At 57.7% G+C, this 57,671-nt stretch carries 48 protein-coding genes (2 of these 48 cut by a window edge); 29 read left to right on the top strand and 19 right to left on the bottom strand.

Going from position 1 to position 57,671, the window contains the following annotated elements; translation table 11 throughout:
- Both metC and ACDI13_RS10915 read right to left on the bottom strand, forming a co-directional pair.
- On the bottom strand, positions 1–808 hold the 5' portion of the coding sequence (gene metC, locus ACDI13_RS10920) for a cystathionine beta-lyase (protein WP_316989615.1). It extends 389 nt beyond the left edge of the window; 808 of the gene's 1,197 nt are visible here — the first part of the coding sequence; the start codon lies at positions 806–808; its stop codon lies beyond the left edge, outside the window.
- 113 nt (positions 809–921) lie between these two features.
- Complete coding sequence (locus ACDI13_RS10915; protein WP_316989614.1) at positions 922–1,998, bottom strand: MBL fold metallo-hydrolase; 1,077 nt, start codon at positions 1,996–1,998, stop codon at positions 922–924.
- 140 nt (positions 1,999–2,138) lie between these two features.
- Here ACDI13_RS10915 and ACDI13_RS10910 point away from each other — a divergent pair, with 140 nt between their 5' ends.
- The 8 genes from ACDI13_RS10910 (at position 2,139) to ACDI13_RS10875 (ending at position 12,398) form a co-directional block, all read left to right on the top strand.
- Positions 2,139–2,531 (top strand): MerR family DNA-binding transcriptional regulator, encoded by a 393-nt coding sequence (locus tag ACDI13_RS10910; RefSeq protein ID WP_316989613.1) that lies wholly within the window; start codon positions 2,139–2,141, stop codon positions 2,529–2,531.
- 81 nt (positions 2,532–2,612) lie between these two features.
- Positions 2,613–3,791, top strand: coding sequence for an isovaleryl-CoA dehydrogenase (locus tag ACDI13_RS10905; protein WP_316989612.1), 1,179 nt, complete (start codon positions 2,613–2,615; stop codon positions 3,789–3,791).
- A 69-nt stretch (positions 3,792–3,860) separates the two neighbouring features.
- Positions 3,861–5,672 (top strand): bifunctional isocitrate dehydrogenase kinase/phosphatase, encoded by a 1,812-nt coding sequence (gene aceK / locus ACDI13_RS10900; RefSeq protein ID WP_316989621.1) that lies wholly within the window; start codon positions 3,861–3,863, stop codon positions 5,670–5,672.
- Entirely contained in the window at positions 5,665–6,846 is a 1,182-nt protein-coding gene (locus ACDI13_RS10895; RefSeq protein WP_316989611.1) for an acetyl-CoA C-acyltransferase, read from the top strand. Before aceK ends, ACDI13_RS10895 begins: the two co-directional genes overlap by 8 nt.
- 72 nt (positions 6,847–6,918) lie before the next feature.
- Positions 6,919–8,526 (top strand): carboxyl transferase domain-containing protein, encoded by a 1,608-nt coding sequence (locus ACDI13_RS10890; RefSeq protein WP_316989610.1) that lies wholly within the window; start codon positions 6,919–6,921, stop codon positions 8,524–8,526.
- A gap of 14 nt (positions 8,527–8,540) precedes the next feature.
- On the top strand, positions 8,541–10,553 hold the full coding sequence (locus tag ACDI13_RS10885) for an acetyl/propionyl/methylcrotonyl-CoA carboxylase subunit alpha (protein WP_316989609.1): 2,013 nt from the start codon (positions 8,541–8,543) through the stop codon (positions 10,551–10,553).
- 110 nt (positions 10,554–10,663) lie between these two features.
- Positions 10,664–11,557 carry a tRNA glutamyl-Q(34) synthetase GluQRS gene (gluQRS, locus tag ACDI13_RS10880; RefSeq protein ID WP_316989608.1) on the top strand — a complete coding sequence of 298 codons (894 nt, stop codon included), beginning with the start codon at positions 10,664–10,666 and terminating at the stop codon, positions 11,555–11,557.
- A 382-nt stretch (positions 11,558–11,939) separates the two neighbouring features.
- Entirely contained in the window at positions 11,940–12,398 is a 459-nt protein-coding gene (locus tag ACDI13_RS10875) for a DUF494 family protein (RefSeq protein ID WP_372372451.1), read from the top strand.
- Positions 12,399–12,641: 243 nt separating this feature from the next.
- Here the strand turns inward: ACDI13_RS10875 and ACDI13_RS10870 are convergent, their stop codons facing one another.
- Positions 12,642–15,128: a GDYXXLXY domain-containing protein gene (locus ACDI13_RS10870; protein ID WP_316990600.1), complete on the bottom strand. Its 2,487-nt coding sequence runs from the start codon at positions 15,126–15,128 to the stop codon at positions 12,642–12,644.
- Between the two features lie 113 nt (positions 15,129–15,241).
- Here ACDI13_RS10870 and ACDI13_RS10865 point away from each other — a divergent pair, with 113 nt between their 5' ends.
- Positions 15,242–17,833 (top strand): DNA topoisomerase III, encoded by a 2,592-nt coding sequence (locus ACDI13_RS10865; RefSeq protein WP_316989606.1) that lies wholly within the window; start codon positions 15,242–15,244, stop codon positions 17,831–17,833.
- A 927-nt stretch (positions 17,834–18,760) separates the two neighbouring features.
- Here the strand turns inward: ACDI13_RS10865 and ACDI13_RS10860 are convergent.
- The 5 genes from ACDI13_RS10860 to ilvB all read right to left on the bottom strand — a co-directional run bounded on the left by ACDI13_RS10860 (position 18,761) and on the right by ilvB (position 23,927).
- A complete protein-coding gene (locus tag ACDI13_RS10860) occupies positions 18,761–19,195 on the bottom strand; it encodes a hypothetical protein (RefSeq protein WP_316990013.1) in 435 nt (144 codons plus the stop codon).
- A 29-nt stretch (positions 19,196–19,224) separates the two neighbouring features.
- On the bottom strand, positions 19,225–20,478 hold the full coding sequence (locus ACDI13_RS10855) for a TRAP transporter large permease (protein WP_372373118.1): 1,254 nt from the start codon (positions 20,476–20,478) through the stop codon (positions 19,225–19,227).
- A 94-nt stretch (positions 20,479–20,572) separates the two neighbouring features.
- Positions 20,573–21,070, bottom strand: a complete 498-nt coding sequence (locus tag ACDI13_RS10850) for a TRAP transporter small permease (RefSeq protein ID WP_316990015.1) — start codon at positions 21,068–21,070, stop codon at positions 20,573–20,575.
- Positions 21,071–21,082: 12 nt separating this feature from the next.
- The gene (locus tag ACDI13_RS10845) at positions 21,083–22,048 is read right to left on the bottom strand and encodes a TRAP transporter substrate-binding protein (protein WP_316990021.1); all 966 of its coding nucleotides are present in this window, start codon (positions 22,046–22,048) and stop codon (positions 21,083–21,085) included.
- Positions 22,049–22,157: 109 nt separating this feature from the next.
- A complete protein-coding gene (gene ilvB, locus ACDI13_RS10840; RefSeq protein WP_316990016.1) occupies positions 22,158–23,927 on the bottom strand; it encodes a biosynthetic-type acetolactate synthase large subunit in 1,770 nt (589 codons plus the stop codon).
- Positions 23,928–23,983: 56 nt separating this feature from the next.
- On the opposite strand from ilvB, the gene ACDI13_RS10835 reads away from it, so the two are divergent.
- From ACDI13_RS10835 to ACDI13_RS10820, 4 genes are all read left to right on the top strand, one after another.
- A complete protein-coding gene (locus ACDI13_RS10835; protein ID WP_372372450.1) occupies positions 23,984–24,793 on the top strand; it encodes an SET domain-containing protein in 810 nt (269 codons plus the stop codon).
- 328 nt (positions 24,794–25,121) lie between these two features.
- Positions 25,122–25,643: a TRAP transporter small permease gene (locus ACDI13_RS10830; protein ID WP_316990017.1), complete on the top strand. Its 522-nt coding sequence runs from the start codon at positions 25,122–25,124 to the stop codon at positions 25,641–25,643.
- Positions 25,640–26,941 (top strand): TRAP transporter large permease, encoded by a 1,302-nt coding sequence (locus ACDI13_RS10825; RefSeq protein WP_316990018.1) that lies wholly within the window; start codon positions 25,640–25,642, stop codon positions 26,939–26,941. The genes ACDI13_RS10830 and ACDI13_RS10825 overlap by 4 nt, the downstream gene beginning before the upstream one ends.
- Positions 26,942–26,986: 45 nt before the next feature.
- Positions 26,987–28,012, top strand: coding sequence for a DctP family TRAP transporter solute-binding subunit (locus ACDI13_RS10820; protein ID WP_316990019.1), 1,026 nt, complete (start codon positions 26,987–26,989; stop codon positions 28,010–28,012).
- A gap of 230 nt (positions 28,013–28,242) precedes the next feature.
- Here the strand turns inward: ACDI13_RS10820 and ACDI13_RS10815 are convergent, their stop codons facing one another.
- A complete protein-coding gene (locus tag ACDI13_RS10815) occupies positions 28,243–29,745 on the bottom strand; it encodes an AMP nucleosidase (RefSeq protein ID WP_316990020.1) in 1,503 nt (500 codons plus the stop codon).
- Positions 29,746–30,130: 385 nt separating this feature from the next.
- Here ACDI13_RS10815 and ACDI13_RS10810 point away from each other — a divergent pair, with 385 nt between their 5' ends.
- The 5 genes from ACDI13_RS10810 (at position 30,131) to modD (ending at position 35,491) form a co-directional block, all read left to right on the top strand.
- Positions 30,131–30,412, top strand: coding sequence for a hypothetical protein (locus ACDI13_RS10810; protein WP_372372449.1), 282 nt, complete (start codon positions 30,131–30,133; stop codon positions 30,410–30,412).
- A 355-nt stretch (positions 30,413–30,767) separates the two neighbouring features.
- Positions 30,768–32,933, top strand: coding sequence for a malate synthase G (locus ACDI13_RS10805; protein ID WP_316989346.1), 2,166 nt, complete (start codon positions 30,768–30,770; stop codon positions 32,931–32,933).
- Positions 32,934–33,216: 283 nt separating this feature from the next.
- Positions 33,217–33,927, top strand: a complete 711-nt coding sequence (gene modA / locus ACDI13_RS10800; RefSeq protein ID WP_316989345.1) for a molybdate ABC transporter substrate-binding protein — start codon at positions 33,217–33,219, stop codon at positions 33,925–33,927.
- An 11-nt stretch (positions 33,928–33,938) separates the two neighbouring features.
- Positions 33,939–34,592: a molybdate ABC transporter permease subunit gene (modB, locus tag ACDI13_RS10795; RefSeq protein WP_316989344.1), complete on the top strand. Its 654-nt coding sequence runs from the start codon at positions 33,939–33,941 to the stop codon at positions 34,590–34,592.
- A complete protein-coding gene (gene modD / locus ACDI13_RS10790) occupies positions 34,589–35,491 on the top strand; it encodes a ModD protein (protein ID WP_316989343.1) in 903 nt (300 codons plus the stop codon). Before modB ends, modD begins: the two co-directional genes overlap by 4 nt.
- 250 nt (positions 35,492–35,741) lie before the next feature.
- Here the strand turns inward: modD and ACDI13_RS10785 are convergent, their stop codons facing one another.
- On the bottom strand, positions 35,742–36,635 hold the full coding sequence (locus ACDI13_RS10785) for a LysR family transcriptional regulator (protein ID WP_316989342.1): 894 nt from the start codon (positions 36,633–36,635) through the stop codon (positions 35,742–35,744).
- 89 nt (positions 36,636–36,724) lie between these two features.
- Here ACDI13_RS10785 and ACDI13_RS10780 point away from each other — a divergent pair, with 89 nt between their 5' ends.
- The 3 genes from ACDI13_RS10780 to ACDI13_RS10770 all read left to right on the top strand — a co-directional run bounded on the left by ACDI13_RS10780 (position 36,725) and on the right by ACDI13_RS10770 (position 39,362).
- Complete coding sequence (locus ACDI13_RS10780; RefSeq protein ID WP_316989341.1) at positions 36,725–37,471, top strand: sulfite exporter TauE/SafE family protein; 747 nt, start codon at positions 36,725–36,727, stop codon at positions 37,469–37,471.
- A 174-nt stretch (positions 37,472–37,645) separates the two neighbouring features.
- Positions 37,646–38,131 carry a PaaI family thioesterase gene (locus ACDI13_RS10775; RefSeq protein WP_316989340.1) on the top strand — a complete coding sequence of 162 codons (486 nt, stop codon included), beginning with the start codon at positions 37,646–37,648 and terminating at the stop codon, positions 38,129–38,131.
- A 223-nt stretch (positions 38,132–38,354) separates the two neighbouring features.
- On the top strand, positions 38,355–39,362 hold the full coding sequence (locus ACDI13_RS10770) for an AraC family transcriptional regulator (RefSeq protein ID WP_316989339.1): 1,008 nt from the start codon (positions 38,355–38,357) through the stop codon (positions 39,360–39,362).
- Here ACDI13_RS10770 and ACDI13_RS10765 read toward each other — a convergent pair.
- Positions 39,359–39,871, bottom strand: a complete 513-nt coding sequence (locus tag ACDI13_RS10765) for a 2,4'-dihydroxyacetophenone dioxygenase family protein (protein WP_026483888.1) — start codon at positions 39,869–39,871, stop codon at positions 39,359–39,361. The genes ACDI13_RS10770 and ACDI13_RS10765 overlap by 4 nt on opposite strands.
- A 394-nt stretch (positions 39,872–40,265) precedes the next feature.
- Here ACDI13_RS10765 and ACDI13_RS10760 point away from each other — a divergent pair, with 394 nt between their 5' ends.
- Positions 40,266–41,105 (top strand): alpha/beta hydrolase, encoded by an 840-nt coding sequence (locus ACDI13_RS10760; protein WP_316989338.1) that lies wholly within the window; start codon positions 40,266–40,268, stop codon positions 41,103–41,105.
- A 107-nt stretch (positions 41,106–41,212) separates the two neighbouring features.
- Here the strand turns inward: ACDI13_RS10760 and ACDI13_RS10755 are convergent, their stop codons facing one another.
- A complete protein-coding gene (locus tag ACDI13_RS10755; protein WP_316989337.1) occupies positions 41,213–42,403 on the bottom strand; it encodes an acetylornithine transaminase in 1,191 nt (396 codons plus the stop codon).
- Between the two features lie 20 nt (positions 42,404–42,423).
- Between ACDI13_RS10755 and ACDI13_RS10750 the strand changes: the two genes are divergently transcribed.
- The gene (locus ACDI13_RS10750) at positions 42,424–42,555 is read left to right on the top strand and encodes a hypothetical protein (RefSeq protein ID WP_372372448.1); all 132 of its coding nucleotides are present in this window, start codon (positions 42,424–42,426) and stop codon (positions 42,553–42,555) included.
- A 121-nt stretch (positions 42,556–42,676) separates the two neighbouring features.
- Here ACDI13_RS10750 and ACDI13_RS10745 read toward each other — a convergent pair whose 3' ends face one another.
- From ACDI13_RS10745 to dinB, 5 genes are all read right to left on the bottom strand, one after another.
- Positions 42,677–43,738, bottom strand: coding sequence for a serine hydrolase domain-containing protein (locus ACDI13_RS10745; RefSeq protein WP_316989336.1), 1,062 nt, complete (start codon positions 43,736–43,738; stop codon positions 42,677–42,679).
- Entirely contained in the window at positions 43,738–46,272 is a 2,535-nt protein-coding gene (locus tag ACDI13_RS10740) for a TonB-dependent siderophore receptor (RefSeq protein ID WP_316989335.1), read from the bottom strand. The genes ACDI13_RS10745 and ACDI13_RS10740 overlap by 1 nt, the downstream gene beginning before the upstream one ends.
- A gap of 79 nt (positions 46,273–46,351) precedes the next feature.
- A complete protein-coding gene (locus ACDI13_RS10735; RefSeq protein WP_316989334.1) occupies positions 46,352–47,332 on the bottom strand; it encodes a FecR domain-containing protein in 981 nt (326 codons plus the stop codon).
- On the bottom strand, positions 47,329–47,877 hold the full coding sequence (locus ACDI13_RS10730; RefSeq protein WP_316989333.1) for a sigma-70 family RNA polymerase sigma factor: 549 nt from the start codon (positions 47,875–47,877) through the stop codon (positions 47,329–47,331). Before ACDI13_RS10730 ends, ACDI13_RS10735 begins: the two co-directional genes overlap by 4 nt.
- 74 nt (positions 47,878–47,951) lie before the next feature.
- Entirely contained in the window at positions 47,952–49,070 is a 1,119-nt protein-coding gene (gene dinB / locus ACDI13_RS10725) for a DNA polymerase IV (RefSeq protein ID WP_372373117.1), read from the bottom strand.
- A gap of 265 nt (positions 49,071–49,335) precedes the next feature.
- On the opposite strand from dinB, the gene ACDI13_RS10720 reads away from it, so the two are divergent.
- The 5 genes from ACDI13_RS10720 to ACDI13_RS10700 all read left to right on the top strand — a co-directional run bounded on the left by ACDI13_RS10720 (position 49,336) and on the right by ACDI13_RS10700 (position 54,945).
- A complete protein-coding gene (locus ACDI13_RS10720) occupies positions 49,336–50,907 on the top strand; it encodes an ABC transporter substrate-binding protein (RefSeq protein WP_316989331.1) in 1,572 nt (523 codons plus the stop codon).
- Between the two features lie 156 nt (positions 50,908–51,063).
- Positions 51,064–52,050: an ABC transporter permease gene (locus ACDI13_RS10715; RefSeq protein WP_009461210.1), complete on the top strand. Its 987-nt coding sequence runs from the start codon at positions 51,064–51,066 to the stop codon at positions 52,048–52,050.
- Between the two features lies 1 nt (position 52,051).
- Positions 52,052–52,966, top strand: a complete 915-nt coding sequence (locus tag ACDI13_RS10710) for an ABC transporter permease (RefSeq protein WP_316989330.1) — start codon at positions 52,052–52,054, stop codon at positions 52,964–52,966.
- Between the two features lie 3 nt (positions 52,967–52,969).
- Positions 52,970–53,944: an ABC transporter ATP-binding protein gene (locus tag ACDI13_RS10705; protein ID WP_316989329.1), complete on the top strand. Its 975-nt coding sequence runs from the start codon at positions 52,970–52,972 to the stop codon at positions 53,942–53,944.
- The gene (locus tag ACDI13_RS10700) at positions 53,941–54,945 is read left to right on the top strand and encodes a dipeptide ABC transporter ATP-binding protein (RefSeq protein ID WP_316989328.1); all 1,005 of its coding nucleotides are present in this window, start codon (positions 53,941–53,943) and stop codon (positions 54,943–54,945) included. Before ACDI13_RS10705 ends, ACDI13_RS10700 begins: the two co-directional genes overlap by 4 nt.
- A 167-nt stretch (positions 54,946–55,112) precedes the next feature.
- On the opposite strand, the gene panD is transcribed toward ACDI13_RS10700, so the two are convergent.
- Positions 55,113–55,673: an aspartate 1-decarboxylase gene (panD, locus tag ACDI13_RS10695; RefSeq protein ID WP_009461218.1), complete on the bottom strand. Its 561-nt coding sequence runs from the start codon at positions 55,671–55,673 to the stop codon at positions 55,113–55,115.
- A gap of 262 nt (positions 55,674–55,935) precedes the next feature.
- Between panD and ACDI13_RS10690 the strand changes: the two genes are divergently transcribed.
- Positions 55,936–56,715 (top strand): ABC transporter ATP-binding protein, encoded by a 780-nt coding sequence (locus ACDI13_RS10690; protein WP_063690952.1) that lies wholly within the window; start codon positions 55,936–55,938, stop codon positions 56,713–56,715.
- Between the two features lie 340 nt (positions 56,716–57,055).
- Here ACDI13_RS10690 and ACDI13_RS10685 read toward each other — a convergent pair whose 3' ends face one another.
- A protein-coding gene (locus ACDI13_RS10685) for a flavin reductase family protein (RefSeq protein ID WP_316989327.1) crosses the window boundary here: on the bottom strand, positions 57,056–57,671 show its 3' portion. 2 nt of this gene lie beyond the right edge of the window; only the last 616 of its 618 coding nucleotides appear in the window; the start codon is cut by the window's right edge — 1 of its three bases falls inside, at position 57,671; it ends in the stop codon at positions 57,056–57,058.

Here is a 57,671-nt window from a genome sequence, read left to right as displayed (position 1 = left end):
CACGCATACGGATGGGCAAGGTGCGCACACCGCGTAATGCCAACCAGGCGTCATCAGCACTGATAGAAAAGCCCAGGGCATAGTGGTTATCGTGCAGGCGCTTGTTGATGGCAGGGTCAGCCGACATGACTGCCCCCAGCATCAGGTCGGAGTGACCCGCTACATACTTGGTCCCCGCCACAATGGATACATCAAAGCCCAATTCCAGCGGGCGATAAATATAGCCCGAGCCCCAGGTGTTGTCGGTGACCAGCAGCAAATTGTGCTGGCGGCCAAACTGCGCCAAGGCAGGCATGTCCAGCATCTGCATCAGCAAGGAACCGGGTGACTCCACGTACACCATGCGGGTGTTGTCTTGCAGATGACGGGCCATTTCTTCTGGGGTCGGCGCGCAGAACGTGGCCTGTATCCCCATACGACGCAACACGGTCTTTTCCAGATAACGCACCGGGCCATAAGCACTGTCGGCAATCAGCACATGGTCGCCGGAGTCCAGCAAGGCCAGCAAACCCAGAGTAATCGCCGCCATACCCGACGGTGCCAGCAAAGCCTGGGTGGCAGACTCCAACTGACAGAACACCTGTTCCAGCGCGGCATGGGTATCCATACCCGACCGCCCGTAAGTGACCGAGCGTTTTTCAGGATCGGCCTTGTCAGCCTGGGCACGGTCCAAGGCATCCAGATTGCGAAAGCGTACCGTGCTGGTGCGCATGATGGGCACAGCCACCGGCGCCGCATCCGTATGCGGATCGAACGGGGCCAGACCCGTGTGTTGCAGGGCGGTGTCCAGGGCGAGATCAGAGCTCATAGTGTCGGCAGGCGCTAGCAAGAAAAGCTCTACGCTACCACAGGCCAGCAGGCCCGGTCGCCTATGCCGACAGTCGCTATATTGCCCCCTCTTATTAAGAGGCACCCCAGTGCTCAAATGCGCTGAAAACGGTAGACCCCGTCCTCGCCCATTTGACAGCTCAGACGATCATCAAAATACAAGGCGTGCAGGTGGGCAATGGCCTCGCCCATGGCAAAGGTCATCTGGTGCGAATCCAGCTTGCGATGAAAAAGCACGGGCAGAATATCCGCAGCGGTACAAGGCTGGGCACAGGCTTCCAGCACTTCTTCCAGACGCTCAGCATGGTGCTCCTGCTGCTGACGGATGCGCTCGTGCATGCCACGGAACGGCTTGCCGTGCGAAGGCAGCACCAAGGTGTCCGGGGCCAGATCCTGATAGGACAGCAGAGAGTTCAGGTACAAAGGCAAAGGATTGGCAAAGGGCTCGGTATCGAACACGCTGATATTGGTGGAGATACGCGGCAAAAGCATGTCACCGGAGATCAGCACCTTCAACTCTTCACAGTACAGGGACATATGCTCGGGAGCATGGCCGTAACCCACGATCAAACGCCAGGGGCGACCAGCAATCATCACACGCTGACCATCCATCAAGCGTACAAAACGCTCGGGCACCGAAGGCACCATGGACGGGTAATAATCCCCACGACTGCGAATCTGCTCGCGGGCTTTCTCGTCTTGCAGACCGTGGCGAACAAAGTGGGCCTCGGCCGCCGCGCCATTCGGACCACCCGCTTGCGCGCCAGTCTGACGTCCGCCTGCACCCGACCACAGTTTGGCAATCGCGTAGTCCGTCATGCTGATCCACAGCGGCGCATTCCAACGCTGGCACAACCAGTCCGCCAAACCGACATGATCCGGGTGCATGTGCGTGACGATCACGCGCAACACGGGCAAACCTTGCAGCTCATTACTGAAAACTTGTTCCCACAGTTCGCGCACTTCGGGGCGGGCCACGCCACAGTCCACAATCGTCCAGCCCTCGCGCCCATCGATTTGGTCGCGCAATAGCCACAGATTGATGTGATCCAGCGCAAAGGGCAAAGGCATGCGCAGCCAACGCACCCCCGGCGCGACTTCCAGGCTGCCGCCCGCTGGAGGCAGGGTATCTGCCCAGGGATAATTCAATTTTTGTTCGTTAGGATTCATGCTCGCTCCAATAGAATGGCTCTTATAGGGCGTAAGGGCTGTCCATACTAAAAGGCCAGGGCCTTTTACAGTTAGCAGGCCCTAGTTCACACCCCGGCTCTATGGCATGATAGTTTACGTTTACGTAAATCACACTAAAAATGACAACGACAACCTGGACAATATCGGATCTGGCGCACGAGTTTGGCATTACACCTCGTACCCTGCGCTTCTATGAAGATCAAGGAATCTTGAGCCCGCTGCGTCAAGGCACTCAGCGCATTTATCAGCCCCGTGATCGCGCCCGCCTGAAGCTGGCCCTGCGCGGCAAAAGGCTGGGACTGCAGCTATCGGAGATTCTGCGACTGATCAATATGTATGAATCCCCGATGGACACCGCCTCCCAGCTTAAGCACTATCAGGAGGTCCTGACCGAGCACCGCCTGCGTCTGGAGCGACAACGACAGGACCTGGATCAGACCTTGCAGGAAATCCAGGCCCAGCTCGATATCTGTCACACCATGAGCGAACAATTGAAGTTGGAGTCCCGATAAGGGAAAACCCATATATATGACGTTTACGTAAACGTAATATAAATACGATTCCACAACCCATTTATTTCCACGGAGTGTCTCATGAGCCTGCCCGGCCTGAATTTCGATCTTGGCTCCGACCTGGACATGCTGCGCGACGCTGTCGCCGACTTCTCCCAGGCCGAAATTGCCCCCTTAGCAGCTCAACTGGATCACGACGACCAGTTCCCCATGCACTTGTGGAAGAAGTTCGGTGAGATGGGTTTACTGGGCATGACCGTCAGCGAAGAATACGGTGGCTCCAACCTGGGCTATCTGGCTCACATGATCGCAATGGAGGAAATCTCCCGTGCCAGCGCCTCGGTGGCTCTGTCCTACGGTGCGCACTCCAACCTCTGTGTGAACCAGATCAACCGTAACGGCACGGAAGCCCAGAAGCAAAAATACTTGCCCAAGCTGATCAGCGGTGAGCACATTGGTGCCCTGGCCATGAGTGAGCCCGGTGCCGGTTCGGACGTGGTCAGCATGAAGCTGCGCGCCGAAAAGAAGGGCGACCGTTACGTGCTGAACGGCTCCAAAATGTGGATTACCAACGGCCCGGACGCTGACACTCTGGTGGTATACGCCAAGACGGACCCGCAAGCCGGCGCACGCGGCATTACCGCCTTCCTGATCGAAAAGGATTTTGCCGGTTTCTCCGTTGCCCAAAAGCTGGACAAGCTGGGCATGCGCGGCAGCCACACGGGCGAGCTGGTGTTCCAGGACTGTGAAGTGCCGGAAGAAAACGTGCTGGGCCAGATCAATGGTGGCGTCAAAGTGCTGATGTCCGGCCTGGACTACGAACGTGCCGTACTGGCCGGTGGTCCACTGGGGATCATGCAAGCCGTGATGGACGTCGTGATTCCTTACATCCACGACCGCAAACAGTTCGGCCAGGCCATTGGCGAATTTCAACTGATTCAAGGCAAGGTGGCCGATATGTACACCACCCTGCAAGCCAGCCGTGCCCTGTGCTATGCCGTGGGCAAGAACCTGGATCGTCTGGGTGCGGGCCACGTGCGTTCCGTGCGTAAGGACTGCGCTGCCGCGATCCTGTACAGCGCGGAAAAAGCCACCTGGATGGCCGGTGAAGGCATCCAGATTCTGGGCGGCAACGGCTACATCAACGAATTCCCCACAGGCCGCCTGTGGCGCGATGCCAAGCTGTACGAGATCGGTGCGGGCACCAGCGAAATCCGCCGCATGCTGATCGGCCGCGAACTGTTCGCCGAAACCGCCTAAAAAGGCACAGGCATGTCCAACCCTGATTTTGGCGAAACCACCGTCATCACCCCGGTTCAGAAACCGGGGATGACCGCTATCCAGGTGGCTCAGGCCATGCTGGATGGTTTCAATCGCCACTATGCGCTGTTTCGCTACAGCGCCCAGCGCGCCAAGTCTTTGTACGAATCGGGCGACTGGCATGGTATTCAGCAGCTCTCGCGCGAACGCATCGAGTACTACGCCACACGGGTACGCGAATGCGCGGCTATGCTTAGCCAGAACCTGCGTCTGCATCAGCCCACACCGTCCGATCCGGCGCATCTGGACGAGGCCCAGCAACAGTTATGGTTGCAGGCCAAGGCTGAATTTGTGCGTTTGCTGTCGGGCCACCGTCAGCCCGAATGTGCGGAGACCTTCTTTAACTCCGTCTCCTGCCGCGTGCTGCACCGGCACTACTTTCGCAACGAATTCATTTTCGTGCGCCCAGCCGTTGCCACGGATTACCTGGACGGCGCACTGCCTTCGTATCGCGTCTATTACCCCACCGAAGAAGGCCTGGAAGCCAGCCTGACCAGTATGCTGGCCGACTTCGGTCTGGCGGCCCCCTTTGCCGATCTGCCGCGCGATGTACGCACCTTGGCCCGCATGGCCGTGCGTCAACTATGCCGTCGTCTGCCGCGCGGCTATGGCTCGCGCATTGGCTCGGACTGCCAGATTCAGGTGCTGAACTCCCTGTTCTTTCGCAACAAGGGTGCCTATGTGGTGGGCCGCCTGATCAATCAGGGTGAAGTACTGCCGTTCTCCCTGGCCATTTTGCATCGCCCCTCGGGACACTTGTATATAGACGCCTTGCTGCACACCACGGACGACCTGTCCACGCTGTTCAGCTTTACCCGCGCCTATTTCCTGGTCGATATGGAAGCGCCATCGGCCTATGTGGACTTCCTGTCCAGCCTGCTGCCACGCAAGCCCAAGGCCGAGCTGTACACCGCCATCGGTCTGCAAAAGCAGGGCAAGACCCTGTTCTACCGCGACTTTCTGCACCACCTGTCGCACTCGCACGATCACTTTGATCTGGCACCCGGTATTGCCGGTATGGTGATGACGGTATTCACCCTGCCGTCCTACCCCTATGTGTTCAAGCTGATCCGCGACCGGATTCAAAAGCAGGGCATGGACCACGCCACGGTGCGCAGCAAATACCAGCTGGTCAAAAAACATGATCGTGTCGGGCGCATGGCCGACACCTGGGACTACGCTCAGGTTGCCTTGCCCAAGGCACGCTTTTCCGAAGCCTTGCTGGAAGAACTTCGCCGCGAAGTACCCAGCCTGCTGGAAGAGTCCGAGGACACCATCTTGCTGCGCCACGTCTACATTGAACGGCGCATGACCCCGCTGAACCTGTATCTGAACAAGGCCAGCGACCCCGCCCTGAATGCCGCCGTGGAGCAGTACGGCAAGGCCATCCGGGAACTGGCCGCCGCCGACATCTTCCCGGGCGACATGCTGTTCAAGAACTTTGGTGTGACCCGTCTGGGCCGCGTCGTCTTCTATGACTACGACGAAATCCAGCACATGCGCGAGATGAACTTCCGCGCCATTCCGCCTGCACCGAACGAAGAAGCCGAAATGGCCAGCGAACCCTGGTATCCCATCGGCCCGAACGATGTATTTCCCGAAGAATTCGGCTACTTTCTATTGACCGACCCGCGCATTCGCAAAGCCTTCATGGCCCACCATGCAGAACTGCTGGAGCCTGAATGGTGGACACAGTGCCGCTTGCGAGTAACACAAGGTCGGATCGAAAATATTTTTCCGTATAACAAAGATCGGCAGCTGCACGAGTTTGCCAAGCGCGCGCCGGTCTCCTCTTTGCAACCAGGAGTCTTTCATGACTAATTCCGTTGTCATCGTCTCGATCGCCCGCACCCCTATGGGCGGCATGATGGGTAGCCTGTCCGATCTGGCCGCTCACGAGCTGGGCGCGGTCGCCATCAAGGCGGCCATGGAGCGTTCGGGTATCCAGGCCGACAAGGTCGACGAAGTGATCATGGGTAACGTGCTGCAAGCCGGTCAGGGCCAGGCCCCTGCGCGCCAGGCCGCCTTGGGCGCCGGTCTGCCCCAGGGCGTGGCTTGCACCACCATTCACAAGGTTTGCGGCTCCGGTCTCAAAGCAGCCATGTTTGCCCACGACCTGCTCAAGGCAGGCAGCGTGGACGTGGTGGTGGCCGGCGGTCAGGAAAGTATGAGCAATGCCCCTTACCTGCTGCTCAAGGGCCGCGAAGGCTACCGCTACGGTCACTCCACCGTGTATGACCACATGGCCATGGACGGGCTGGAAGACGCGTACAGCCGTGGCACCGCCATGGGTGTGTTTGCCGAAGACTGCGCCAGCAAATACGAATTCAGCCGCGAAGAGCAAGACGCTTACGCGCTGGAATCGCTGCGCCGCGCTCGCCAAGCCAGCGATGACGGCAGCTTTGAATGGGAAATTGCGCCAGTCACCATCGCTGGTCGCAAGGGTGATGTCGTCGTTGCCAAGGACGAAGCCCCTGCCAAAGCCATGCCCGAGAAGATCCCCACGCTGCGTCCCGCTTTCAAGAAAGACGGTACGGTTACCGCTGCCAACGCTTCGTCCATTTCGGACGGTGCCGCCGCCATGGTGATCACTACTGAGGACAAGGCCAAGGAACTGGGCGCCACCCCGTTGGCCCGCATTGTGGCCCACACCCAGCACGCGCAGGAACCCGCCTGGTTCACGACCGCGCCCGTCGCTGCTATCCAGAAATTGCTGGATAAAACCGGCTGGAGCGTGGCCGATGTAGACCTGTTCGAGATCAATGAAGCCTTTGCCGTGGTCACCATGGCCGCCATGAAAGAGCTGAACATCCCGCACGACAAGGTCAACATCCACGGTGGCGCGACTGCCCTGGGTCACCCCATCGGTGCATCGGGTGCTCGCCTTCTGGCAACCTTGATCGGCGCCCTGCGCAAGACCGGCGGCAAGCGCGGCATTGCCTCGCTGTGCATTGGCGGTGGCGAAGCTGTCGCCCTGGCCGTCGAGCTGGTTTAAAGCAAGCTCATCAGCCGGGCTGCGGCCCGGCTGATTTCATGGGCTTTTCTCTGTTCTCTTTCCAGGCACGCCATGTCAGTTATTGAATCCCGCATCAATCCGCGTTCCCAAGACTTTCAGGACAACGCCTCGATCATGCAGGCCCTGATCCTTGATCTGCGCCAAAAGCTACAGAAAACCGCTTTGGGTGGCTCCGAATCCTCCCGGCAACGCCATGTGGGTCGCGGCAAGCTGCTGCCCCGCGAACGCGTCGAACGTCTGCTTGATCCCGGTACTCCCTTTCTGGAGCTTTCGCCTTTGGCTGCCCAGGATGTCTATGACAACGAGTCTCCGGGCGCAGGCATCATCACGGGCATTGGCCGCATTGCAGGCATTGAATGCGTGGTGGTCTGCAACGACGCGACAGTCAAGGGCGGTACCTACTATCCGCTGACGGTGAAGAAGCATTTGCGTGCCCAGGAAATTGCCCAACAGAACAATCTGCCTTGCGTATACCTGGTGGACTCGGGCGGGGCCAACCTGCCCAATCAGGAAGACGTATTCCCGGATCGTGACCACTTTGGCCGCATCTTCTACAACCAGGCCAATATGTCGGCCCAGGGCATTGCTCAGATTGCTGTGGTGATGGGTTCGTGTACCGCTGGCGGTGCCTACGTCCCGGCCATGAGCGATGAATCCATTATCGTGCGCGACCAGGGCACCATCTTCCTGGGTGGCCCGCCGCTGGTGAAAGCCGCGACAGGTGAAGAAGTCAGCGCGGAAGACTTGGGCGGTGGCGATGTGCACACCCGTCTGTCCGGCGTGGCTGACCATCTGGCCGAGAACGATCTGCATGCGCTGGAACTGGCACGCCGCTGCGTCAGCCGCCTGAACCGCGAGAAAAAACTGCCCTGGCCGCTGAAAGAAGTCCGCGAACCACGCTACGACCCGCAGGAACTGAACGGCATCATCCCCGCCGACACCCGCAAGCCCTACGATGTGCGCGAAGTGATCGCCCGCATTGTGGATGACTCGGATTTTGACGAATTCAAGGCCCGCTTTGGCACCACGCTGGTAACCGGCTTTGCCCATATCCACGGCATGCCCGTGGGCATCATCGCCAATAACGGCATTCTGTTCTCGGAAGCGGCTCAAAAAGGCGCCCACTTCATCGAACTGTGCTGCCAGCGCAAGACGCCTCTGGTGTTCCTGCAAAACATCACCGGCTTCATGGTGGGTCGCAAGTACGAAAACGAAGGGATTGCCCGTCATGGCGCCAAGCTGGTCACCGCCGTGTCTACCGCGGCCGTGCCCAAGTTCACCGTGATTCTGGGCGGCTCCTTTGGTGCCGGTAACTACGGGATGTGTGGCCGTGCCTTCAGCCCGCGCCTGCTGTTCCTCTGGCCCAATGCCCGCATCTCGGTCATGGGTGGTGAGCAAGCGGCCAGCGTGCTGGCTACCGTGCGCCGTGATGGCCTGGAAGCTCGTGGCCAAAGCTGGAGCGCCGAGGAAGAAGAAGCCTTCAAGGCCCCCATCCGCGAACAATACGAACATGAAGGCCACCCCTACTACGCCACTGCGCGTCTGTGGGATGACGGCATCATCCAGCCTTCGGATACCCGGCGCGTTCTGGCCCTGGGCCTGTCCGCCGCCTTGAACGCCCCTATTGAAGACACCCGCTTTGGCGTGTTCCGCATGTAAGACAAGGAGACACTGTGTTTCAGACCCTGCTGATAGCCAATCGCGGTGAAATTGCCTGCCGGGTGGCCGCCACTGCCCGCAGCCTGGGGCTGCGTACCGTTGCGGTTTACTCCGACGCGGACGCCGACGCCCAGCACGTGCGTGCTTGTGATCAAGCCGTGCGCATTGGTGGCCCCGAGCCACGCGATAGTTACTTGAAGATCGACGCCATTCTGGAAGCGGCCCGTGCCACTGGTGCCAATGCCATCCACCCTGGTTATGGTTTTCTGTCCGAGAACGAACACTTTGCTCGCGCTTGTGAACAAGCCGGCATTATTTTTGTAGGCCCGCCCGCCCAGGCGATTGCCGCCATGGGCAGCAAATCCGCCGCCAAGGCGTTGATGGAAAAAGCCGGTGTACCTTTGGTGCCCGGTTACCACGGCGACAATCAGGACCCCAATTTCCTGCACCAACAAGCAGACCAAATCGGCTACCCCGTGCTCATCAAAGCCAGTGCCGGTGGCGGTGGCAAGGGCATGCGCATTGTGGAAGAGTCCGGCGCTTTTCTGGAAGCCTTGCGCTCTTGCCAGCGCGAAGCCGCCAGCAGCTTTAGCGACGACCGCGTACTGATCGAGCGCTACATCACCAAGCCACGCCATATCGAAATCCAGGTCTTTGGTGACCAGCACGGTGGCTACGTTTACCTGTTCGAGCGCGATTGCTCGGTACAGCGCCGTCACCAGAAAGTGATTGAAGAAGCTCCCGCCCCCGGCATGACGCCCGAGCGTCGCCAGGCCATGGGCGAGGCTGCCATTGCAGCAGCCCGTGCAGTGAACTATGTGGGCGCAGGCACGGTGGAATTCATTGCCGAGCAGGATGGGCGTTTCTACTTCATGGAAATGAATACCCGTCTGCAGGTGGAACACCCGGTCACCGAACTGATTACCGGCCACGATCTGGTGGAATGGCAATTGCGTGTGGCCGATGGCCAGCCTTTGCCTGCCAAACAGGACGAGCTAAGCATCAATGGCCACGCCATCGAGGTTCGTATCTACGCAGAAAATCCTGACAAGGACTTCCTGCCCTCCATCGGTACGCTGCGCAGCTTGCAATACCCCGCCCATGCGTCCTTCACCTCCGGTGAGGTGCGTATCGACAGCGGTGTGCGTGAAGGCAGCGTGATCAGCCCCTTCTACGACCCCATGATCGCCAAGGTCATCACCCATGGTGCCGATCGTGAACAAGCCCGTCGCCGTCTGATCCGTACCCTGGCTGACACTCAGGTGGCCGGTGTTCACACCAACAAGACCTTCCTGCAACGTCTGCTGGGCGATGACGCCTTTGCCCAGGCCGATCTGGATACGGGCCTGATCCCACGTCGTCACGATGCGCTGTTCCCCAGCAATCAGGACGTTCCGGCTTCTGTGCTGGCCTTCGCCGCCTGCACTGTGCTGACTCACCAAGGTACGAGCGGGCAAGCCCTCCACTCCGACCCGTGGGCGGTACATGACGCCTGGCGTCTGAGCGGGGACTACGATCAGAAAGTGGCCTTGCAACTGGGGGAAGAAGCCCACAACGTGCTGCTGCAACGTCGTGACAACCAGTGGCAGATCACACTGGGCGAAACCCAACACGCGCTGCGCTGGCAAGCCGAGGCAAGGGCGGGTCTTGCCAACACCCTGGCCTTGCGTCTGTGGCTGGATCAGGTCGAATACCGTGCCCAGGTGCTGCAAGATGGCGACCATCTGCAAGTGGCCCAGGCTGGTTCGGACTGGACCCTGACCGTGGTCGACACCCTGGCCAGCGCCAGTACCAGCGGCCAGGAAGCGCACGGTGGCCACCTGACCGCCCCCATGCCGGGCAAGATTATTGCCCTGAATGTAGCCGCAGGTGACAGCGTCAAACAGGGCGATGTGCTGCTGGTCATGGAAGCCATGAAAATGGAGCACTCGATTCAGGCGCCTGCTGACGGCACCGTGGCCGAGCTGTTCTTTGCGGTGGGTGATCAAGTGCCCGAAGGCGCTGAACTGGTCACCATGGAGAGCTAAAACTCCTCCCTTCCTGCCCGTGTAAAACGCATTGCCGGGCTGGAAAAATAGGCGTAAAGTCGCACAAACAAGAGCCCCCACCCAGGGGCTCTTGCCGTTAAGAACGACTCATGACCGCCCAACCTCTTACCCCCTACTGTGGTCGCTTTGCGCCTAGCCCCAGTGGTCCCTTGCACGAGGGTTCGCTGGTTGCGGCCATGGCCAGCTACCTGGATGCGCGCGCCCAGAACGGGCGCTGGTTGCTGCGCATTGAAGATATAGACACACCACGCGTGGTTGCCGGGGCAGACCGGATCATCATGCAGCAGTTGCAAGGTCTGGGCATGCACTGGGATGGCGAAGTTATTTGGCAGAGCCAGCGGCTGGCCCGCTATCAGGACGTGTTTGATGACCTGCGCGAGCGGGATCTGGTCTACGGCTGCACCTGCACCCGTCAGGAGATTCTGGCGGCTTCCATGCCGCTTGCTCCGGATTCACATGAGTACCCCTATGCAGGCACCTGTCGCCACGGCATCCCGGCGGATCGCTCCATCCGCGCCTGGCGGCTGCGTGTCCCGGAAGGGGTGGAGCACTTCACCGATCGTTGGGCCGGGCCGCAACAGCAGGATGTAGCCAAAGAAGTAGGGGACTACATTCTTAAACGCGCCGACAAACTCTGGGCTTACCAGTTTGTCGTGGTCATTGATGATGCAGACAGCCAGATCACCGATATTGTGCGTGGGGCAGACTTGCTTAGCTCTACAGCCCGCCAGCGGGTATTGCAAAGAATCCTGGGCCTGCCTGTCCCGCGCACGTTGCACGTGCCGCTGGCCTGCGATGAGCAAGGCCGCAAGCTTTCCAAACAGAATCATGCTCCGGCCTTTGACCTGGACCATCCGATGGAAACGCTGCAACGGGTCTGGGCCTTTCTGGGCTTTGCTCCCGTGGCTGCGAACACCTTGGACGCGTTCTGGAACCAAGCGACCACCGCCTGGGCTCGGCGCTTCCCCTTATCGCTTAGCTAGAACCTAGGCATCCAAGCAGCAAACCGGATGCCTGTTGCCTGTTGCCTGTTGCCTGTTGCCTGTTGCCTGTTGCCTGTTGCCTGTTGCCTGTTGCCTGCCAGTGTGCCCCTCTGTCAGCTCTGCGTGTTAGCTTATGAGGTTTCAAATAAACGACAGTTTCTACCCTGACTATCGATTTATGTTTCAATCATAAGGATGCCCGACGACACAGGGCGTGTATCAGAGCAAATCCAGACAAAAAACAGCCTGAATCAGCAAGACAAGATCCACTCATCCCCTGAACACCCCATTTGCCCCCTACTGCAAATCAGCGTAAAGTTTGGTCACTGGTTACCGAAATCACGCAGTTTTTTTAATCACTTAGGACGGCAACCTTATACCCATGTTTGATATCCTGGTTTATCTTTTCGAGACGTATTACAACCCCCAGTCCTGTCCCAAGGCGGAGGTTCTGGCCCACAAATTGGCCGCTATTGGCTTTGAAGACGAGGACATCAACGACGCACTGGGCTGGTTACATGCACTGGGCGAGACCTCGCAACAGTGTCAGCCTACGGCTCAACTCAGTCCCAACAGTCAGCGTATTTTCTCTGAGCACGAACAGCATGTGCTGGGCGCTGACGCGATGGGTTTCATCACCTTTTTGCAAAATTCCGGCGCTCTTACCGCCCACCTGCGCGAAATCCTGATTGAAAGCGCCATGACGGTGGACGAAAGCCCGGTCTCGTTGGACAAAATAAAAATTGTCGCCCTGATGGTTTTGTGGAGCCACGAAGCCGAAATCGATCACCTGATCTTTGAAGAGCTGCTCAGCGACGACTCCACCCGTCCGTCCCACTAGGCGGATACGCAGAAAGCTATTTTGTTTCAGAAACGGTCCCAATAAAGAAGGCCCTTCAACACAACAAACCAAGGCCCGAATCCGACACCTCGTCAGATTTCGGGCCTTTTTGATGGGCCTTGCTATCGTCCGGGCCTGGTTGGCCACCTGTAAAGAAACAAGCCCCAGATACACAAAAGCCGGATTGTCTTTATGAAAGGCAATCCGGCTACCGGCTATTGAGCACAGAGGATCAGGTCAGGCTTACTGGATTTCCTTTCTATCCTGGTCCAGCATCGCACGTAGCAGGCTTTGCCCGCCCTCGACCACCGCAAACTCGCCATAACGGGCGGCATCGAAGCGATCTGCCGAGCCTTCCGCGAAAAACCAGGCATCGGTTCCAGGCGTCCAGTTACGGCGGTGACGACGCATGCGCAAGCGCATCACATCGGAAGGCTCAGCCACAGGGCCTTCTTCGCTCCACAGACGCTCCTGGCCGTCCTGCTCCAGATAAACACCCTTGAGCTGCGCCACCTTGTTCTCATCCAATTGCACCGCCACCACCACCCACTGCTGAGCATCCATCTTGGCCAGCACGTCCTTGGGCAAGCCCCAGGACAAGGCAGACAGGTTCTGCGACAAGGCAAAGTTCAAGGACATATAGTCGCCCTGCATCAAGGAGCGTGGGTCCACAGGGGCCAGCTCCAGCAGTACGGTTTTACCATCGCTCAGGATATGTTCCTTTTGCACAATGGCCACATTGGCGACACCCAGCACCAACACGGTCCCCAACAACAAGCTGGCAAGAATGCCTTTAGGAGCCGCCTGCACCGGCGCATCGGCCCTTCCTGTACGGCGACCCAACTGGCCCAGATACGCAAACACCAAGCAGCCTACGCCTGTTGCCAGCAAGAGTTCAGCCTTGTCCAGCAGACTGAGGTTCAGAATGTAATACAGGCGCCACAGGCAAAACAAACCCATAACGACGGCGACAGCCAGCAAGCTCAGGTAACGCCAGGCATAAGCGGCCAGAATCCAGCTCAGGGCCAACGCCACAGGCGGATAGGGCGTCCATACCGCGCACAAAGCAGCCAGACCGAGCAAAGCCAGGCCGTAGACCACAGGCTGCTCACGCCAAGTACGCCAGTAAAACACCAAAATGGCCACCGGAGCCATCGCCAGCAAGAAGCCGGCAGAGCTCAGATAGGGGAGCGTTTCATCCCAGAAAGGGATAGAGAAAAACAACGCGCCTGCAAACACGATATGGATTTGTGCGCCCAGCAACAAGGACCAGAACAAAGGCTGCCAAAAGGTGAACCTTTTCCCATCACGCAAATAAAGATGCCCCAGCAACAGTGCCGTAAAGAACATGAAGACCGCAGGCATTTCCAGCACCCAGTAAGGCATCATGGTCCAGCGATCAAACAGACGCTCAATTACCAGGAACTCAATCGCGGTCAAAGCCCAGAGGGTCAGCAACATACGCAGCACAAACTGGCCCTTGGCCTGCCTGTACAGCACAATGCTGATCACCACAGCCAGCAGGGCGCTGACTTCATGAGGCCACGGGTAGCGCATGTCCACAATGGGCACGCTAAGCAGCAGGATTGCACACGCCACCCAGCCAGCCACCAAGTCCCGACTGGGCACGGTATGCGCCTTGGCCAAGAGAACCGGGGACATCAAGGCCATAATCCCACCCAGAACACCCAAGACTTCCAGGCTTAAATTCAACGAAAAGCTCAAATACAGCAGGATGATCAGCGGCAACAGCAAGAACAGAAACAGCTTGATCAGACGCAGATACCAAGGATGGTGTTCATCACTGCCTTGAATATCCAGTGCGTCTGCCTGGGCCGTTTCTTGAGCGTGGATCGCCGCATCCGCCGGTACGCTGGCCTGAGCACTGACCAGAACCTCACCGCCATGCTTGCGCCGCCAATTGACAAGCTGCTGCTGCAAGAAACGCAGCAGCCCCAACCCCAGGCCGACGATCACAACCACGATCAAGAGCAAAGAGCCGCCCATATGCTCGATCAGCAGCGCACTCAAGGAACCATACGCTCCTAAGGAGGCCAGCGCCATAATCAGCAAGTCGGGACGACGATAGTGATAAACACCGTACAACGCCAGGCACAAGAGCAGACCCAGCAGGAAGTTGCCTTCCATAAGCTGCAAGCCGATGCAAAAACCCACCGCAATCGCCGCCGCCCGCGGCAGAATACGCCACGGATCATGGCGTGCGCGCCAAATGGTCTCGGCCGCCAGCAACAGCAGCACATTCACGGCCAGGGTCAGTAAGGTCGGCGAGGTATAGGTGCTCTCAAACCAGCCCAGGCGAGACACATCTATCCATAAGTAAAAAGCGGCATTGATCAGTACCAACCAGAGCACGGACAAAAAGACACTGCGCACGGTGAATACCCAAGGTATGATCAGCACAGTCCACAATGCGAAAAGCTGCCAGGGGTCTGCACCAGTCTGATAAGTCTGACCAATCAGCGCCAGCAAACCGCCCGTGGCCACGGCGGCCAGGCCGGTCAAGGCAGCAGGCACTCCCAGATCATGCCCCCAGCCACCGGAACGTCGGCGAAACAGCAAGGCCAGCCCTGCAGAAACCAGCACGGCGCCTTGAGCCAGGGCAAATTTGGCAACATGCCCCCAGTTTTCCCAATTGGCCGCAATCCAGGTCACCAGACCACTGGCGAGCAGCAAAACGGCCAAACCCCAGGCCAGTTTTGTCAGAAACACTCGCCAGTCCGTTGGCCATACGTTAGTCTTGTCAGGTCTCATAACTTGCATAGAGGGATAAGCACCTCGTATCATTTCGCGCATTGCAGCGCAGTTGCTGTCACTGGAATCATATGGATAAAACACTAATCATTGCCGAGAAACCTTCAGTCGCCGTAGATATCTCGCGGGCATTGGGCGGTTTCACTCGAGAAGGTGATTATTTTGAAAGCGATCGCTATGTGCTGGCCTCCAGCATCGGCCATCTGCTGGGCCTGGTGGCCCCTAATGATCCGGTCCGCGGCAAGTGGAGCTTCACACATCTCCCTGTTATTCCTCCTCAGTTTGAGCTCAACCCGACGGACAAGAAATCGACTGAACGCTTAAAACTGCTGGTCAAGCTCATCAAGCGCAAAGATGTCACCGCGGTTATCAATGCCTGTGACGCAGGGCGCGAGGGTGAGCTGATTTTTCGCTACATTATGCAATACGCCGGAGCGAAAAAGCCGGTGCAGCGGCTTTGGTTACGTTCGATGACGCAATCGGCGATCCGTGAAGCCTTTGCAAATCTGCGTAATGATGAGGACATGAAACCGCTGGAAGCAGCGGCCCGTTCGCGCGCGGAAGCAGACTGGCTGGTGGGCATTAATGGCACGCGTGCCATGACGGCCTTCAACAGCAAGGATGGCGGCTTTTTCAAGACTCCCGTAGGCCGTGTGCAAACCCCCACGCTGGCTATTGTGAACGAGCGCGAGAACCGCATTCGCCAATTCGTGTCACGTGATTACTGGGAAGTACACGCAGACTTTATTGCCGCTGCCGGCCTGTACACTGGCCGCTGGTTTGACCCCAAATTCGTCAAGGACGAACACGACCCCGAGAAGAAAGACTCGCGTCTGTGGTCCCTGACCGCCGCTCAAACCATTGTGGCTGCCTGCCGCGAACAGCCCGGTGTGGTCACCGAGGAGTCCAAGCCCAGCACGCAAATGTCGCCCGCCTTGTTTGATTTGACCTCGCTGCAACGCGAAGCCAACTCGCGCTTCGGCTTCTCCGCCAAGACCACCTTGTCTTTGGCGCAGACGCTGTACGAACGCCACAAGGCACTGACTTACCCACGTACGGATTCGCGCTATCTGCCCGAAGACTATATAAGCACGGTGCAAGAAACCATGCGTGCGCTGGCTGACAGCGGCACGCCTGCCAGTGCGTCGGTGCAGCCATTTGCACAGGAAGTGGTCGAACAAAAATGGGTCAAACCCAACCGTCGGATCTTCGACAACAAAAAGGTTTCGGATCACTTTGCCATTATCCCCACCTTGCAGGTGCCCCGGGAACTGAGCGATGCCGAACACAAGATTTACGAACTGATCAGTCGTCGCTTCTTGGCCGTGTTCTTCCCGGCCGCGGAGTTCCGCGTCACCACACGTATCACGCAGGTATCCGGTCACCACTTCAAGACGGAAGGCAAGGTGCTGGTCAAACCGGGCTGGCTGGCTATTTATGGCCGCGATGCTCAAGGTGAAGATGCCTCTCTGGTGCCGGTTGCCGATGGCGAGAAGGTCCGCACTGAAGATGTGAACACCAAGGCCCTGGCCACCAAGCCGCCTGCACGCTTTACGGAAGCGACCTTGCTGTCGGCCATGGAAAGCGCGGGCAAGCTGGTCGACGATGAAGCCTTGCGCGAAGCCATGTCCGAGCGCGGTCTGGGTACACCAGCCACTCGTGCAGCCATTATTGAAGGTCTGTTGAACGAAGCCTATCTGCGTCGTGAGGGCCGCGAACTGGTTCCTAGCGCCAAGGCACGTCAACTGATGACACTGCTGTCAGGTCTGGGGGTTAGCGAACTGACTTCGCCCGAACTGACTGGCGAGTGGGAGCACCAGCTCAAGCAGATCGAGCAACGTCAACTGGACCGCGACGTGTTCATGCGTGAAATCGCGCAAATGACGCAAGTAATCGTCAAGCGCGCAAAAGAGTACGAACGCGACACGGTTCCGGGTGATTACGCGACCTTGCAGACTCCATGCCCGAAATGTGGTGGCGTGGTCAAAGAAAATTACCGTCGTTATGCCTGCACGGCTTGCGACTTTTCCATCGGCAAGCACCCAGGTGGTCGCACCTTTGAACTGCCCGAAGTGGAAGAGCTGCTGGCCAAGAAAGAACTGGGCCCGTTGCCCGGTTTCATCAGCAAGATGGGTCGTCCCTTTGCGGCACTGCTGCGCATTACCGACGAGTACAAGCTGGAGTTCGACTTCGGCCAGAACGACGACGATGACGATGAAGCCCTGGATTTCAGCGGCCAAACCCCAGTCGGCCCCTGCCCCAAGTGCCAGTCCTCCGTCTTTGAGCACGGCTTGCGTTACTTGTGCGAAAAGTCCGTTGGCCCCTCCAAGAGCTGCGACTTCCGTAGCGGCAAGGTGATCTTGCAACAGGAAATTACCCGCGAGCAGATGGCCAAGCTGTTGGGCGAAGGCAAGACAGATCTACTGGATGGTTTCGTGTCCTCGCGTACCAACCGCAAGTTCAAGGCCTTCCTGGTGCGTCAGGCCGACGGCAAGATCGGCTTTGAGTTCGAGCCTCGTCCAGAGAAGCCAGGGCGCAAAACAGCCGCCAAGAAAACGGCGACTAAAGCAGCAGCAAAGAAAACAGCAGTGAAGAAAACGGCTGCCAAGAAGACGGCTGCCAAGAAAACAGCTGCCAAAAAGACGGCCAGCAAGGCGGAGTAAAAAGCTCGGCTTGGTTGGAAGAAATGGCCTCCCTTTTTTGGGAGGCCGTTTTTTTTATGAGCAATCGTTTAGAGATTGCAGGCTAAGGAAGGAAGCCTCTGTGAAGACGCCATTCAGGGACAGGGTTTGGGTCTCCGGGCTGAGCACCTGCCGGTGCTGCGCACCGGTTCCCTTGTCGAGCACAGGCTCCAGGCGCACCCTGAACTCGCCCGGTGGTTTGTCCCCCGGACAAACCACAAACGCCGGGCTCAAACAACAGGGCGCTTGCATCCCGGATCCCGCACTCGCCTGCGGCAAGTACTCTGAACCGCCCCGAGACCCAAACCCTGTCCCTGAATGGCTCACAATAATTCTCTGCCCTTAAGCTGTAAGGCTTCTTTTACCCTTATGACCTCAGTTCCATCACCATATTTATGACGTCCCTGAGCAGGGCGCAAGAAAACGACCGAGACATAGGCTGCTAAACAAACACAAGCATCAAACGGCAAACAACGCATGATGCATGGCACACGACACAAAGCACACAGCAACCAGCAACCAGCAACCAGCAACCAGCAACCAGCAACCAGCAAATGCAAAACCAACTGGAGCAATGTTGCAAGACCGAGATACTAAAACGGTGTGAAGGCTCGATTCCGTGGGGCTCTGGGGGTGGGCGGGTCAGAGTACTTGCCGCGGGCAGGAGATAGCGCAGGGGTACAAGCATCCTGCTGTTTGAGCACGACGCTTATGGTTTGTCCGGTGGACAAACCATCGTGCGAGTTCAGGATGCGCCCTGCGCTATCTCCTGACAAGGGCACCGGTGCGCAGCACCGGCAAGTGCTCAGCCCACCCCCAGAGCCCCACGGCCTCGAGCCTGGCTTTTAATAAGCTCTCCTACGCCAAGCTGCATCCCAAGCACTATTCCACAGTATGGAAACCCAACCACTAAAGCGGCCAATAAAACAAAGCCTTGGCCAGCACCACGATCAACAATACGTGCGCAAAAACACTAAGGTGAATCATCCGTGAGCGCCGCGCCGTCATGGTCTTGCGTCGGCTCATCACCATGACGGACAGGAAGTGTCCAAATACACTTAATGCCAAGGCGATTTTCAAACCCAGAATCCAGGCCCTGGCCCCACCAAACTCAAACAAGGCCCGATGCTGCCAGGCCAGACTCAAACCCGCGCCGTAGAGCAATAACAGAACCCAAGGCATGATGCGGCGTGCTCGGCGCCCCAGCGCATGCTCAAACTCGCGCATTGATGGCCGGGACACATGGCGCGCCAGAGGCGACAACATCAGCACCTCGAAAAACACCGTGCCGATGAAAAAAATGGCAGCCAAAAGATGGACCAACAGCAACAGAAAATAGCTCATGAACGGTGCTCAGAAAAGCAGACAATTCATCAACGGTACACCAGGTCTCGCGCCCACAAACTGACTTCTGGTACATAGCTGATCAGCATCAAGCAAGCCAGAATGACAAGCACAAAAGGCAGCAGGGGACGTACCAGTTTTTCCAAAGAAATTCCGGCCACCGAACAGGCAGCAAACAGGTTCACACCAAAGGGCGGCGTTATCATGCCCAATGCCAGATTGACCACCATGATGATGCCAAAATGCGCTGGATCAATGCCAAACTGCACAGCTACCGGCAATAAAAGAGGAGCCAGAACCACGATTGAGGCCGAGGTCTCGACAAACATGCCCACCACAAACAAGGCGGCATTTATCCCCATCAAAAACAGCACAGGACTACTGAACAACTCCCCCAACCATGTACCCATGGCGGCTGGAATGCCAGTGCGATTGAGCAAGAAACCAAACACACCCGCATTGGCAATGATGAACATAATGACCGCCGTCGATACCACGGAACGATGCAGTACCTTGGACAAATCGCTCCACTTAACGCTGCGATAAATCACCATGCTGACGATCAAGGCATAGACGACCGCCACGGCTGACGCTTCAGTCGGCGTGAAAATACCCCCATAGATCCCACCAAGAATGATCACCGGCATCAACAAGGCCAGCCACGCCTGACGAAAGGCCGTCCAGACACCCAAACGACCCACACCATCTTGCAAACCCAGCCCATAACGACGCGCATACAGCCACACGTAGAGCATCAAGGCACCACCGATCAACAAACCAGGGCCAACCCCCGCAACAAACAGCTCGCCCACCGAAGTATCCGTTGAGACGGCGAACAGAATCATGGGAATGGAAGGGGGAATAATGACCCCCAGCTCCGCCGCTGAAGACTGCAAGGAAGCGGCGAACGGCGCCGGATAGCCATGTCGGACCATGGCAGGAATCAGAATCGCCCCCACTGCGAAGGTAGTTGCCACACTGGAGCCAGCCACCGCAGCAAAAATCATGCAGGTCAGCACACAACTGCAGGCCAAGCCACCTTGCACACCACCGACCAGGCTTTTGGCAAACTCCACCATGCGGTTGGACATGCCGCTCGATTCCATCAAATTGCCTGCCAGGATGAAGAAAGGCACTGCCACCAGGGGATACTTGTCCAAGGCAGCATACAGTTGCTGGGCGATGACCAGAAACGTCATGCGCCCCTCCCACGCCACCCCCGCCATATTGGCCAGCCCCACGGCAATGGCCACAGGCACCGTCAATACAAAAAACAACAGCATGGACACAAGCATGATCTGGGGCACGATACGGTCTCCGGTCTAAACAGATGCCTGCCTGACATCCAAAGTTCAGTGGTGCTTCAAAGGCTAGGGATCAAAGCTGGGTGTTCTCCACCACAGCAGGTGCCGGTTTCTCCAGCCAACGAGCCAGCAGGCCCAAAATGGCCAGCACGGCACCAATCGGGATCGCGATATACACCCAGGAAATGGACCACTCCAGACTAGGCATGGTCTGAAACCGCACCCGCCAGGTCATTTGAATGCCAACCCAGGTCAGCAGGCCAAAAAAGGCCAGGCAAGCAAGCAGCACAGCAGCATCCAGCCAATGCTGCGTCCGCTTTCCGACCCAGAGCCGCAGCACATCCACGCTGAGCATGGCACCCTGACGCAAGGCCAAACACAGGCCCAGCATGACTGTCCAGATCAGAGCGGCACGTGACCAGGCCTCGCTCCAGTCGGCGGGCGACTGGAGCACGAAACGAGCGATCACTTGATAGAACGCAGCCGCCACAGCCGAGAGCAGCAGCAACTGCGTCACCCAGGACACCAGACGAAACAGGCCCTTATCCAGAACGGACAACAGAGCTTTCATGATGGATGCCGTTTACTGAGCCTGACGGATAGACTCAACCAGCTCCTGGCCGAACTGTTTGTAATACTGGGGATACACAGGCTCCACCGCTTTGGCAAACGCCGCATGGTCAACCGTATTGACTTGCATGCCTTCCGCCTTGACGGCATCCACGCCGGTTTTCTCGATGTCGTCCACGTAATCGCGCATGGCCTGGGCAGCCGTTACACCAGCCTCCTTCATCAACTGCTTATCCTGATCAGACAGGCCGTCATACACCGCCGGAGACATCAACACCAGGGCCGGGCCATACACATGGGCGGTCAGCGACAGGTACTTTTGCAACTGCGGCAGCTTGGCCGACACAATCACGGACAAAGGGTTTTCCTGGCCGTCGATGGTGCCTTGTTGCAAGGCCGTGGCCACTTCGGGCCAAGCCATGGGTGTAGCCAGAATGCCGATTTCACGGAAAGCGGTAATGTGAATGGGGTTTTCTGTGGTGCGGATCTTCAAACCCTTGGCATCGGCCGGGGTGGTGACAGGACGCACATTATTGGTCAGGTGACGGAAACCTTGCTCACCCCAGGCCAGCGCCACAATCCCGCGTTTGGGAAACTCAGCCAGCATGTCCTGGCCGATCTTGCTATCGAGCACATGACGGGCATGTTGCAAATCGCGGAACAGGAAGGGAATATCGAACACGCCCGTCTTGGGCACAAAGTTCAAGGTTGCGCCGGTAGAGACAATGGCCAGATCAATCGTGCCCAGTTGCAAGCCTTCAATGACTTCGCGCTCGCCACCCAGGGCGCTGTTGGGAAAGGCCTCAATGGTGTAGTTGCCATCCTTTTCCAAGGCACTGGCAAACGCCTTTGCACCTGCTCCGTAGTGAGAGCTGGTGGACAAGGCATAGGCCAGCTTCAAGGAAGTCTGAGCCGTAGCCACTCCTGCCGCCAGGCCCAAACCCAGCATCAAACCTGCGGCCAAAAGACGGTTCTTCATGTGTCGGTACATCATGCATGCCCCTCCTGTCTGAATGGATCAGTGTATTTAATGCGTAGTACTCGCGCTGGGACATAGGGGTTTTTACGCCTGTGTCCCAGCCGGCACCTTATTCTTCTACGTACCAGTTATCTTCGGACAGCATGACCTGCTGGTGGCCATAGCCCGCTGGCATCATGGGGAAACAGTTTTCCAGCGCCAACACTTCCACGTTCAGAAAGAACGGGCCGTCATGCGCCAGACAGCGTTCGAGCGCCGCATCCAGTTGATCGGGATGCTCCACCCGCTCGGCTTCCCAGCCAAAAGCGCGCGACAAGGCCACAAAATCCGGCATGGCTTCGTTATAGCTGTGGCTGTAACGGCCATCGTGAATCAGCTCTTGCCACTGCCGCACCATCCCCATGTGGCGGTTATTGCACAGAATGACTTTAATTGGCGTGCGATGTTGCACTGCGCTGGCCAGCTCCTGAATATTCATCAGTACCGACGCATCACCACTGACACACACCACCAACTTGTCGGGATGTGCAATCTGCGCGCCAAAAGCAGCAGGCACACCGTAACCCATGGTGCCAGCGCCACCGGAGGTCAGCCAACGGCGAGGACGATCAAACTTGATGTATTGTGCCGCCCACATCTGATGCTGGCCCACATCGGTAGACACAATGGCATCACGGCCTTCCAGATGCGCGTCCAAGCGTTGCAGCAAATGCTGCGGCAAGATCGCATCGCTGCGCGGGGTGACGTTCAGACACTCTTGCCCACGCCACACACCAATACGCTGCCACCAATCGTTCAAGCGACCTTCGGGCAATTCGTGGTGCGACAGCTCTTTGCGCAGGGCGCGCAGCAGAGGATAGCAATCGCCCACCAGAGCCACATCGGCACGCACCACCTTGTCGATGGAGCCGGGGTCGATATCAATATGAATCTTGCTGGCATGCGGGCAGAAGTCGGACAGACGGCCGGTAATGCGGTCGTCGAAACGGGCACCCACACAGATGATCAGATCCGCATGGTGCATGGCCAGATTGGCCTCCAGCGTGCCGTGCATGCCCAGCATGCCCACGAACTGTTCGTCCCGCGCGGGGTAAGCCCCCAAGCCCATCAAGGTCAGCGTGCAAGGGGCGCCGGTTTCCTGCACCAGGCTGGTAAAGGCATGGCTGGCATCAGCCCCGGAATTGATCAAGCCACCGCCGCCATAAAACACGGGGCGACGAGCGTGGGCGATCATGGCAGCCGCGCGCTTGATCGCCGCTTCCTGAGCAGGAGCCGAAGTGGCAGGAGCCAAGAGGCTGTCAGCCTCTTCCTGAGCGGGTAATTCGCTGCTGGCAGCCGGCAGGGTGGCGATCTGAATATCTTTGGGGAAGTCCAGCAGTACCGGGCCGGGGCGACCCTGGGTACACAGGCGCAAGGCTTTGGCCGCCAAGGAAGCCACATCTTCAATACGACGCACCTGGGCATTCCACTTGGTGACAGGGCGGGAAATGCCAATGGCATCGCACTCCTGGAACGCAGCGGTACCAATTGCGGTGGTCGCAACTTGACCACTAATACACAGGACAGGAATAGAATCACACAAGGCATCGAGCAAACCGGAGGTGGTATTGGCCATACCAGGACCCGATGTCACCAGCACCACGCCAGGTTTGCCGGTGCTGCGGGCATAGCCTTCGGCTGCGTGTACAGCCGCTTGCTCGTGACGGACCAGAATATGACGAATTCGCGGTTGGGCATGAAGAGCATCATAGAGCGGTAACACCGCTCCGCCAGGATAACCAAAAATGGTATCCACACCCTGAGCGATCAAGGTTTCCAGCAAGATTTGCGCGCCGTTGTGGGCGGTCGTTTCAAGTGACATGGTTGCGTAGCCCTGCATGTTTTGTAAGATAGAGATCGCCGTCCAGTTTATCCCCTTTTACAGGCTGATTCCCCATGGTCACTCAACGCCAACCCTGGCATGTCGTCAAACCGTCCAAACTGCATGGCAATGGTGTCTTTGCACTACGCGATATTCCTGCCGGAACACGCATTCTGCAATACGCGGGCAAGCGGCTGACACCCGAACAGGCCGATGCCCTGTTCCCGGTCAATCCGGATGAGCCTTTCCACACCTTTTTCTTTGCATTGAGCAACGGCAAAATTGTGGACGGAGGCCAAAGGGGCAACGACTCGCGCTGGATCAACCACTCTTGCGCGCCCAACTGTGAAGGTCACGAGAACGCGGACGGATCACGCGTGTTCATTGTGGCCATGCGCGATATCCCTGCCGGGCAAGAACTGCTGTATGACTACTCGCTGGTCATCGACGATGAAATTACCGAAGAGCTCAAGCAGAACTATCGCTGCCTGTGTGGCGCGGCCCAATGCCGTGGCACCATGATTGCCCTGCCATCGGATCGCTCCCAGGCTGTAGCAGACGAGTTGCGCGAAGTGGCCGCCGAGCTGGATGCAGAAATGGAGCAAGCTCGCAAAGCCCCCGTCTCAGCCAAGCAAAAAACGGCTGAGCTGAAAGCGGCCACCCCTAAACAGGGGGAAGAAAAGGACGAGCCTGATCAGAATAAAGACGAAGGCACGGACGAGAATGCAGAGCCTTCAAACCACAAAGATAAAAACACTAAGAAAGACAAAAAGAACAAAAAGAACAAAAAGAAGAAAAAAGGCAAAGCCAAAAACAAAGACAAAAAATCGTCCAAAAAGGACAAAGAAGGCAAAAAGGGAAAAAAGAGCCGTAAAAAAGAGTAAGCTGTCCCCCAGCTTGCATTAGCCCAGGCTGCCTTACCGGCAGCCTGCACCCTTGCTAATCACCCGCACAGCAGGCCCGGCCACACCCCTGCCGGGCTCTCTCAGAGCGCCACACACAGGCCCATCTGTCGTGCCGGGCCAGGTTTACACCTCCTCAGCTAGGCGAAGCACCAACCCCCTATTGCGTGTGCCCTCGCCCCCACTCCTATCGTCTCTCCCCAGGACCAGCAATGGCCCGCCAGTGCTCGTGCACCGGGGGAAATCACTCACTGCCAGCCCCGTCTTTGACCGCTAGCATGTAGCTTTAATGCCAAATCCGACCGATCTCATGGATTCAAGTTCTACCGATACACCTGATCATCACGCCGCCTCGCCCGCTGAATCCGGACTGCGTATTCCTTTGCAAATCGAGGACTGGGCGTCGGTCCTGATCATGGCTGCCTTGGCCTTAATTACGTTCGCCAACGTGTTTGTCCGCTATCTGACCAATAGCTCCTTTGCCTGGACCGAGGAAATTTCCATCTTCTTGCTGGTGGTCCTGACCATGAATGCCGGTGCCAGTGCCTGCGTGCGCCACCTGCATATTCGCATTGAAGTCTTTGCCGATGCAGGTACACAGCATCGGCAACGTCGCCTGGCCTTGTTTAGCATTGGCATGAGCCTGTTGTTCTTTATTGGTATGGCTATTCTGTCGGGCCGCATGGCCCTGGATGAATTCCAGTGGGGCGATACCTCACCCTCTATTGGTGTGCCCACCTGGTGGTACAGCATGTGGCTGCCCATCCTGTCCACGACCCTGAGTCTGCGTTTGCTGGGCATGTGGGTCCGTCGTTGGCAGGCCAAACCATGATTGCAAGCTTGCTGTTTATCATCTTTATCGGTTTGATGCTGGTAGGCGTACCCGTTGGCGTATCGCTAGGCATAGGCGGTACGTTTGCCATCCTGATGTCGAACCTGGAGACACACTGGTTTGGCCTGATGGCCGTGCCGCAAAGTTTTTATGCCGGCCTGGCCAAATACCCCTTGCTGGCCATTCCCATGTTTGTGCTGGTGGGTTCCATCTTTGACCGCTCGGGCGTTGCCAGCCGTCTGGTGAACTTTGCCGTGGCGCTGGTGGGGCGTGGGCCCGGCATGCTGCCCGTCGTCACCATTGGTGTGGCCATGTTCCTGGGCGGTATTTCTGGTTCTGGCCCTGCCTGCGCCGCCGCCGTGGGTGCGGTCATGATCGGCGCAATGAAACGCGCGGGCTATCCCGGCCCCTTTGCCGCCAGTATTGTGGGCGCGGGTGCCGCCACTGACATTCTGATTCCACCGTCTATTGCGTTCATTATCTACTCGGTGCTGGTGCCCGAAGCCTCGGTACCAGCCCTGTTTGCAGCCGGTATGTTTCCAGGCATGCTGGCAGGGATTGGCCTGATCATTCCAGCCATCTGGCTGTCGCGCCGTCACAAGCTGGGATTGGCCGAAGCCGAGCTGCCGCGCCCGCCATTCTGGCGTAGTTTGCGAGAAGCCGCCTGGGGCCTGATTGCGCCGGTCATCATTCTGGGCGGTATGCGCCTGGGCCTGTTCACCCCCACCGAAGCGGCGGTGGTGGCCGTGTTCTACGGCCTGTTCGTGGGCATGGCCATCCATCGCACCATCAAGTTCCGCGATCTGTTTTTGATCCTGCGGGAAGCCGCCGAATTATCAGCCGTCATCATGATGGTCGTGGCACTGGCCGGTATTTTTGCCTGGGCTTTGTCCACCCTAAGCATTATTGACCCCGTCACCAACGCCATCATCAACTCCGGTCTAGGCGAGTACGGCATTCTGGCATTGATGATTGTCATGCTGATTGTGCTGGGTATGTTCCTGGATGGCATTTCGATCTTCCTGATCTTTGTGCCGCTGTTCATGCCGATTGCCTACAACTTTGGCTGGCACCCCGTCTGGTTCGGGGTCCTGCTGACTTTGAATGTGGCCCTGGGCCAATTCACCCCACCCGTCGCCGTAAACCTGATGGTGGCCTGCCGTATCGCGGGCGTACCCATGGAAAGCACCCTGCGCTGGGTAGGCTGGCTGCTGCTGGGTATGGGCACCACCATGATGCTGGTGATCATCGAGCCCGACATCGCCCTGTGGCTGCCACGCTACCTGGGTTTTAACTAAAACCACAAGACTGCAACACAACTCATAGAAAGGGAGACCTGACCCATGAAATTCCGTCACATTTTGGCCGCTCTGGCATGTACAGCCGCCACCCTGGCCGTGGTTCCGGCAGCACAAGCCGCCTACAAATCCGAGTACAAGCTGTCCATCGTGGTGGGCACCTCCTTCCCGTGGGGCCAAGGCGCGGTAATCTGGTCCGATCTGGTGCGCGAACGTACCGATGGCCGCATCAATATCAAAATCTACCCAGGTACGTCGCTGGTGCAAGGTGACCAGACACGCGAGTTCACCGCCATTCGCCAAGGCATCATTGATATGGCCGTGGGCTCCACCATCAACTGGTCCCCCCAGATCAAACAACTGAATTTGTTCTCCCTGCCGTTCCTACAGCCTGATGCCAAAGCCACCGACGCCTTGATCCACGGAGAAGTGGGCAAGGACCTGTTTGGCTACATCGAGAAAGCCGGTGTGGTGCCTCTGGCCTGGGGTGAAAACGGTTTCCGTCAGCTCAGCAACTCCAAGCATGAAGTAACCAAGCCTGAGGATATGAAGGGTTTGAAGCTACGCGTGGTGGGCTCGCCCTTGTACATGGACACCTTCAGTGCCCTGGGTGCCAACCCGACACAAATGAGCTGGGCTGACGCGCAGCCAGCCTTGGCCAACAAGGCCGTAGACGGCCAGGAAAACCCCCTGTCCATCTACGCCGGTGCCAAGCTGTACGACGTACAGCAGCAATACCTGACCCTGTGGAACTACGTGTCGGATCCACTGGTGTTTGTGGTGAACCGTGACGTGTGGAAATCCTGGAGTGAAGAGGATCAGAAGATCGTGCGTGAAGCCGCTATTGAAGCGGGCAAGCGCGAAATCGTGATTGCCCGTACCGGCATCACCGCTGAAGATCCGTCCCTGCTCAAAGAGATCGAAGGGCACGGCGTGAAAATCACCACCCTGACTCCTGAGCAGCATGCCGCCTTTGCCAAGGCAACCGAAGGTGTGGTCGAAAAATGGACCAAGACCATTGGTGAAGATCTGGTGAAAAAGGCGCGTGACGCCATTGCTGCCAGCCGCTAAATAACTGGGTTGACCAGACTGAAAACCGGGCCTATTTCAGGCCCGGTTTTTTTATTCGACCAACACGCTTAAGCAAAAAACCTCTAGCTTGCCGCCCGCAATACCCACCAGTAGACCGTTCTTCACTTGCCAGCATGACCCATTGGCAAGCCGCTAAAGGTGGTTTGCCAGTGCTACAAGCCAACAACTCACCCAGGCGCTTAGGCGCTACTAACAAGGCCTGCAATATCTTATTGAAACGCCGTCTCCAGAAAGCTGCGCAGTTTGCGCGAATGCAGCCTTTCCTTGGGCATCTCGCGCAGCAACTCCAGTGCCCGGATACCAATGTGCAGATGCTGACCTACCTGTCGTGCATAGAACTCACTGGCCATGCCCGGCAGTTTCAGCTCGCCATGCAAGGGCTTGTCCGACACGCACAGCAAAGTCCCATACGGCACTCGGAAACGGAAACCATTGGCGGCAATCGTGGCGGACTCCATATCCAGCGCAATCGCCCGCGACTGAGACAAGCGGCGCACCGGCTCATGGTGATCACGCAGCTCCCAGTTACGGTTATCAATGGATGCCACCGTGCCGGTACGCATGATGCGTTTCAGCTCCCAGCCGGACAGCCCGGCTACCTCGGCCACGGCCTGCTCCAAAGCGACCTGAATTTCTGCCAGAGGAGGGATAGGCACCCAGGTGGGCAAATCCTCGTCCAGCACGTGATCCTGACGTACATAGCCATGGGCCAGCACGTAATCACCCAAACGCTGGGTGGTGCGCAAACCGGCGCAATGGCCCAGCATCAGCCAGGCGGCAGGGCGCAAGACGGCCACGTGGTCCGTAATGGTCTTGGCATTGGACGGCCCCACACCGATATTGATCAGCGTGATGCCGGAATGATCGGCACGGCGCAAATGATAAGAGGGCATCTGCGGCGCACGAGCCAGGGGCGAGCCTGTTGTTGAAGCATTCACACCTGCGGGGGTGATGATATTGCCCGGCTCCACCAGATCGATATAGCCCTGGTCGTCAGCCTGCAGCACTTCACGCGCCCACTGGCAGAACTCGTCCACATAAAACTGGTAATTGGTGAACAGCACAAAATTCTGGAAGTACTCGGGCCGGGTGGCGCTGTAGTGCTGCAAACGATGCAAGGAATAGTCGATACGCGGCGCGGTGAAAGGAGCCAGCGGCAAGGGTTCGTTATGCACACGCTCCCACGTGCCGTTGACAATGGCATCGTCCATATAGGCCAGATCGGGCACATCGAAGTGATCGCGCAAGGTGTCACCGGGCGATTCAGGCACGCTTGTCACGGTAGTTTGCACACCATTATTCAGGGCGAAATGCAGCGGGATAGGCACGGAAGACTCACCCACCTCCACCTGCACACCGTGATTGCGTAGCAGCAGTTCCAGTTGCTCCAGCAAGTAATCGTGATACAGGCCAGGGGCGGTGATGGTGGTCATGTACACACCAGGTTCAACCACGTGCCCGTAAGACAGACGGCTATCCACCTCCTGATAGGTATCGACACGCAAGCGCACCGCCGGGTAGCAGGCTCTGAAACGCTGCCCACGTGGAAAGCCGGATTCCAGGCACTGGGCAAAGGAATCACGCAAAAAAGCGGTATTGCGATCGTAGATATGGCGCAACTGCTCCAAAGCCTGGCCTGCGTCCTGATAGCCCTTGAACGGAACCAATTCAGGCGTGGACGTGATACGAGAAAAACCGCTGGGATCAGACATAACAAGTATTCCAAGAGGAAACAAAGACAAGCAGATCTGCAAGCATCATAAGCTGTTTATTGTCTGGCCTCCTACACGGCTCTATGACAAATTCAGCTCTATCTCGCGCAGCGTCCAACTTGCCTGCACCTTATGACATCGCCGCGATACCGTTGACGAAACTCAGCCGGTTTGCCCACTCGACCCGATTCAGTGCCGCCATAATCTGACTCTGGTCCACCAGCAACTGACAAGCAGGTGCGCCCCACTCGCCATGACGGTCATCCAGGACATGGTCAAGACCAGGTCAGGACTGTCTGGACAAGCAGGTGAGCACTTCCGGCCACCGCAAATGTCGTTACTGGTTTTTGACTGAACCACAAGCCCCAGTGTCCACACAGTGGACATGACTATCTGTGGTTTTGAGACGAAATTTACTCACGGACCTTATTTGAATCAGCGCCTTTACCCCGGTTTTGGACAAATTCCACTTTTCTCCAATACGGCCAACCGTGCCCTTGCGCGACCCAGCATTTCAAAGCCCTGTTTTTATGCTAATGGCGCTGAACAAGCGGCTTGGCAGGCATTGCAAGTATTTCAAACAGTACTCGATGTGGCGGCTTATGATGGCAAATGGAAGTCAGGCACGTCTTCTACCTCATATATAAGACTTGCCCAAAACCAGTAAATACATTAAGTATGTAGTCTTAATACTTTTAGTATTAAATCCAGCTAGCGTCAGTCCTTCATAATTTAAGTTATCCAACCTGGCAGTGTGCTCGGCATGCGTGTGAGACATAGACCACAATCGCGAAAATTAGCTATTAATTAGACTAATTTACAATGGGTTAGCGTTTTTTATTGATTTTCGCTTCAAATATTTGCTCGCCCTCTGATGTGATTTTTGTCCCAGCACCGCGCGGGTCTGCAACCCGCGATTTCAGCAAGATCTGAATGTGCTCTTGACCAGGTCATTGCAGTTGGCAAGGCCGTTTTGGCCTGCCGCTGTACCGAATCACTTTTAACTATCAGCAAGGGTACACATGACCACTCGAATCTCCTGCCAGCGACTGCAAGTCGCCGAGGTGCTTCATCAGTTCATCGAACAAGAAGCCCTGCCCGGCACAGGTATCTCCTCCGAAGCCTTCTGGGCTGGTTTCGACAAGCTGGTCCATGATCTGGCACCTAAAAACCGCGCCCTGCTGGCCGAACGCGACCGCTTGCAAGTCGAACTGGACAAGTGGCACACGGCCAACCCAGGCCCCATCACCGACATGCCCGCCTACAAGAGCTTCCTGAGCTCCATCGGCTATCTGAAAGAGGCGCCGGCCTCAGTCAAGGTCAACACCGCCAACGTCGACACCGAAATCACCGAACAAGGTGGTCCTCAATTGGTTGTGCCCATCATGAATGCACGTTACGCGCTGAACGCCGTAAACGCACGCTGGGGCAGCCTGTACGACGCTCTGTACGGCACCAACGCCATCCCTGACACTGACGGTGCGCAGCGTGGCGGTGGCTACAACGCCGTGCGCGGTGCCAAGGTTATCGCCTTTGGTCGCCAGTTCCTGAACGACACCATTCCTCTGGCTCAAGGTAGCCACGATCAGGCAACGTCCTACACCATCGCTGACGGTGCCCTGCGTGTCACCCTGGAAAACGGCGGCACCACCGGCCTGAAAGACCCATCAACCCTGCTGGGTTACCGTGGTCAGCCCGATGGGCCTGAAGCCATCGTGTTCCTGCACAACGGCCTGCACTTTGAACTGCAGATCGACCCCAACAGCCCCATCGGCAAGACCGACCCGGCTGGCGTGAAAGACATCGTGCTGGAAGCCGCACTGACCACCATCATGGACTGCGAAGACTCCGTAGCTGCGGTGGACGCCGAGGACAAGACGCTGGCCTACCGCAACTGGCTGGGTCTGGTGACCGGTTCGCTGACCGAAGAAATCAAGAAAGACGGCAAGGTGTTCACCCGCCGCCTGGCTGACGATCGCCAGTACACCGACCTGAAGGGCGCTACTCAGACGCTGGCTGGCCGCTCGCTGATGTTCGTGCGTAACGTCGGTCACCTGATGAGCAACCCCGCCATCATTGACGGCGAAGGTCGCGAAATTCCTGAAGGCATTCTGGATGCCGTGATCACCACCCTGATCGGCATGCGCGATCTGCAACTGAAGAAAAACTCGCGCAGCGGCTCGCTGTACATCGTCAAACCCAAAATGCACGGCCCAGACGAAGTGGCCTTTGCCAGCGAAATTTTTGACCGCGTCGAAAGCCTGCTGGGTCTGGCTCCCAACACCGTCAAGCTGGGCATCATGGACGAAGAGCGCCGCACCAGCGTGAACCTGAAGGCCGCCATTGCCCAGGCCACCGAGCGAGTGGTGTTCATCAACACCGGCTTTCTGGACCGTACTGGCGATGAAATCCACACGTGCATGCAAGCGGGCGCCGTGGTGCGCAAGGCCGACATGAAACAAGCCGAGTGGCAGCCTGCCTACGAGCGCAACAACGTTCAGATCGGCCTGCAATGCGGTCTGCGCGGTCGCGCCCAGATCGGTAAAGGCATGTGGGCCATGCCTGACCTGATGGCTGAAATGCTGGAGCAAAAGATTGGTCACGTGAAAGCCGGTGGCAACACCGCCTGGGTGCCATCGCCTACCGCTGCCACGCTGCACGCCTTGCACTACCACCAAGTCAACGTGGTCGACGTCCAGAAAGGTCTGGAAGGCGACACCAACGACTACCTGGACAGCATCCTGACCATTCCTGTGGCCACGGACACCAGTTGGTCCGCCAAGGAAATCCAGGAAGAACTGGACAACAACGCTCAGGGCATCCTGGGTTACGTGGTTCGCTGGATTGATCAGGGCGTGGGCTGCTCCAAAGTGCCTGACATCCACAACGTGGGCCTGATGGAAGACCGCGCTACCCTGCGTATCTCCAGCCAACACATCGCCAACTGGCTGCTGCACGGCATCGTCACCCACGAGCAAGTGGTTGAAACTCTGCAGCGCATGGCGGCTGTGGTGGACCAGCAAAACGCGGGCGACCCCGCCTACCAGAACATGGCCGGCAACTTTGAAGGCTCCTTTGCCTTCCGCGCCGCTCAGGATCTGGTTCTGAAAGGTCTGGAACAGCCTAACGGCTACACCGAGCCTTTGCTGCACCAATGGCGTCTGGCTTTCAAAGCCGCTCAAGCCTAAAGCACACGATGTCGCCCGGAGCCTGGCTCCGGGTGGCGGGTGCCCCAAAAATCCCCATCTTGCTGGTTCAGGATGGGGGTTTTTTCGTTTAGGGATATGCCTTTGCTGAGCTTTCCCGTTTGATCGCGGCTTGCCCCTCTTGATAATGCCCAAGCACACTGCCGGACCACCACACCAGCAAGCGTTGTCAAACCCACGATCTAAAAAGCCCCCAAGAGGTCCCTGTCCTTCACTTCTCGTTATAAACTCGAACTCATAACGTATTTGACCGACAGGAAACCCCATGAAATCTCTGCTGTGCTCTGCCGCTTGCCTGCTGGCGATCACCACCACCGCTCACGCCTCCGACCTGCTGATTGCCACCGGCGCAGGCTACCGCAAACCTGTCACAGAATTGATGGACGCCTTCCATAAAGAAACAGGCCTGACGGTAGAGAGCAGCTTTGGCAATATGCAGCAGGTCCGCACCCAGAGCGAACAAAACCCAGACATTACCGCCATTATTGGCGACCGCTTTTTTCTGGAGCCCATGGGCATTGCCCAGCAGTTCGTGAATATCAGCCAGGGCGCCCTGATGCTGGCCGTGCCCAAGGGCAAGAGCATTGATTCCATCCAGGATTTGCAGCAGCCCCGCTACGCCCGCATTGCGATTGGCGATGCCAAGAAAACGGTTTATGGCCGTGCCGCCACCACGTGCATGGACCGTGAAAAAATCCAGGCCGATGGCCGCACCCTGGAAGTAGCCATGCTGCCGCAAGTGTCCACCTACTTGCTGAACGGCGAAGTGGATGCCGGTTTCATCAACCGCAGCGAGGCGCTGGCCCACAAGGACAAGCTGGGCACCATCCTGCCCATGCCCGCCCACTGCCACGACCCGATTGATCTGAGCCTGGCCGTGCTCAAGGACCGCCCCGACAGCCCCGCGCTGCACTCCTGGACCCAGTTCCTGGGCTCGGACAAGGCCAAATCCATTCTTGAGCACCACGGTCTGTGATGGCTGCCTGGATGAGCTGCTCCAGCAGCTCGCTGGGCCTGAGTGTCTATGTGCTGGCCGCCACCCTGGTGGCCCAATTGGTTCTGGGGGTGGCACTGGCCTGGGTACTGGCCAGAAAACGCTTTCCAGGCCACGGATTACTCGATTCGCTGGTGAGCCTGCCGCTGGTTTTCCCACCGATTGTCATCGGTTATTTGCTGCTGCTTGCCTTGGGCAGACAGGGTTGGCTGGCCAGTGCCACCGGCTGGTCACCCAATATTGTTTTTCAGCCTGCGGCCTTGCTGATCGCCGCCTTTATTGCAGGGCTGCCATTGATGGTCAAACCTGTGCAAAACAGCATGAACGGCCTGTCGCCACGGCTGCGTGAAGCAGCGGCCACACTGGGCCACGGCTCCTGGTCCTACTTCTTCCGGGTGGAATTGCCCTTGCTGCGGCCCGCCCTGGCCACAGGCCTGATTTTGTCCGGCGGCAGGGCGTTGGGCGAAGTCGGGATCTCACTGATGTTGGGTGGCAATATCGCGGGCCGTACCGAAACCCTGTCTTTATCTATCTACAACGCCGTGCTCGATGGCGACACAGACTGTGCCAATGCGCTGTCCTGGATGCTGGGGCTGACGGCATTAGCCTGCTTTTGGGCGCTGCGGCGCTACGGGAATCAAAAATGACGGTTTTTTTTGAACAAAGCCAAATCGACCAATGGATTGGCGAAGATGCCTCCTATCTGGACCTGACCAGCCACATGCTGGGGCTGCACAAGCAGAACACCACACTGCGTTACGTCGTCCGTGACCCTATCCACGTGGCAGGCACTGAAGAAGTGGCTGACATTGTGCATTCTTGCGGCGGTCAGACCCAACACTACACCCCCAGCGGGGTGGCAGCCATGCCCGGTCAGACCATTTTGCTGGCCCAAGGCCCCGCCCAAGCCTTGTTGCGCGCCTGGAAAGTCGGCCAGAACCTGCTGGAATTTGCCTGCGGCATCGCCACCCTGACGCATCACGTCGTGCAGGCGGTGCAAACAGTCGATGCCTCGGTGGCGGTGCTGACCACCCGCAAACACGCGCCTGGTGTGCGCAAACTGGCCCTGAAAGCCACCCTATCGGGCGGTGCCATGCCGCATCGGCTGGGCTTGGGCGAAACCATTTTGATTTTCCCCCAGCACCGCGCCCTGCTGGGTGGTTGGGAGGAGGTAGGCCGGGCGATTGCCCGTCATAAATACGCCTTGTGCGAGAAGAAAATCGTGATCGAAGCCGCCGATCTGGACGAAGCCTATCGCGCGGCTCAGGCTGGCGCGGACGTGGTGCAGTTCGACAAAGTCCCGCCCGAGACCCTGGCGCAAATCGTACCTGCGCTGCGCACAACGCATCCCCACGTCACCATTCTGGCTGCAGGCGGGATTCATGCCGGTAACGCAGCCGCCTATGCCGCAACGGGTGTAAATGCCTTGGTGACCAGCAGCCTGCACTACGCAAAACCGGCTGATATTGGAGTGAAGGTCAACTTGACAGAACCAGCGGAATCGCAAAAGCCACTTGTTGCTACCAAAATAGAGGGGCTGGAATAAGGACACCAACCGTCCACTCCTTGTCAGCATTTTCCACTCGGAGGCTAAGCGACTGCCAGGAAGATAAGCTCCAGGATTAGAACCACTAATCAAACAACAGAATGACAAAGCACCAGCGACAAAAGAAACGGGCCGCCGGGAAGCCAACCCAGAATGCGGAAACCAACACGAGGCTTACCTCTCACATCTACCCGTTGGCTGCTTGAAACCCAAGCAGCCAGTGAATAAAGCTCCCGCAAAGAATTTGGATTCAGGAAGCCTTCCTTGACCCCAAATGCTGCAACAAACGCTGCATGGGTTTGGAGAGGGCATCCCAATCCTGATAACACAGGCACAAGCAACGATTGGCCCAGGCGTCACGCAAAGGCCGCACGACAAAGCCATGACGACGCTTGTAGCGGCTGGCCACACCTTGCGGCACAATCCCCAGGCCCACACCGTGGGCCACCATCTGGCACAGCCCTTCAAAGGTTTTCATGCGGATGCGCTGCGCCAAAACATGGCCCGCAGCGCGAGCATGCTCGTCCAGATGATCCTGCAAGGCATTACCCGGCATCAGGCCCACGAAAGGCTCATGCAGAATATCCTGCAAGCTAAATTTGCTATACGCCGCCAAGGGATGAGCCGCCGCCATAATCAGCACCAGATGATCCTTGGCGACCGGCTCCAGCACCAGCCCCGGTGCCTGCACCGCATCCGACACCACACCGGCCTGGGCCAAACCTGCCGCCACCGTGCGCACAATGTCTGTGCTGGTGCGCTCTTTCAGTTCGATATGCAGATTAGGCCGTTGTGCCAACCAAGGTGCCAAGCGCGACGGCAGAAATTCGGTTAAAGCCGCCGTATTCGCATACAGGTGCAAAGTCCCCCGCGCGCCAAGGGCGAAATCCTGTAATTCACCTTTGAGCAAATCATGCTGACGCAGCATCAAACGGGCATGGTGGGCCAGAGCCTCACCCGCTTGTGTAGTGACGACTCCGCGCGGCAGACGCTCCAGAAGGACAACACCCGCATCGTCCTCGATACGACGCAAACGCTCGCTGGCCGAGGCCAGGGCCAGATTCGCGCGTGCCGCCCCCTGTGTGATGCTGCCTGCATCCACAATGCTTAAGAACAAGTGAAGATCTGCCAGACCCAGTCGCATGACCACTCCTGAATACCCTTCGGATAAACCGAAGGATACTGCCTTAAATCCACATTGTGTACGCCTGCCTGCCACGCTTCAATACAGGCATGTATGAATCTCTCTCTTCCCTTGTTCTGATCAGCGTCACCTTCCTGGTAGCGGGCATGGTCAAAGGCATTACCGGCATGGGCCTGCCTACGGTCGCCATGAGCTTGCTAGGTCTGGTGATGTCTCCCGCTTCGGCTGCCGCTTTGCTGGTGTTGCCTTCCTTCATTACCAATATCTGGCAATGCCTGGCCGGGCCGTCCATGTGGGCTTTGCTGCGCAGGCTCTGGCCCATGATGCTGACCATTGTTCTAGGCACGCTATGGGGTTCATCGCTGTTGGCCAAGACTTCACCCCAGCTCTCGGGCATGGCCTTGGGCATCGCCCTGCTGGTCTACGCAGGCTATGCGCTTATCGCCCCCACCCTGAGGGTGTCACCCCGTTTCGAGCCTTGGCTTACGCCCTGGATTGGCCTGACAACCGGCATTGTCACTGGCATTACCGGCGTTTTTGTGATGCCCGCCGTACCTTACTTGCAGGCCCTGAATCTGGACAAGGACGAACTGGTGCAAGCCTTGGGACTGTCCTTCACCCTCTCCACCATCGCGCTGGCAAGCGGCCTGTTCATGCACGATGTGTTCAAGCTACACCAGTTGGGCATGTCTACCCTGGTCATTGCTCCGGCCTTACTGGGCATGTGGCTGGGGCAAAAAATCCGCGTATGCATCAGTCCGCGCCGCTTCAAACAATGTTTGCTGCTGTTTCTGGCGGCATTGGGCCTACAACTGATTATTCGTCCCTTTATGTAGGGCTGACCACAGCATGGTCGTCTACGTTGGCAACGTAAGTGCGCCAGAACAAACGCTTTTAAGCTAAACAAGAAAGCGGGCAAAACCTTGACCAAGGCATTGATCCTCAAGACGCCACGCCCAAGGCCAGCCCCATACACACCGACAAGCCATCTAACGGCTACTGGAGTCCACATGCCAAACTCATCTCGCCACTTGCCTGTACTGGAGTATCTGCAACGTCAACTGGATGGCACGCTGACCGAGGGCGAATACACGCATATGCGTTACCCCACAGCAATTTCCCGGCTGCTGAACTTTCGTATTACGGCTATCGGTGAAGCCAGCGCGACGCTGGAACTGGACGCAGACGCCACCTTGCACGGCAACCAGCAAGGCACTGTGCATGGCGGTCTCTTGTGCGAACTGGCGGACGCCGCCATCGGCACGGCCCACTCCACCTTGATGCAGGAAGGCGAAAGCTTTACCAGCATTGATCTGAAAGCCACCTTTCTGCGCCCGGTCTGGCAAGAGCGACTGCAAGCCCGTGCCTGGGCCACGCATCGTGGGCGCAGCATCAGCCATTACCGCTGTGAAATCCAGCGCGAAGACGGCAAGGTGATTACCACGGTGGAAAGCGCCGTCATGACCTTGAAAGGGGATCAAGCACAGGGGCGATAAGCTCCTGCTGCCGACTTCTTCAAGCCTAAAGAACAACACCAAAAAACAGATGGCTTCTTTTAAACTTAAATAAAAATAAAACTATCTATCTCTCTGTAAATAAATAATATTTATAAAACACCAAGACCCGATCAGGGATAGCCCCCATGCCCGCCCAGCCGCACAACTTCTACACTAGGCACTGGTCACGCGCATCCTTATGCTCTGGAACAAGGGGTTCCCAATGTCGGCAGAAAATGGCTTGGATCTGTCGGTGTTGTACCGTCATCCAGTCTTTCATTCGCACAGCGCCGAGCTGTCTCATCAGCCACTTAGCCGGGCCATTTCCCGGCATGCCCTGCATTGGGGGCGCGGGCGCATCAACACCAGCCTGTACCGCCGCGATATTGATCAGATCAGCCTGATGCGACTGGGCTACGGTGCCGAGGTGGAAATCCAGGCCGATGCCTTCGGGGACTTCTGTCTGGTGCAAATGCCCTTGCAAGGTACGGCCGAATTCATCAGCGATGGCCATCACAAACTAACAGCCTATCCCGGCGATATTGCGGTGGTGTCTCCCTGCCATCATGTGCGCACCTTGTGGCAGGCCGGTTGTGAACAACTGATTGTGAAAATCCCCTACAGCCTGTTTGATGGCGTGGGCCATCAGACGCTGGCACAAGAGGGCATGACACGGGGCTGTGTTTACAAGCTGGACCCCTGTATGGGCCCGCAATGGGCCAACCTCATCCAGCACCTGCTTTTACTCCCCACGCAAAACAACGATCGTCTTGCGAGCTGGACGCAGCATATTGAAAGCAGCCTGGCTTTGTTCCTGCTGTGTCATCCCGCTGATGAACAGGCTGTGCAGGCTCTGGTGGATGAGTCCATGGGAGCCGCAGCCAGAGCAGGGCAGATACGTCTGCTCCAGGCTAAAAACTATGTGCTGGCCCATGTGCACAACACCATCTCACTGAATGATCTGGCTCAGGCAGCGGGTGTGAGTCCCCGCTTCCTGCATCTGCTGTGCCGCCGTCACTACAAGCAGTCCCCCATGAATTGGGTACGCAATCTGCGTCTGGACGCCGCGCATCAAGCACTACAAAGCCGCCCCCGCCCCAAGGTCACCGAGGTGGCACTGGCGCATGGCTTTGGGCATCTGGGGCGGTTTTCTGCCTACTACCAGCAACGCTTCAAGGAGCTGCCCCATCAAACGGGGCAGACACGGCACACAAGCCTCAAACAGTCTTAGATGAACATGGACTGGTTGATGGGCAGATTGTGCTTCTTACAGTAGCTGGTGTAATGGTCGATCATCCAGAACACATCAATGATTTCCAGAATGTTGTCGTTCTCGTCCAGGAACTCGATGGGCGTGCCCAGATGGAACAGGGTTTCCATGCCTTCGTCCGACACCAGAGTGTGAGTGCGGCCGGGGCTTTCATGGATGTAATGGCCAGCGCGAGCCACCCAATCGTATTCCTCGTAACGCAGGCTACCGGACAGGATGTAGCCGGTCACCACAGCGCGGTGACGGTGACGACCCAGGGAACCGCCCTTGTCGGCACGCATGATGTGTACCGAGGTGTTGTTGCGAATATCAAAGCTCAGGTGACGCAGCCAGATATTAGGGCCGAAAGGAATCCAGGGGGAGGTTTCCTCAGATGTATCGAAGTGGCCTTCAACCAGAGCGTATTCATCGCGTACCTTATCGATGCGCTTTTCGATCTCGATGTAGGGTGGGGTGCTGTTTTGGGTCATGACTTGTCTCTCTCATAGAAATAGAAACCGCTGCGTGTGTAACACAGTCGGATGCCAATCCCCCCGGATTGGCTGATTTTTATTCTATAAAGTCATTTGGCACCGAACTATCCAGCTCTGGCACAACACAGCAGCGGATTATCCCGTTCTGGCAGTCGCTTTGTCCTTCATTGCTCCCCGGACAATAAGAGGCGGCTCTTCGAGGATCCGTACTCGCCATTCTGCGATCACTTGTTCACCCCTATTGCTGCCCATAGGCCAAGCAAGACAGGAATGCCTCCATTAAATTACAATTCTGCATTTTGGTATACTATCTACAATTCTAGGCCGTGCTTCATGTTTTATCCAAATCACCTAAAAACAGTAACAAGGACGCTTAAGCATGCGGAATATAATGAAAAAAATGAATTTTCAGGATTTCAGCCTCGCCTATCTCCACCACCCTATAAACGACAACACCCCCATCATTTGTATACATGGTTCATGGGATGATCACCAAAGCTGGAACGGGGTGGCCAACAGCCTCTCTGAGCACACGCTCCTGCGCTACGACCGCCGTGGCCACAGCCAAAGCTCTGCGCCCAAAGGTCAAGGCCGCCTGAGCGACGATGTCGCCGATGTCATTGCACTTCTGGACTATCTGAACCTGCCAACAGCCCATGTCCTCGGACACTCCTATGGCGCCAATGTCTCTATTGTTCTGGCCAGCCGCCACCCGGAGCGGGTCAGTTCGCTGATGTTGCTGGAGCCCCCGGTTTTCAGCCTTCTGCAAGACGAAAACGAAGCTCTCAGACTGGAGGCAAGCAATTTGATGAAACAAGCTGCCATACTGATAGAGCAGGGACAGATCGAAGCAGGCGCAAAACTTTTCATCGAAAAAGTCGCCTTCGGAGACCGAGCCTGGCGTGAAGTATTTGACTCGCAGGCCCGCGCTACCATCCTGTCCAACGCACACACATGGCTGGACCAGTTCCGCGACCCGGATCGCTTGGCGGTCAATGTCAGCGCCTTGGCCACGTTCCCCGGTCAGACGACACTCTTAACCGGCAGCGCGACGCTACCCGCCTACACGGCAGTCGTTCAGAAAATTTCCGAACTAGTACCACGCGCCACTATTCGCAGCGTCGCAGGGGCAGGCCACGGTATGCATATTTCCCACCCGGAATTAGTGGCTGCCGCTCTGAAAGCCCATTTGGAAACAGTGTCAATGTCCCCCTTACCCAGAGCATGTTGATACCCACCGCCCCCTTGTCCGCTTTGTGACAGGTACACAAACCCGTTGGGGCAAAGACCAAAAAAAATCCGCCCGAAGGCGGATTTTTTTTACAACGCGCAGGCCGCTTAACCGCGAACCTTGACCAGAATTTCGTCTAGCCAGGCCAGCATCAGGTCGATTTCGTCGGCCGTGATGTTCAAGGCTGGCATGAAACGCAGCAGGTTAGGGCGAGGCGAGTTCAGCAACATCCCTTCTGGAGCGCGGTCGCGGGCCGCCGCGACAATCTCCGGGCCATCATCCTGATCCAGAATCAGGGCACGCAGCAGACCGTCACCACGCTCACCATCCATACCCCACTTGGCGCTGATAGCCAGCAAGCCTTCAGACAATTGCTTGGCACGGGCGTTAACCGAATCCAGGAAACCGGGAGCGGTCAACTCGTCAAACACCGCCACGCCCGCGGCGGTCATCAAGGGATTACCGTTGTAGGTACCGCCTTGATCACCCGGCTGAAAGCAAGAGATTTCCTCGCGCGCGCACAGTGCCGACAGCGGCACGCCACCACCAATACCTTTACCCAAGGTCATGATGTCAGGACGGATGCCCGAGTGTTCGTAGGCAAACAAGGTGCCGGTACGGCCCATGCCGGTTTGCACTTCATCCACGATCAACAGCAGCTTATGCTCGTCAGCCAGAGCGCGCAGACCCTTCATGAACTCCACGGTCGCGGGAATAACACCGGCTTCGCCCTGTACGGGTTCGAGCATGATGCCCACGGTTTGATCGTCGATCAGCGCGCGCACGGATTCCAGATCGTTCAGCTTGGCTTTGGGAAAGCCCTCGACCTGAGGCGCAAACATGCGATCCCAGCCGGGTTTGCCGGACAGGGACATGGTAGCCAGAGTACGGCCATGGAAAGAGTGCTCAAAAGAAATGATCTTGTAAGCGTTGTTCTTGTTGATCTGACCCCATTTGCGTGCCAGCTTGATGGCGCCTTCGTTGGCTTCACCACCGCTGTTGGCAAAGAACACGCGATCAAAGCAGGAGTGTTCCACGATGCGCTTGGCCAGCTCGATAGAGGGCTCGTTGTAGAACGCAGGCGAGGGGTTGATCAATTTGGACGCTTGTTCGGTGATCGCCTTGATCACGTTGGCAGGGCTGTGGCCCAGCGCATTCACGGCCCAACCCTGGACGGTGTCCAGGTATCGCTTGCCGTTGTGATCTTGCAGCCAGGAACCCTCTCCTCGCACAAAGACCAACTCCGGACGCTGGGTAATTTCCATTAATGCACGTACACCGGCCCGATCGAATTCCATAACGGCAAACCTTGATGAAAATGAAAGAAGAAAAAATAAACCAGCCCGGCGGCTGGACGATTCATTCTAACGCAGCACACCCCCAGCAGGACGCTTATGCCTGGGACAATAGCGATCTGGCTGTGGATTGTCCCTTTTCTGGTACAAGTTGATGCAAAAACAGCGCGGCTCCTGACGTATCAACAGGAGCCGCGCTGTTTTGCTTGAAGCCTGAAGGCTTGTTTCCCGGTGCTACGCTGCCGTATTAAACATGGCTCCGGGCAAGTCATGCCATCAAGGTCGATACACCATAGGCTCCAACTGCCCGATACCGGTCTGCAACAGGCGCTCGGCCATGGCCCTCACATCCCAATGAATGGCGTTACACATCACCACCGCCCCCTGACGGCGCTCCGGCGAGTAGGCCATGAAGCTGTGATAGCCCGCCCAGCCACCGCCATGCCCCCAGGCGGCATAGCCTTCACCCAGTTGCACGGTTTCCAGTCCGAACTGGTAATTATCCTTGGGTTCGGTCGGGGCCGATTGTGTCAGCAGACTACGCAGCCCCATCAGCGGCTGCCCCTCCGGGCTCTGCAAGACCGTGTCCTGCTCCAGGTGCTGCAACCAGCGCCACATATCTGCTGCACTGCTGTGCACTTGCCCATCACCCGTCTGCTCCCAACTGGACTCACTGCTTTGTACCTGTCCGTCCTTGACCCGATAGCCACGCGCCAGTTGCGGCAACACAGATGGGTAGCGATCCACAATCGCAGTCTCGTCCATACCCAAAGGTTCAAAAATATAGCGTTGGGAAAACTGGGTCAGGGGCTGGCCGCTGACCCGCTCCACCAGTTGAGCCAGCAGAAAATACCCAGTATTGCTGTATTCAAACCGCTCACCCGGTGTAAAGCGCAAAACGGGATGAGCGGCCAGAATCTCCAGCGTATCTGGCACGGTGACCGTCTCGTACTCGCGGCCTGCTTGATACAAAGGCTCGATGTAATCCGGCAAACCGCCGGTATGATGCAGGACTTGTCGCACGGTGGGTGTGCCCAGTTCTCCGGGCAGGTCCGGCCAATACCGGGCCAAGGGTTCATCCAGAGCCAATTTTCCATCCTGAACCAACAGCAGGACGGCCAGGGCGGTGAACTGCTTGGACAGGGAGGCCAGATTAAAGCGGGTGTGTTCGTCGATATACTGCCGCTTGTCCAGATCCGCCCAGCCCCAGCTTCCTGTGCGTTCCCCTTGTTCCGGGTTCAACAAGGTCCAGGCGCAACCCGGTTTTAGCAAGGTGCTGGCCTGTGCATTGACACTCATACCCAGGCCCAGCAAGGCTAGCCCTATCAGTCTTCTCATCAGAATCGTCCTGAAAAAGTTAAGGACACCTGTCGACCCAGACCCCAACCGCAAGTCCACAAGGAACCGCAACCGTTGACGTACTGTTTGTCGGCAATATTGGTCACATTCAAAGCAAGCTCGCTGTTCTTGAGCTCAGGCGAAATCCAGCCCAACTGCGTCGCCATCCGGAAATCCGCCACGGTATGCGCTGGAATGCGCAGGCTGGCGTAACCACCACCGGCCACTTCGATATCCCCGCCGTAAGACGAGCCCACATGACGAATCCCCAGCCCCATCACGGTGCCCGCCAACGCTGTGCGCCCGGTAAAGGTGTAGTCCACCCACAAGGCGGCTTGATGACGCGGCGTATACAAGGCCGGTTTGCCCTGTTCTTCAGGGATCTCACTGCTAAGCACTTTGGTGTCCAGGAAGGAATAACTGCCTATCACAGACCAGTTAGGTGACAGACGGCCGGTAAGAGCCAACTCCAGGCCGCGTGAGCGCAACTCTCCAGTTTGCACCTGGTCCGGAAAGCCGTGAACCGGGTCATCCGTCAGCCTGTTGGTCTGGCGCAGATCAAACACAGCGGCACTGGCCATCCAGTTCGCGCCATCAGGCTGATACTTGACACCCACTTCGGTCTGCTTGCCTTTCATGGGCCGGAAGGCCACACCCTCTGCCGTCACACCGGCAACAGGCTCAAACGAGGTGGCATAGCTGATATACGGCGCCCAACCCGACTCAAAGCGATACAAGGCACCCAATCGACCCGTGGTGGCCTTGTCGCTCTGGCCCAGATCATCCTCTCCGGCCCGGCGGCGGCTGGTACCACTGACGGAGGACCAATCCTGACGCAGGCCAGCGACCAGGCGCCAATTACCCCAGGACACCTGGTCTTGCAGATACACGCCAGTCTGATGACGTCGGTTGCTGACTTCGCTCAGGGTCGTAAAAGGCCCGATCGTTGCGCCATACTCTGGGTCATACAAATCCAGCAAACCACCGCTGCCTTCCGGTCCTACCGAGGCTGTCTGACGGCGGGCATCAAAGGTGCCCCGGTAATAGTCCAGCCCCAGCAGCACGGTGTGCTCGGCCTCCCCCAGGTTCCAGCGCCATTCGGACTGCGTGTCCACACCCAAAGAGCGCGACGTTCCTGTGCCACGGTTGGCGTAACGCTCCAGCGTGCGCCAATCCCAACCGCCTTCACTGGGGTCGTCAAAAGAATACATATCGCTGGTTACCGACTCCATCACGGACTTGATGCGTTGCACGCGCAAGTTCTGGCGCAGTGTCCAGTTGTCGTTGATGTCGTAGACCGCTGCCCAGCCAGCCATATCCTGATCGCGGTCATAGCGGTCGAAATGCGGCTCGCCGATAAAACGCGACAGGGGGATTTTGCCATTGGGGTTGTCAAACAAGGTGCCGTAGGCGGGCAACCACATATAGTCACTGCCGCCACGGTCCCGCTGGATTGATCCCATCAGGACAATTTCACCGTTCTCGCCCAGCGGCAAGGTCACGGACGGGGCCAGCAACTGACGTTTACGCTTGACATGATCAGTGCGGCTTTCCGTATCGGAGCTCAGTGCCAGCACACGCCAGGCACTGACACCATCCTGACCCAATGCACCGCCCAGATCCACACTGCCACGTAGCTGACGCGGAGCCCCCAAGGTCAATTCAATATTGCGTTGCTCCACGTGAGTCGGCCGCTTGCTGACCATATTGACCATGCCGCCCGGCACTACTTGCCCATACACGACCGAGGCTGGCCCCTTCAGGACTTCAATGCGCTCCAGCATGAAAGGATCAACCTGCGGCAAGGTCCAGTTATTGCCCGCACCGCTACCACCGGCCAGTTTTACGCCGTCCAGCCACGCCACTGAATCTGCATTGAAGCCACGCAAGGACATGGTGTCAAAACGCGAATCGACCCCATCAAACTCCACCGCCACTCCTGGCACATAGCGCAAGGCCTCGCCCACCGTGCGTGTAGCTTGAGATTCGATCTGCTGCTGCGTCACGACGGCGACCGAGGCCGGCGTGTCCATGATGGCCGCATCGCTCTTGGTCGCCGTTGCGCTGCGCGTTGCCAGCAAACCATTCGCGGGGCCGGTTGCGCTTTCGCGTTGAGCCTGCACACGTACCGCTTCCAGCTCCTCATGACTGCGTGTGCTCAAGCCAGGCACCGCACGCAAACGATAACCACGACCATCCGCCACGGCTTCCAGACCGCTGCCTTGCAAAATCTGCCGTAAACCCTGTTCCGGCGTGTAGGCCCCTTTCAGCCCCGTGCTGGTCTTGCCAGCCGTCAGGGACGCATCAATCGCCAGTAAAAACCCACTACGCGCCGCAAACTGATTCAAGACCTGATCCAGCGTGCCTGCAGCAATGTCATCACTCACTGGCTGACTGCCCAGGCTTTGAGCCCGAACGCTGGACATCGACAAGGTGCCTGCCAGACATACTGCCAGCAGGCAAGGCCCCAGAGCTAAACGGGCAATAGTGACACGTCCGGGCCGGGCCGCAGGACGCATGGATTTAATCAACATGGCTTCTCTCTTTCTGGAATAAGCAGCCCGGAACAAAAACCGGGCCTTTGCATGTATCCCGAACGAGAATCAAAAAGTGCTACGCCAACGCCGAAACCGTGACCCAATACGGTGTCATCATCCGTACCTGCACGGGCAAGGCCTGCGACACCGATTGCAAAATCGCGTCCGTATCCTGCAAGGGGTAAACGCCCGAAATCATCAACCCAGCCACGGCCGGGTCACACCGCAAGACTCCAGGCCGATAGCGCGCGACGTCTGCCAGGAAATCACCCAGACGCCGGCGTTCTGCCACCAACAGACCACGCTGCCAGGCACTGGTCTGCTCATTGGCCGGTTCTGGGGTATAGCTTTGCTGCTTGTTGAACAGAGCCTGCTGACCCGCCTGCAAGCGTGTGTACTGAGCGGCGTGGCGAGGGCGCAGCTCTACCGCCCCTTCATAAACCTGGACAGAGACACGCGCCATGGCAGACCAATGACGCACCAGGAAACGGGTACCCAGCGCCTGGACCTCCCCCTCGGGGGTCTGCACCACAAAAGGCCGATGGCGAACTTGCGGGTCGGATGCTGTGCTGATCAAGATCTCGCCACCCAGCAAGACGACACTGCGCTGCGTATCGCTGTATTGAACGTTCAAGGAACTGGCCGTATTCAGGGCCAGCAAGGTGCCATCAGGCAACGTCAGTTCTTTACGCTGGCCTGTTGCGGTGCGGTAATCCGCACTCCAGGCCGCCCACTGGGGGCTGCGGCTCACGCCATAACTGCCCAGCCCACCACACGCCAGCAGCAAGAAGCTGCGCAAAATGGCACGACGCCGCTGTACGGCCTGAGCAGACAAACCGGCTTGCAACACCTGGGACGCCACCGCTTGCGGCGCTAGCTGCATGTGCTGACCAAACTGCTGGATACGGGCCCAGGCCTGTTCATGCAAGGGGTCGGCAGCCAGCCAGATCTGAAAGTCCCGCTGTTCGTGCTCTTGCACTTCACCGGACCAAAACACGACTTGCCATTCCAGAGCCTGAGCATCAACGGGATTCATAGCGGGACGGGGTGGGCTCACGGCAGGGCGCTCGCGTCCAGATCAGCCATCACGGCAAAACAGGCTTGAGTGGCCTGCAGCATGTACTTGCGTACTGTCGCCACAGCAATGCCCTGACGCTGGGCAATGGCCGAATAGGTCAGACCCTCGTAGCGCGACAGCAAAAACACGTGTTGAACACGGCTGGGTAACTCATCCAAGGCAGCACAAATGCGCAGCAGCACTTCCAAAGTCAGGGCACGCTCTTCAGGAGAGATCGCGGTTGGTTCCGGCATATGCGCCAAGGCATCCAGATAAGCCTGCTCAATTTGCTGACGGCGGTAGCGATCAATGACCAGGCCCTTGGCAATCTGCATCAGGTGAGGGCGGGCCTGCTCCGGACCGGGAATACGACCCGAGCTCATGACACGCACATACGCGTCATGCACCAGATCGGCCGCATGCTGAGAACAGCCCAAACGTCGCCGCAGCCAATCATGCAGCCAGCCACGGTGCTGGCAATACAGCACATGCATGTGTTGCTGCATCTGAGCGACGGTTATCACTTCGGTGGGGCGCTCGTTCACGGGCGACTATCCTGAGACTTAAATAAGAATGAGTCTCATTATATTGATATGCCGCTGGTCTGCCTAGTTGTGAATCAGAACAAGCCGTCCAGATCCAGTTGCCGGGGCTGCTCCTGCGGCATTTCACTGATAGGCAGCAGGGCACTGGCTTTCACCCCCAGCAAGCGCAAACGTCTGTCCAGCACGGCACGTTTCAAGTTCTGGCGGGCGGCAGCCAGAATGGCATCCGCCGCCAGTACCGGAGCGGGCAGAGACAGGTCGCGCGTCACGGTTTTGAAGTCCTCGAATTTCAGCTTGATGCCGATGGTGTGGGCGCACATGGCGGATTTGCGTAAATCCTGCTCCAATTTTTCACACAAGGACTCCAGCGCGGCGGACAGGCGAGACCGATCCATGCGCACGTGCAGATCACGCTCGAAGGTGGTTTCACGACTGATCGACTTGGGCGTGCGATCGGTGGATAAGGGGCGCTCGTCCTGGCCTTGAGCCACGGCCATCAGCCATTGTGCGTAGCGCAGGCCAAACTGTTCCTGCAATTGTTCTGCAGGTGTGGCGGCCAGCTCCCCAATCTTCTGTATGCCCATCTCCATCAGTTTCACGACGGACTTGGGACCAATGCCATTGATCTTGCCCACAGCCAGCGGCCAGATGCGGGTAGGCACATCGTCCATGGTCAGCACACAGGCGCCATTGGGCTTGTTCAGCTCCGAGGCAATTTTGGAGAGCAGCTTGTTGGGCGTGATGCCTACCGAACAGGTCAGGCCCGTGGCCTGGTTCACGGCCTGGCGGATCTGCTCGGCCAGTTCGTGGCTGTCTTCGGTTTTATGGCTAAGGTCCACATAGATCTCATCAATACCCCGATCCTCAATATGGTCCGAGACCGTGGCCACGGCCTGTTTAAACAAGCGCGAATAATGACGGTAGGCTTGAAAATCGGCCGGTAGCAAGATGGCATCGGGAGCCAGTTGGGCCGCCTTCATTAAACCCATGGCCGAGAACACACCCAACTGACGGGCTTCGTAGGTCGAGGTCGTGGCTACCCCGCGCCCGACATAATCCGCCAGACGAGCATGTTGCCAGCGACCATCGGGCAATTGGCGCGGGGTATCGGCACTGCGCCCGCCAATCACCACGGGGCGGCCGCGCAAATGCGGGTAGCGCAGCAGCTCTACCGAGGCATAAAACGCATCCATATCCACATGAGCGATACGCCGCTCCAGGGGGTTTTCTTCTTGTGCCGCCACCTTGATCAGCCTGTTAACTGTATATATGTACACCATTATAGCGACAAGTCGGCGATCCACTGAGAGCAACCAAATAAGCGCCAAGATGATATAAATCACTAAACATCATTAAGCTGACGACAGGCTGAAACTACGTATTGAATCGGCAACAAGCGCCCGGTTACTATGCAGCCTCTCTATCAGCCGACACCAAGCATCCCAACAGGAGGTTTTCATGAAAAAAACAGTATTGGCTGCTGCGCTGGCAGCTCTGGTCGCCCTGCCCATGGTAGGCCACAGCAAAACGCTAACCTGGTCCAGCCAGGGCGACTTCATGACCCTGGACCCACACGCACAGAACGAAAACCTCACGATCACAGGCAGCATGTATATCTATGAGGCGCTGGTGGACTACGACAAGGATTTCCAGATTGTGCCCAGCCTGGCAACGGCCTGGGAACAACGCGAACCGACTGTGTGGCGCTTTACGCTGCGCGAAGGGGTGAAATTCCACGATGGCGCTCCCTTTACCGCCGATGACGTAGTGTTCTCCGTTGAGCGCGCCATGGCACCCACGTCCAACTTCAAAGCCTACGTGAACGGCATCGTCAAGGCTGAAAAAGTGGACGACAAGACGGTGGACATCATTACCTCCGCCCCCAACCCGGTCTTGCTGCGTCAGTTGACCAGCGTGTTCATCATGAACAAAGCCTGGTCTGAAAAACACAATGTGACCCAGCCCCAGGACTTCAACAAGAACGAAGAAACCTACTCGGCTCGCAACACCAACGGCACCGGCCCTTACAAGCTGAAATCGCGTGAAGTGGACGTGCGTACCGTCTTTGTGGAAAACGAAGAATGGTGGAACAAGGGCAACAAGGTGGGTAACGTCACCGAAGTGATCTACGTACCTATCAAGCAGAACGCCACCCGTACCGCCGCCTTGCTGTCTGGCGAAGTGGACCTGGTTCTGGACCCGCCTGCGCAGGATTTGCAGCGTCTGCGCCAGCAAACCAAAATTGTGGAAGGCAACGAGTACCGCACCATCTACCTGGGACTGGACCAGAAGAATCCCGAGTTGAAGTACAGCAGCATCAAGGGCAAGAACCCCTTTGCTGATCAGCGTGTGCGTGAAGCCCTGTATGTGGCCATCGACATTGAAGCCATCAAGAAAGCCGTGATGCGCGGTTCCTCCGCCCCCACCGGCACCATGGTGGCCCCCCAGGTTCACGGCTACACCAAGGAACTGGCCCAGCGCCTGCCTTACAGCCAGGATCGCGCCAAGGAACTGCTGAAAGAAGCCGGTTACGACAATTCCCTGACCTTCACCCTGGATTGCCCGAACGACCGCTACATCAACGATGAAGCCATCTGCCAGGCCATCGTGGGCATGTGGGCCAAGGTCGGCGTGAAAGCCAACCTGAACGCCATGCCACGCGCTACCTACTTCCCCAAAGTACAAAGCTTTGACTCCAGCGCCTATATGTTTGGCTGGGGCGTGCCGACCTTTGACGCGCTGTACACCTTGCAAAGCCTGATTCGCAGCAAGGGCGAGGGCGCGGACGGCTCCTTTAACTTTGGTGGTTACGAGAACGCCGAAGTGGACGCCTTGATCGACCAGATCAAGACTGAAACCGACACCGCCAAGCGCGATGCCGCCATCCACAAGGTTCTGGAAATCCATGCCAAGGAAGTGGGTCATATTCCTTTGCATGACCAGATCATTCCTTGGGCCATGGCCAAGAAGGTCAACGTGATTCACCGTGCGGACAACCGCATGCTGGCTCAATGGACCACCGTCGACTAAGTTTTTCCTCCATCCCGGCCCCGCCTCCCAGCGGGGCCGGTTCCCATTACGCTGTAGTCATTCGTTTCTACACCAGCCCCCCTTACCGGGCCCTTTCTACACATTAAGGACGACACTGGTCGCGAGTGATCCTCGCGCTCTACCAGGAGACCGCCTATGCTGGTATTTATTATTCGCCGTCTGATCCAGGCTGTTCTGGTGATGCTGACGGTCAGCCTTCTGGCTTTTGTGCTGTTCCGCTACATTGGTGACCCGGTCACCATCATGCTGGGCCAGGACGCCACCGAACAAGATCGCGTGGAACTGCGTGCCAGCCTGGGGCTGGACCAACCCGCCCCCGTGCAATTCGGACGCTTTGTGTCTCAGGCTGTACAAGGCGAATTTGGCCTGTCCCTGCGGCAAGCCCAACCGGTTTCCACTCTGCTCAAAGACCGCCTGCCTGCCACCGTAGAACTATCCGTGGTGGCCGCCATCCTGGCCTTGCTGATCGGCCTGCCGCTGGGCGTCTACACCGCCTTGAAGCGCAATGGTTTCATGGCACAAAGCATTCTGGCCTTTTCCCTGCTGGGAATATCCTTGCCCACCTTCCTGATCGGTATTTTGCTGATCCTGATCTTCTCCGTGCAATTGGGCTGGCTGCCCAGCTATGGCCGGGGAGAAGTCCTGAAGTTTGGCTGGTGGAGTACCGGCCTGCTTAGTTGGGACGGCATCAAGCATTTGATCCTGCCCGCCATCACGCTCTGTTTGTTCCAGCTCACGCTGATCCTGCGTCTGGTGCGCTCGGAGATGCTGGAAGTGCTGCGCGCCGACTACATCAAATTTGCGCGTGCCCGTGGCTTGTCGCAACGTGCCATCCACTTTGGTCACGCCCTGAAAAACACCATGGTGCCGGTGATCACCATCACAGGGCTGCAACTGGGCGGCATCATCGCCTTTGCCATCGTGACGGAAACCGTTTTCCAATGGCCGGGCATGGGTCTGCTGTTTATCCAGGCCGTGCAATTTGCCGATATCCCCGTGATGGCGGCCTACCTCTGTCTGATTGCCCTGGTATTTGTTGTGATCAACCTGCTGGTAGACCTGCTGTACTTCCTGGTCGATCCACGTCTGCGCACCCAATTGTCGGGCGCCAAGGGGCACTAATATGTTCGCTAAATTGAAAAACGCCTGGGATAGCGATCTGGTCTGGTCCTGGCGTCATTCCCCCGTGGCCATCGCGGCCACCATCATGGCTTTGCTGCTGTTTATCGGCGCGCTGGGTGCCCGCTGGGTGGCTCCTTACGACCCGTTCGATCTGACCTCTATCGACCTAATGGACGCCTTGCTGGCCCCGGCCTGGTCGGAAAACGGTTCGCCTCAATACTGGTTGGGAACAGACAGCCAGGGGCGTGATCTGTATTCGGCCCTGTTGTACGGAACGCGCACCTCCTTGCTGATCGGTCTGGCCTCGGTGGCTCTGTCCATGGTGGTCGGCATTGTGCTGGGCCTGCTGGCCGGCTACTCCGGTGGCCGTGTTGATGCCTTCATCATGCGTGTGGCCGATGTGCAGTTGTCCTTCCCAGCCATTCTGATTGCCTTGCTGATCGACGGGGTGGCCCGTGCTGTGTTCCCCTTGAGCATGCACGATGTGGTCGCCTTCCCGGTGCTGATCGGGGCCATTGCACTGGCCGGTTGGCCGCAATATGCCCGTACCGTGCGCGGCTCCACGTTGGTGGAGAAAAACCGTGAATACGTGCAGGCTGCCCGCGTCATTGGCGTGTCCTCGCCGCGCATCATGTTCAGTCATGTGCTGCCCAATGTGATGGGCCCCGTGCTGGTGCTGGCCACCGTGCATCTGGCCACGGCCATCATTACCGAAGCCACGCTGTCCTTTCTGGGCGTTGGCGTACCGGCCACCTCGCCCTCCCTGGGCACCCTGATCCGGGTCGGTAACGACTTCCTGTTCTCGGGCGAATGGTGGATCACGATTTTCCCTGGCCTGATGCTGGTGCTGCTGGTGCTGTCGGTCAACCTCCTGGGCGACTGGTTGCGTGACGCCCTGAACCCAAAATTGAGCTAAGCCATGACTGCACTCTTAACTGTCCAAGACCTGTGTGTCGAATTTCCGACCCGGCGTGGGGTGCTCCAAGCCCTGGATCATGTGTCCTTTTCCATCGCCCCCGGTGAAGTGCTGGGTGTGGTGGGCGAATCGGGCGCCGGTAAATCCCTGACGGGTTCCTCCATTATTGGTTTGCTCGATGCCCCCGGTCGCATCAGCGGCGGCCAGATCCTGCTGGAAGACGAGCGCATCGACAACCTGAACCAGGACCAGATGCGCACGATTCGTGGCCGCAAGATTGGCGCAATCTTCCAGGACCCGCTGACTTCACTGAACCCGCTTTATACCGTGGGCCATCAGTTGGCCGAAACCATCGTCACGCACCTGCCCCTGTCCTGGAAACAGGCACAGGAACGCGCCATCGAATTGCTGGAAGCCACTGGCATTCCTGCAGCACGCGAGCGTATCGACCACTATCCGCATCAGTTCTCTGGCGGTATGCGTCAACGGGTGGTGATTGCGCTGGCACTGGCGGCCGAGCCCAAGCTGATCGTGGCGGACGAACCTACCACTGCACTGGACGTGTCCATTCAGGCGCAGATTATCGACCTGCTGAAAAAGCTCTGTCGCTCACAAGGCACCTCGGTCATGCTGATTACCCACGATATGGGGGTGATTGCCGAGACCGCCGACCGCGTGGCCGTGATGTACGCCGGTCGCATTATCGAGATCGGCCCGGTACAGGACGTGATCCAAAAACCCAGCCACCCCTATACCCGTGGCTTGATGCGTTCCATCCCCAATTTGCACGCCGGGCTGGAGCGCCTGGAGCAAATCCCCGGCAGCATGCCGCGCCTGAACGCCATCCCACCCGGCTGTGCCTTCAATCCGCGTTGTGATCGCCGGTTTGATCGCTGCCTGGTCGAACGCCCCGAGCTGATGCCTGTTCCCCCACAAACACAGGCGGCCTGTTGGCTGCATGCACAGGAGTCCGCATGAACGCCCCTAAACAAGCCCTGGTCCACGTCAAGGACGCTGCCTGCTGGTTCGATGTGTCCCCGCCCTTGCTGGAACGTCTGGTCTACCGCAAACCCAAAGTAAACCTGCGCGCGGTCGATGGCGTCAGCTTCACCCTGAACAAGGGTGAAACCCTGGCGCTGGTGGGTGAGTCCGGCTGTGGAAAATCCACCGTGGCCCGTTTGCTGACGGGCCTGTATTCGCTGACACGCGGCGAGATTCTGTTTGACGGCCAGTCCCTGAAATCCATGGACAAAGCTAGCCAGAAGGCCATGCGCAAGCGCCGTCAGATGATTTTTCAGGACCCGTATGCCAGCCTGAATCCGCGCTGGCGCGTGGGCCGCATCATTGCCGAGCCACTGGTTACGCACACCGACATGAGCCGCGCCCAGCAAGACGCCAAAGTGGCCGAACTGCTGACGCAAGTGGGCCTGAACCCCAGCGACTCCCAGCGTTATCCGCACCAGTTCTCCGGTGGCCAGCGCCAGCGTATCTCCATTGCCCGTGCGCTGGCTCTGCAACCCGAATTCATCGTCTGTGACGAGCCCACCTCGGCGCTGGACGTGTCAGTGCAGGCACAGGTACTGAACCTGATGAAGGATTTACAGCGCGAACTGGGGCTGACCTATCTGTTCATCTCGCACAATCTGGCCGTGGTGCACCACGTGGCCGATCGGGTTGGCGTCATGTATTTGGGCCGGATTGTGGAAATTGCGCCACGCGACGATTTGTTCGCACAGCCTCGCCATCCCTACACCCGGATGCTACTGGGAGCTATTCCTGACATGAGCGGGGCGGGCAAAAGCCGCATTCCGGTAGCGGGTGAAGTCCCTAATCCGCTGAACCCGCCATCAGGCTGTACCTTCCACCCACGCTGCCCACTAGCCAATGATCGCTGCCGCCGCGAAGCCCCGGCTTTGCTGCAAACCGGGCCGCAAGAAGTGGCTTGTCATGCAGTAGAAGAAGGGCGCGATCAGGCCTGATGTAAAAAACGCTGCAGCTACTGCCTTTGGCAGTGGCTGCAGCGTTTTTTTACCGCTGATTATTCTTTAGCAACACACCTTTCCTTGTCGGAAAACCAGGCTGGAAAATACCCAGGGTCATGATGTTCTCGTTAGCAGCCGGGCCATTGCGGCCCGCCACAAGAACATCAATTCTGGTTCGCAGGCGCGAAATCGGCCAGATGGCAGGACAAAATGTCAGCAATGGCGCGATCGTCCAGGCCACGGGAGCGCAGGTCAGCGGACAGGGCGTCCACGTCGACACGGGCCAGTGGGCGCTCGGCACCGCGAGGGCGGTCGTCGCGCACCACGCGGAAGTCGTAATCGCGCTGGGCGGTCTTGGCCACTTCGTAGTGCATGACTTCATCCACTTCGTTTTCCGGCGTGAAGGTCAGCACGGTAGGGCGCAGGGAATACAGGTCTTCGGAGTTCATCACGTATTCGGTTGCGCAGATGATGACGGTATCGCCTTTCTGACAGGTACGGGCCGCCGCGCCGTTCAGAACCACGCAACGCGAACCGGGCTCACCGAAGATTACGTAGGTAGAAATACGGGCACCACTGTCCTTATTCCAGATTTCCACAAACTCCATGGGTAAAATGCCCGCTTGTTCGCAGATTTCCGGATCCAGGGTGATCGACCCGTGATAGTTCAAGTCGGCACCGGTCACCTTGATACCATGCAGCTTGGCACGGACCACTTTTTTCATGACAACACTCTCTAGAAACAGGTCCCCTAAAAACGGACACCTAAGCTTGGCTAAAACGCGGCTTACGCTGCGCCCTTAGCCCGATCAGGGCTGCGGGAAAGACTGCATCATAAACCCAGAAATGCGCGCAAATCCGTTTAGACCCACAGATTTGTACGGGAAAACCACAACGTGAATGATTTGCCTGGCGGCCAGTCTGTGCTGTAATCCCCTCTGCCGCGTCGCGCCGGTCTTTTTTATTTTCAATACGATACCGCTTTCCATGCCCAACCTGCTCATCGAGAATATTCACAAACGCTATGGCTCCCTGGAGGTCCTCAAGGGAGTCTCTCTCAGCGCGGAGCCGGGCGATGTCATCAGCCTGATCGGTTCCAGTGGTTCGGGTAAAAGTACGTTTCTGCGTTGCATCAACTTTCTGGAAACGCCTAATTCGGGCCGTATCGTGATCAAGGGCGAGGAACTGAAAACCCGTCTGGACCCCAAAACGGACGAACTGGTTGCGGTAGATAAACAACAGCTCAAGCGCCTGCGTACCAGCCTGGCCATGGTGTTCCAACACTTCAACCTGTGGTCCCATATGACAGTGCTGGAGAACATTACCGCCACGCCCATTCATGTGCAGGGCATGGACAAGGCTCAGGCCATTGCCAAGGCGGAACTGTATCTGGACAAGGTGGGCCTGTCGCGCGATCTGGCCAAGCAATATCCGGCCTTCCTGTCCGGCGGCCAGCAGCAGCGTGTGGCCATTGCCCGTGCGCTGGCACTGGAACCCGAAGTCATGCTGTTTGACGAACCGACTTCGGCACTGGACCCCGAGCGTGTGGGCGAAGTTCTGCGCGTTATGCAGAATCTAGCCGAAGAAGGGCGCACGATGGTAGTGGTGACCCACGAAATGAGCTTTGCACGGAACGTATCCAGCAAAGTGGTGTACCTGCACGAAGGCCTGATCGAAGAAGAAGGCCCGCCAGAAGAAGTGCTGGTGTCGCCACGCAGCCCCCGTCTGGCGCAATTCCTGGCAGCGGGCGGTTCGTCAAAGGGCTAAAAGAGCCGCCTACGGGGCGCAGAGGAGCTTGACGGATCTGTGGCTGATTATCTGCCCATTGGGTTGGTCGGATTGACCCGTCACCGAGCAATCGCGAAACGGCAAGTTCGCTGAGCCTACCCGACGGCGACATGACGAAAACATCTAAAAGCCGGATCGCCGGGCCGTCGGATCGCCAGACAGCCGGACAGCCGAATGCATATCAACAAGCAAAACAGCCCAAAAACTGCGGCCACACTCTGAGCAAACATAAAGCAAACGGCGCCTTTCGGCGCCGTTATGCATTTGTAGCCATCTCAATGAAGCCGCCCATCAGCGGCTCCTGGCTACAGCCCTGCTATCAGGACTTGGGACGGGGCATATCAAACAAGCCCAGGTCCGAAATCTCGAAGTAATCGCCAGGGCCACCGCCACGCAAAATAGGACGAGGGATCGCGGTACGGTAAATACCGTCCACAATGCTGTTGGGCGACACATGCACGCCAACGACTTCACCCAGCACCATCCAGGTATTCAGATCCTTGCCTTCCGAGTCTTTCAGTTGAAAGTGCGTTGTCACCTTGCACTCCAACGAGGCATGGCTCTCGCCCACACGGGGGGCATCAATCAGGCGGGAATCCACAGGCGTCAGGCCCGCGACTTCAAATTCGCGCACGTCTTGTTCCAGACTGGTCATGTTCATGGGCTCGGCCAGATCACGGCTTGCCAGGTTCCAGGTAAAGACGCCGGTTTCAATGGCGTTGCGAATACTGTCCTTGTAGCCCACGCTGGAAAATGCGATGACAGGCGGGCGGTAGTTGAACACGTTGCAGAAGCTGTATGGGGCCAGGTTCAGCACACCTTCTTTGCTTTTGGTACCGATCCAGCCAATTACACGAGGGCCCACAATAGAGCTGATCGGGTCGTGGCGCAGTCCATGGCCTTGTGTGGGTTCATAGAAGTGAAAGTCTTTCTGC

Source organism: Alcaligenes faecalis, from assembly GCF_041521385.1.
GTDB lineage: Bacteria > Pseudomonadota > Gammaproteobacteria > Burkholderiales > Burkholderiaceae_B > Alcaligenes > Alcaligenes faecalis_E.
This window is presented reverse-complemented; position numbering and strand designations above follow the sequence as displayed.

Coding starts and splice junctions, on each gene's coding strand:
- ACDI13_RS10845 (WP_316990021.1), bottom strand. CDS start 22,048: ATGAAGAACCGTCTTTTGGCCGCAGGTTTGATGCTGGGTTTGGGCCTG.
- ACDI13_RS10765 (WP_026483888.1), bottom strand. CDS start 39,871: ATGACCCAAAACAGCACCCCACCCTACATCGAGATCGAAAAGCGCATC.
- ACDI13_RS10865 (WP_316989606.1), top strand. CDS start 15,242: ATGGATAAAACACTAATCATTGCCGAGAAACCTTCAGTCGCCGTAGAT.
- aceK (WP_316989621.1), top strand. CDS start 3,861: ATGACCGCTATCCAGGTGGCTCAGGCCATGCTGGATGGTTTCAATCGC.
- ACDI13_RS10720 (WP_316989331.1), top strand. CDS start 49,336: ATGAAAAAAACAGTATTGGCTGCTGCGCTGGCAGCTCTGGTCGCCCTG.
- ACDI13_RS10910 (WP_316989613.1), top strand. CDS start 2,139: ATGACAACGACAACCTGGACAATATCGGATCTGGCGCACGAGTTTGGC.
- panD (WP_009461218.1), bottom strand. CDS start 55,673: ATGAAAAAAGTGGTCCGTGCCAAGCTGCATGGTATCAAGGTGACCGGT.
- ACDI13_RS10905 (WP_316989612.1), top strand. CDS start 2,613: ATGAGCCTGCCCGGCCTGAATTTCGATCTTGGCTCCGACCTGGACATG.
- ACDI13_RS10705 (WP_316989329.1), top strand. CDS start 52,970: ATGACTGCACTCTTAACTGTCCAAGACCTGTGTGTCGAATTTCCGACC.
- ACDI13_RS10740 (WP_316989335.1), bottom strand. CDS start 46,272: ATGTTGATTAAATCCATGCGTCCTGCGGCCCGGCCCGGACGTGTCACT.
- modA (WP_316989345.1), top strand. CDS start 33,217: ATGAAATCTCTGCTGTGCTCTGCCGCTTGCCTGCTGGCGATCACCACC.
- ACDI13_RS10750 (WP_372372448.1), top strand. CDS start 42,424: ATGAAAGAAGAAAAAATAAACCAGCCCGGCGGCTGGACGATTCATTCT.
- ACDI13_RS10700 (WP_316989328.1), top strand. CDS start 53,941: ATGAACGCCCCTAAACAAGCCCTGGTCCACGTCAAGGACGCTGCCTGC.
- ACDI13_RS10830 (WP_316990017.1), top strand. CDS start 25,122: ATGGATTCAAGTTCTACCGATACACCTGATCATCACGCCGCCTCGCCC.
- gluQRS (WP_316989608.1), top strand. CDS start 10,664: ATGACCGCCCAACCTCTTACCCCCTACTGTGGTCGCTTTGCGCCTAGC.
- ACDI13_RS10915 (WP_316989614.1), bottom strand. CDS start 1,998: ATGAATCCTAACGAACAAAAATTGAATTATCCCTGGGCAGATACCCTG.
- ACDI13_RS10815 (WP_316990020.1), bottom strand. CDS start 29,745: ATGTCTGATCCCAGCGGTTTTTCTCGTATCACGTCCACGCCTGAATTG.
- ilvB (WP_316990016.1), bottom strand. CDS start 23,927: ATGCAGGGCTACGCAACCATGTCACTTGAAACGACCGCCCACAACGGC.
- ACDI13_RS10710 (WP_316989330.1), top strand. CDS start 52,052: ATGTTCGCTAAATTGAAAAACGCCTGGGATAGCGATCTGGTCTGGTCC.
- ACDI13_RS10755 (WP_316989337.1), bottom strand. CDS start 42,403: ATGGAATTCGATCGGGCCGGTGTACGTGCATTAATGGAAATTACCCAG.
- ACDI13_RS10875 (WP_372372451.1), top strand. CDS start 11,940: ATGTTTGATATCCTGGTTTATCTTTTCGAGACGTATTACAACCCCCAG.
- ACDI13_RS10780 (WP_316989341.1), top strand. CDS start 36,725: ATGTATGAATCTCTCTCTTCCCTTGTTCTGATCAGCGTCACCTTCCTG.
- ACDI13_RS10770 (WP_316989339.1), top strand. CDS start 38,355: ATGTCGGCAGAAAATGGCTTGGATCTGTCGGTGTTGTACCGTCATCCA.
- modB (WP_316989344.1), top strand. CDS start 33,939: ATGAGCTGCTCCAGCAGCTCGCTGGGCCTGAGTGTCTATGTGCTGGCC.
- ACDI13_RS10805 (WP_316989346.1), top strand. CDS start 30,768: ATGACCACTCGAATCTCCTGCCAGCGACTGCAAGTCGCCGAGGTGCTT.
- modD (WP_316989343.1), top strand. CDS start 34,589: ATGACGGTTTTTTTTGAACAAAGCCAAATCGACCAATGGATTGGCGAA.
- ACDI13_RS10825 (WP_316990018.1), top strand. CDS start 25,640: ATGATTGCAAGCTTGCTGTTTATCATCTTTATCGGTTTGATGCTGGTA.
- ACDI13_RS10890 (WP_316989610.1), top strand. CDS start 6,919: ATGTCAGTTATTGAATCCCGCATCAATCCGCGTTCCCAAGACTTTCAG.
- ACDI13_RS10850 (WP_316990015.1), bottom strand. CDS start 21,070: ATGAAAGCTCTGTTGTCCGTTCTGGATAAGGGCCTGTTTCGTCTGGTG.
- ACDI13_RS10835 (WP_372372450.1), top strand. CDS start 23,984: ATGGTCACTCAACGCCAACCCTGGCATGTCGTCAAACCGTCCAAACTG.
- ACDI13_RS10715 (WP_009461210.1), top strand. CDS start 51,064: ATGCTGGTATTTATTATTCGCCGTCTGATCCAGGCTGTTCTGGTGATG.
- ACDI13_RS10810 (WP_372372449.1), top strand. CDS start 30,131: ATGACTATCTGTGGTTTTGAGACGAAATTTACTCACGGACCTTATTTG.
- ACDI13_RS10785 (WP_316989342.1), bottom strand. CDS start 36,635: ATGCGACTGGGTCTGGCAGATCTTCACTTGTTCTTAAGCATTGTGGAT.
- ACDI13_RS10820 (WP_316990019.1), top strand. CDS start 26,987: ATGAAATTCCGTCACATTTTGGCCGCTCTGGCATGTACAGCCGCCACC.
- ACDI13_RS10860 (WP_316990013.1), bottom strand. CDS start 19,195: ATGAGCTATTTTCTGTTGCTGTTGGTCCATCTTTTGGCTGCCATTTTT.
- ACDI13_RS10855 (WP_372373118.1), bottom strand. CDS start 20,478: ATGCTGTTGTTTTTTGTATTGACGGTGCCTGTGGCCATTGCCGTGGGG.
- ACDI13_RS10760 (WP_316989338.1), top strand. CDS start 40,266: ATGAAAAAAATGAATTTTCAGGATTTCAGCCTCGCCTATCTCCACCAC.
- ACDI13_RS10745 (WP_316989336.1), bottom strand. CDS start 43,738: ATGAGAAGACTGATAGGGCTAGCCTTGCTGGGCCTGGGTATGAGTGTC.
- ACDI13_RS10690 (WP_063690952.1), top strand. CDS start 55,936: ATGCCCAACCTGCTCATCGAGAATATTCACAAACGCTATGGCTCCCTG.
- ACDI13_RS10775 (WP_316989340.1), top strand. CDS start 37,646: ATGCCAAACTCATCTCGCCACTTGCCTGTACTGGAGTATCTGCAACGT.
- dinB (WP_372373117.1), bottom strand. CDS start 49,070: ATGGATGCGTTTTATGCCTCGGTAGAGCTGCTGCGCTACCCGCATTTG.
- ACDI13_RS10895 (WP_316989611.1), top strand. CDS start 5,665: ATGACTAATTCCGTTGTCATCGTCTCGATCGCCCGCACCCCTATGGGC.